Below are 56,301 nucleotides of genomic sequence, written 5' to 3'. Positions count from 1 at the left end.
GGCGTCGCTCCACGCGGTTGGCGTGTGTGCCCCAGTACTTCTGCATCTCGATAAACAGGAAGGAAGCTGTCCAAGTGATAAGTACCAGCCCCGTCAGGGCTTCGAGTCCTGTCAGGTATTTGAGCGGGCCAGTGGGCGTGATGTCACCGAAACCGATGGTGGTGAACGTGGTGAACGAGAAGTACACCGAATCCATGAAGCTGCCGTCGAAGTTACCGGTGAGGCGACCGAGTGAATCCGAGCGGTTCATCAGGTAATAGCCCAGTGCGAATATCCAGACTTCGACGGCGTGGGCGGCCAGCGCGCCCAGTACGCCGAACACCATCCTGAACCGGTGCCAGATAATCAGTCTGGGCATCAGCCCGTTCAGGCGCAGCAGGCATTCGTAATGAACGATGACCACCGTGGTGATGATCAGAATATTGATCAGTGTGATGGCGATCATCGGAGGATTTCCCGCCCAGACTGATTCACAGGCTTTTTGCGCGGTAGCTGCACCCGTGGATCAATGCCTGCAGGCGATGCAGGTCGAGGATTTCTACCCGGCGTCCGGAGATGCTGACGATGTGCAGATTGCGCAGGTTGGCGATGGCGCGACAGATCGTTTCAAGTCGTAGCCCAAGGTAGGAGCCAATGTCTTCCCGGGTCATGCGCAACACAAACGCTGTGGAGGAATAGCCTCGGCTGTTCATTCGGCCAGACAGGTTGAGGAGGAAGGCGGCCATGCGTTCTTCGGCGTTGAGGTTGCCCAGCAGCAGCAACATCTCATGGTCGCGAACGATCTCTTTGCTCAGTACGCGATTGAGGTTGTGTTGCAGTGAGGGCAGCTCTCGCGACAGCTGTTCAAGATGGGTGAAGCGAATGGGGCACACTTCGCTGTCTTCCAGCGCAATGGCGTCGCACACGTGGCGGTTATCGCTGATTGCGTCGCAGCCCAGCAACTCTCCCGACATCTGAAAACCGGTCAGTTGGTCCCGCCCGTCCTGCGAAGAAATCGTGGTTTTGAAAAAACCGAAACGCACTGCGTAGAGCGACCGCAACGGATCGCCAGCGTGATAAAGCGCCGCGCCTTTCTTCACCTTGATCGGCTGAGGAATGATTGCGGAGAAACGATCCGTGTCTGTATGGCTCATGCCGACTGAGAGACACAGCTCTCGAACACCGCAACTGGAGCACTCTGCCTTGAGACGCAAACCGTTGATGGCTGCCAGATGGGCGGTCATAGGGTGCTCCTTGTTCAAATCAGCATAGGCGCGTCGAGCGCGCAGTGATAGCAGGCATTTCAAATGTGGATGAGCGGGGCCGTGTGTCCGGCTTTTATGGGTTTGTGACCTCTTCGCCGTTGTTGATTTAAGTCAAACAGCCTCGTGAGAGGCCATCGAGAATGAACGGGCAGTATTCCCACGATCCGTTTTCAGCCGTGTGATCGCCACCCGTGTCAGTGAGGTGCTCCGTGTTTGAGTCAGAGCGTTTAATGTTGATTGCGTCACCCTTGATGAGCAGGACCCCGGCGTTCGAACGCGCCGGGGCGCTGGCTGGGGCTAAAAGTGCGTCGTTGCATATTGTCGCGTTCGATTATGTCGAGGGTCTGGCCACGGCTGGACTGCTCAACGAGAGGGCGTTGAGCGAGATGCGTGATGGTTATCTGAGCAGCCACCGACAATGGCTGGAGCAGCAGGCACAGCTGATACGCCAGTCAGGTGTGGAGGTGACCACAGAGGTCGTCTGGGTCACGCGCCCGCTGGATGAAATCATGGCGCATGTGCACGAGATCAAGCCCTCGATGGTGATCAAGGACCTCGGGCACGAGTCCTGGCTGACGCGAGCCATGTTCACTTCTCTGGATATCCGCCTGCTGCATGACTGTCCGGTGCCGTTGCACCTGGTATCGAAAGTGGCCCATGCGCTGCCGCGCAAGATACTGGCAGCGGTCGATCCTTACCGGACCGAGGAGCAGTTCGGCAACGTCAACGAAGTCATCATCAAGAGCGCCGAGAAGCTGGCCGCGCAGTGCGACGCTGAATTGCATCTGCTTTACGCCCAGGACATGACCTACATTTTTGCGTCGGCGGGTGATCTGGGTTTTTCAACGAGCCTGGAGCACACGTTGTATGAGACCGAGCAAGAAGCCTTTGATCAGTTGGCAGGCCTGTTTTGTGTGCCCGATGAATGCAGGCACGTGATCATGGGCAGCCCGGCGAAGGTGATCAGTGCGTTTGTTCTGGCCGAGGGCATCGATGTGATTGTCATGGGTACGATGCACCGTAATCGTGTCGACACGTTGTTGGGCAGCACCACCGAGCAGGTCGCTCATCATCTGTCATGCAGCCTGCTGGCGCTGAACCCGCGCCTGCCTGCGCTCTGATGCAAGGCGTGGCGGTTGCCGGCATCAGTTCAGCTTCAACCGGTACATCATTTGAGTAGCGTCCAGCGGGTCACCGCCGGACGTGAAACCCAACGCTCTGGCCAGGTGACGCATGGGTGAGTTGCTGGCGGAGTCCATGGACGTCATGTGCTGAAAACCATTGAGGCGCGCAGCGTTGATCAAGTGCCCCATCAGTTGTCTACCGAGGCCCTTGCGCTGCCAGGCGTCAGCAACGGCTATCGCTGATTCGCACTGCGTGCTGTCGTCTGCGGCGTAGCGGGCCACGCCGATCTCCGTCAACAGACCATCATCCATGTGCAGGGCGATATACGCCATCCGTTGCTTGTAGTCGATGTCCATCAGTTGATCGAGCAATGGCTCCCCCGGCTCCTTCATCGTGACCAGAAAGCGAAAATGCCGCGACTCCGGTGACAGGTTCTTGATGAATGCAAACTCACGCTCTCTATCTTCGGCTTTCAGCGGGCGAATCAGCACGTGACTGCCATCATTCAGAGGCACTACCCAGTGATCGATCCCGAGCCTGGACACGGCAGACTTTTTGGGTGTGGTGCTGCCTTCGGCAGAAGAGGGGTGAAGGGGTAGCACGCTCATGGGGGACTCCTTGGAAGGTCGATGCGCAAGTGAAAACAGCTCGTCCTTCCTATCTCTACGCCCAGTGTGTTGTGGCTTTCTGATCCAGATCAATACCGCCGTGATTGCGACGATCAGACTGGCCCCGGTTGTTTGCAGTGAGCAAGGTTTCGCCGGTGCGAACCCACCAAGCCATTGACGGAGTGCTCCATGACGGATCGATCGCAGCCCGTGCTGCTGGTGCTCAATAGCGGTTCCTCCAGCATCAAGTTCTCTTTATACAACGCTGCTGCGCTGGCCGCGTCCGGGCCGCAGTGCCTGGGCAACGGTAGTTTCGAGGTGCGCAAAGACACCGAAAGGCTGATCTTCCAGAACACTGGCAGTGTTGCGCAAAAGCGTGAGGAATGGCCTCGCAACGATACCTCGCCAGACAGCGGCACGCTGGTCAACCTGATGGACTGGATCGAGCGCCACACGGACGGGCAGCTTTGCGCTGCCGCTCATCGTGTTGTGCATGGGGGCAGCCGCACGCAAGTGGCGGCGCGGGTCGATGCTGCGCTCATGGCTGACATGCAGGCGCTTGTTCCGCTGGCGCCCCTGCATCAGCCGTTGTGTCTGGCACCCATGGCCTATTTGAGCCGCGAGCACCGCGGGCTGGCGCAATTCGCCTGTTTCGACACCGCGTTTCATCACACTCTGGACGCGCTCGAAACCCGTTTTGGCTTGCCTGCGTCGCTCACCGCGCAGGGCCTTCGACGCTATGGCTTTCACGGTTTGTCTTACGAATACATCACCAGCGTGCTCCCGCATTACGATCAGCGTGCAGCCGAAGGACGGACGATCATTGCGCACTTGGGCAATGGCGCGAGTTTGTGCGCGATGCACAACCGGGTCAGTCGCGGCACCACCATGGGCTTCAGCACCCTGGACGGTCTGTTGATGGGGACGCGCCCCGGTCGCCTGGACCCCGGCGTGCTGCTGTACCTGATGCGCGAGCAGGGCATGAGTGTGCAGGCGCTGGAGCATTTGCTGTATCACGAATGCGGGCTGCTGGGCGTGTCCGGTGGCATCTCCAGTGACATGCGCGAGCTGTCTGCCAGTCATGCCCCCGAAGCCCGAGAGGCCATCGCTTTGTTCGTACGCAGTGTAGTGCGCGAGATAGGCAGCCTGGCCGCGATCCTGGGCGGTGTGGATGCGCTGGTCTTTACCGGTGGCATCGGTGAGCACGCGACCCAGGTGCGCGACGCGATTCTTGACGGTTGCGCCTGGCTGGGTCTCAAGCGCGACGGGGCTGTAGCGACTCAGCCAGTCACCCAATCTGCGCCCCGGCTGACGCTCCCTGACAGCGCTGTTTCGGCCTGGACGATTGCTACCGACGAGAACGCCGTCATCGCCCGTCATGCGCTCGGTCTGCTGCACGACCGCACCTGAACCCGTTCACGCCCTTCCACCCATTGAAACCTGCGAGTCGCAAGGCTTGTGCATTGCACCCTATGGAGTCGCCATGTATCACTTCAACTCAACGCTTTCCAGTGCCGAACAGTCGGACGCTGAATCGGCCACGCAGCCTGAACGGCCGGGGAGCGAAGCAGGCCCCTTGGACGCCGATCTGCTGTCACGCCTGCATCGTTACTGGAATGCCGCCAATTACCTGTGCGTCGGCCAGATCTATCTGAAGGCCAATGCGCTGCTGCGCGAGCCGTTGCTGGCCGAGCACATCAAGCCTCGACTGCTGGGGCATTGGGGCACGTCGGTTGGGCAGAACTTTATCTATGTGCACCTCAATCGCCTGATTTGCGACCGGCACATCGAGACGATTTTCATCTCCGGTCCAGGCCATGGCGGCCCGACCATGAACGCCTGCGCCTGGCTGGAAGGTACTTACAGCGAGGTGCACCCCGACATCCCGGCCGATGAAGAGGGCATGCTGGGTTTCTTTCGCAGCTTCTCCACCCCCGGGGGCATCCCCAGCCATTGCGGCCCGCACACACCCAACTCCCTGCATGAAGGCGGAGAGCTGGGCTATTCGCTGATGCACGCCTTTGGCGCTGTCTTCGACAATCCCCACTTGCTGGTGGCCTGCGTCATAGGTGATGGGGAAGCTGAAACCTGTCCGCTGGAAGGCAGCTGGAAAAGTGTGCACTTTCTCGACCCTCGTCGGGATGGTGCCGTGCTGCCGATCCTGCACCTCAATGGCTACAAGATTTCCGGGCCGACGGTCGAAGCGCGTTTGCCGGACGAGCAACTGATTGAGCTGTACCGGGGGCGGGGTTATCAGCCCATCATCGTCGCGGGGGATGACCTGCCAGGCATGCATCAGCGCTTTGCCGCGGCGCTCGATACCTGTTATGACGCGATCCGCGAACAACAGGCGCACTCCAGAAAGGAAGGGGGCGCTGCGCGTGCGCGGTGGCCGATGATTATCCTGCGCAGCCCCAAGGGCTGGACCGGGCCGAAAGTCGTGGACGGTGTGCCGGTGGAGGGCACCTTCCGCGCTCATCAGGTGCCGTTGGCCAATGTCATCGGTAACCCGCAGCACCTCCAGCAACTGGAGCGCTGGATGCGCAGTTACTCGCCCGAGACGTTGTTCGATCAGAACGGCCGGTTGATGCCCGAGCTTCAGGCACTGACCCCGCCACCAGCGTTACGCATGGGCGCTGTACCGAGTGTCAACGGTGGACGCGTGCTGGTGGCGCTGGACCTGCCGAACTTCGCCGACTATGGACTGGAAGTGCCGGGCCCCGGTCAGGTCATCGCCGAAGCCCCACGCCGGCTGGGCGAATACTTGCGTGATGTGATGCGCAATAACCCGCACAACTTTCGTGTCTTCGGGCCTGACGAGACCAACTCCAACCGACTCAACGCCGTGTTCGAAGCCAGCAACCGCACTGCACCAGGGCCGTGTCTGGAGATTGACGATCACCTGGCAAGCGATGGTCGGGTGATGGAGGTGCTCAGTGAGCACCTGTGTGAAGGGTGGCTGGAGGGTTATCTGCTCACCGGTCGACACGGTATGTGGTCGACCTACGAGGCGTTCGCCCAAGTGGTCGACTCGATGGTCACTCAGCATGCCAAATGGTTGCAGCAGAGCCGCGAGTTTGCCTGGCGGCGTCCGCTGGCCTCCCTCAACATTCTGATCAGCAGCCACGCCTGGCGTAACGACCACAACGGTTTCAGCCATCAGTCCACCGGGTTCGTCGACAACGTCTTGCAGCGCCGAGCCGATGTGGTGAGGGTGTATTACCCGCCAGACTCCAATTGCCTGGTCAACGTTTTCGACCATTGCCTGCGCAGCCGCAACACCATAAACGTCGTGACTTGCGGCAAGCAACCGGACTTTCAATGGCTGGACTTCGACGCGGCGCTCAAACATTGCTCGCAAGGGGCGTCGATCTGGGACTTCGCAGGCAGTGACAACGGTGAGCCGCTGGATGTCGTGCTGGGCTGTGCAGGCGATGTACCGACCACCGAAGCGGTGGCGGCCGCCTGGTTGCTGCAAAAACACGTGCCGGGTATTCGCGTGAGGCTGGTCAATGTCGTTGACCTGGGCATTCTGAGCGTCCCTGAAGATCGGCCTCACGGCATGGATCATGTGTCGTTCGAGGCCTTGTTTACCCGTGAGGCGCCGGTGATGTTCGCCTTTCACGGTTCGACCTGGGTGATCCATTCCATGGTTCATGGCCGCGCCAACGAAGCGCGCTTTCATGTCCGTGGTTTCAGTGATCGGGGTACAACGACCACGCCATTCGACATGGTGGTGCTCAATCGCCTTAGCCGTTATCACCTGGCCATCGACGCATTGAGCCACGTACCGCGTTTACGCGCGCAGAGTCTGGATGCGGTGCATTTTTTCGAAAGTCAGTTACGCAAGCATCACACCTGGATACGCGAACACTTCGAAGACATGCCGGAGATTCGCAATTGGTGCTGGACAGCCGATTTCAGCGAATCGCAGACGCCTCCGCCATTGGCCAGGGGGCACAGCCGAGGGCAGACGTTTACGGATGCGTGAGAGGAGAAGTGTTGCGCGACGGCGCTAGCCGTTTCTGGAGGGAGGCTGGAACAGGAAAGTTGCTCCCCACGTTGGCGTGACCAACGTGGGGGCAAGTCAGGCGTTAACGGTTACTGGCAAGCCTCACAATCCGGCTCGTCGATTGCGCAAGCCTTTGGCACTGGGGCCGGGCCGGCCGGTGCTGCTTCGGTTGGACGCGGGGCGGTGATCGCCGAGTCGTCCGGGCCGTGGCCGCCGCTCGATACTGCGTTGAGCTTGCCGGTGTTGACGGTGGACTTCTCGGTGCTGGTCGCGGCCAGGGCACGGAGGTAGTAAGTGGTTTTCAGACCACGGTACCAGGCCATGCGGTAGGTCACGTCCAGCTTCTTGCCCGAAGCGCCAGCGATGTACAGGTTCAGCGACTGAGCCTGGTCGATCCACTTCTGACGACGGCTTGCCGCGTCGACGATCCACTTGGTGTCCACTTCGAAGGCAGTCGCGTAAAGCTCCTTGAGCTCCTGCGGGATGCGCTCGATTTGCTGTACCGAACCGTCGTAGTACTTCAGGTCGTTGATCATGACCGAGTCCCACAGGCCGCGGGCCTTGAGGTCGCGAACCAGGTACGGGTTGATCACGGTGAATTCGCCGGACAGGTTCGATTTCACGTAGAGGTTCTGATAGGTCGGTTCGATCGACTGCGACACGCCAGTGATGTTGGCGATGGTGGCGGTCGGTGCGATGGCCATGATGTTCGAGTTACGGATACCTTTCTGCACACGGGCACGAACCGGCGCCCAGTCCAGGGTTTCCTTCAGGTCGACGCTGATGTACTTCTCGCCACGCTGCTCGATCAGGATCTGTTGCGAATCCAGCGGCAGGATGCCTTTGGACCACAGCGAACCCTGGAACGTCTCGTAGGCACCGCGCTCGTCGGCCAGGTCGCAGGACGCCTGGATCGCGTAGTAGCTGACCGCTTCCATGGAGGTGTCGGCGAACTGCACGGCAGCATCGGAACCGTACGGGATGTGTTGCAGGTACAGCGCGTCCTGGAAGCCCATGATGCCCAGGCCGACCGGACGGTGGCGCAGGTTGGAGTTCTTGGCCTGCGGTACTGAGTAGTAGTTGATGTCGATCACGTTATCGAGCATGCGCACGGCTACATCGACGGTGCGCTTGAGCTTGTCGGTGTCCAGCTTGCCGTCGACGATGTGGTTCGGCAGGTTGATCGAGCCCAGGTTGCAGACCGCGATCTCGTCCTTGTTGGTGTTCAGGGTGATCTCGGTGCACAGGTTCGAGCTGTGAACCACGCCCACGTGCTGCTGCGGGCTACGCAGGTTGCACGGGTCCTTGAAGGTCAGCCAAGGGTGGCCGGTTTCGAACAGCATCGAGAGCATCTTGCGCCACAGATCCTTGGCCTGGATGGTCTTGAACAGTTTGATCTTGCCTGGGTATTCGGTCAGCGCTTCGTAGTACTCGTAACGCTCCTGAAAGGCCTTGCCGGTCAGGTCGTGAAGGTCCGGTACTTCGGATGGCGAGAACAGGGTCCACGGGCCGTCGTCGAAGACGCGCTTCATGAACAGGTCAGGGATCCAGTTGGCGGTGTTCATGTCGTGGGTACGACGACGGTCATCACCGGTGTTCTTGCGCAGCTCGATGAACTCTTCGATGTCCATGTGCCAGGTTTCCAGGTAGGCACAGACAGCGCCCTTGCGCTTGCCGCCCTGGTTAACCGCAACGGCGGTGTCGTTGACCACTTTCAGGAACGGTACGACGCCTTGCGACTTGCCGTTGGTGCCCTTTATGTACGAGCCCAGCGCACGAACCGGCGTCCAGTCGTTGCCCAGACCGCCTGCGAATTTGGACAGCATGGCGTTGTCGTGGATCGCGTGGTAAATGCCCGACAGGTCATCCGGCACGGTGGTCAGGTAGCAGCTGGACAGCTGTGGACGCAGGGTGCCGGCGTTGAACAGGGTCGGGGTCGACGACATGTAGTCGAACGACGACAGCAGGTTGTAGAACTCGATGGCGCGGTCTTCACGGGCTTTCTCTTCGATTGCCAGGCCCATGGCCACGCGCATGAAGAAGATCTGCGGCAGTTCGAAACGCACGCCATCCTTGTGGATGAAGTAACGGTCGTACAGGGTTTGCAGGCCCAGGTAGGTGAACTGCTGATCGCGCTCGTGGTTGATCGCCTTGCCGAGTTTTTCGAGGTCGAATTCGGCCAGCACAGGGTTGAGCAGTTCGAACTTGATACCGGCGCTGACGTAGGCAGGCAGCGCCTTGGCGTACAGATCGGCCATTTCGTGGTGGGTGGCGCTGTCGGCGACACCGAGGAAACCCAGGCCTTCGGCGCGCAGGGTGTCCATCAGCAGGCGGGCGGTGACGAACGAGTAGTTCGGCTCGCGCTCGACCAGGGTACGGGCAGTCATGACCAGGGCGGTGTTGACGTCTTTCAGCGCCACGCCGTCGTACAGGTTTTTCAGGGTTTCGGTCTGGATCAGGTCGGCGTCGACTTCAGCCAGGCCTTCGCACGCTTCGGTGACGATGGTGTTCAGACGACCCATGTCCAGCGGCGCAAAGCTGCCGTCGGCGCGGGTGATGCGGATCGACGGGTGAGCCTGGACCTGCTCTTCGGGGGCGCGAACGGCACGCTCCTTGGCGCGCGAGTCACGGTAGATGACGTAGTCGCGAGCTACTTTCTGCTCGCCGGCACGCATCAGTGCCAGTTCGACCTGATCCTGGATTTCTTCGATGTGGATGGTGCCGCCCGAAGGCATGCGACGCTTGAACGTGGCGCTGACCTGTTCGGTCAGGCGGGCAACGGTGTCATGGATGCGCGACGAGGCAGCAGCATTGCCGCCTTCAACTGCAAGAAACGCCTTGGTGATGGCAACGGTGATCTTGTCGTCCGTGTAGGGAACGACAGTACCGTTACGCTTGATCACGCGCAGTTGACCGGGGGCAGTGGCAGACAGATCCTGCTGGGTCTGGCTTGCCTGCGGCGCGCCGGTCGGCGAGTTCTCGCGAGTTGTGTCTGTTTGCATGTGTGACTCCACGTTCTTTAAGTTTGTTCGGGCATTGCTGCCCACCATTTCGTTTAGAGCAGTCAGTCGCAAGAGGCGACCAAAGGGCTCCAAAACGAAGGTGAAAGCGGGGTCTGTCGCCGCTTCCAGGTTTTGAAGCCAAAAAGGACCGGGCTATGCCCGATCCTTCGAAAATCTGATCAAGAGTGCGTGTTCGATGTTGCAAAACGTGTACGGGATGGCTCTGGCTCATGCGCGAGCGTCTTGGTGCCTAAACTGGCCTGAAGTTCAACCCCTCAGACGCAACAAAAATGCTTGAATTTCCCATTTGAGTTGTGCTGGCGTTTTTATTAAAAACCCCACATGTAGGGTGTGCCTCGTCGCCGGGCTACAAGATAATGCGTTTTGGACATGAATTGCAACGCACCGCTTGTGGATAAAGTGTGTGTAGTTTGTGTATGAATCGCACACCGTGCGTGTAGGCCGCATAACTACTGGATCGTGACCGTTTGTCACCGATTTTTGTAGGCACTGGCGATGTACTGATGATTTTTGAGGGCGCGAACCCTATCACAAAAAAACGCAGCTGCAAGGCCGTTCTGGCATGTCATGTGCTATGCCGCGTGCGGTGGCGTGTGATCCGCGCAAGGGTTGCTACACTGGCCTGCGACGTGGTGCCGCAACCCCTGCGTTGCAAAAACAGAAAGCGGTCGATAACGACAAGGAAAGATGGCTGTGGAACCACACACCTGGCACGTGCTGATCGTCGAGGATGACCAGCGACTGGCCGAACTGACCAGCGACTACCTTCAGAACCACGGCATGCGCGTGAGCATCGAAGGCGACGGCGCGCTGGCGGCGGCGCGGATCATCGCCGAGCAGCCGGATCTGGTGATTCTCGACCTGATGCTGCCCGGCGAGGACGGTTTCAGCATCTGCCGCAGTGTGCGTGACCGATACGACGGACCGATTCTGATGCTCACCGCGCGCACCGATGACACCGACCATATAGAAGGACTCGACACCGGCGCCGACGATTTCGTCTGCAAACCGGTGCACCCGCGCGTGCTGCTGGCGCGTATCAAAGCCTTGCTGCGCCGCAGTGAAGCGCCACAGGTGCCGGCTGCCGAGTTGCGCCGTCTGGTGTTCGGCCCGTTGGTGGTGGACAACGCACTGCGTGAGGCCTGGCTGCGCGAGCAGAGCATCGAGCTGACCGGCGCCGAGTTCGACCTGCTGTGGCTGCTGGTGGCCAACGCCGGGCGCACGCTGTCCCGCGAAGAGATCTTCACCGCGTTGCGCGGCGTGGGGTACGACGGGCAGGATCGCTCCATCGATGTGCGTATCTCGCGTATCCGCCCGAAAATCGGCGACGACCCCATTCATCCGCGTCTGATCAAGACCGTGCGCAGCAAGGGCTATCTGTTTGTGCCCGAAGCCGCGCAGGACATGAGCGGCCACGTGTTCAGCGGCTGACCTGATGAATTCGATCTTTCTGCGCATCTACGGTGGTGTACTGGGCGTGTTGGTGCTGGTCGCGCTGCTCGGTGTGCTGGCCCTGCATGTGCTCAATCAGTCGCGCGGCGAGCAGTACCGCGAGCGCCTGGCTCACGGCACCTTTACGATCATGGCCGACAATCTGGTGCCGCTCGACGGCATCGAACGGCGCCGCGCCCTGGCGATCTGGGAGCGCCTGCTGGGCATTCCCCTGAGCCTGCAAACCCTTGAGCAGGCTCACCTGGACAGCAGCGCACTGGGCCAACTGACGCGCGGCAAGGTGGTGGTCGAACAGATCGGGCCGCACGCTGCCAGGGTTTATCGTCAGTTGAGCGACAAGGAGCCGCTGTTGCTGACCGGCGAAGTGCAGCAGATCACCGAGCAATTGGCGCGGGCCACTATTTACCTGCTGATCGATGAGCTGGTGCGCTTTCCGGTCGATGAGCAACCGGCGCGCCTGCAGGCCCTGCGCAGCGACAAGGGGTTCGGTTTCGACCTGCACCTGCTGGCGCTGGATCAGGCGGATCTGGACGATGATCAGCGCCGTCGCGTCTATGAGGGCGATACGGTCATGGCGCTGGGCAAGGGCGGCGATTCGATCCGCGTGCTGGCCGGGATCGTCGACACCAACTGGGTGCTGGAAATCGGCCCGCTGTACCAGATGAACCCTTATCCGCTGCATTGGCTGCTGCTGATCGCCTTGATGGGCCTGTGTCTGATCGGTCTGGTGGTGTACTTGCTGGTGCGGCGTCTGGAGCGACGGGTGCTGGAGCTGGAAGCGGCGGCCACGCAGATTGCCCAGGGCAGTCTGCAAACCCGCGTGCCGACCGAGGGCTCCGACTCGGTGGGGCGTGTGGCAGCGGCGTTCAACAGCATGGCCGAACACCTGCAGCGCTCATTGATGATCCAGCGCGAACTGGTGCGCGCGGTGTCCCACGAACTGCGCACGCCGGTGGCGCGTCTGCGTTTCGGTCTGGAGATGGTCAGCGACGCCGCCACTCCCGAGGCGCGGCGCAAATACATGATCGGCATGGACAGCGATATCCAGGACCTCGACAAGCTGGTCGATGAGATGCTCACCTATGCGCGTCTTGAGCAGGGCGCGCCGACCCTGAATTTCCAGCGTGTCGATCTGGATGCGCTGATCGATCAGGTGATCGCCGAACTGGCGCCATTGCGCGCCGACGTAAGGGTTTCGCGGGGCGAATGCCTGAGGGCCGAAGAGGGCGAGGCTGCCTGGGTCGAGGGCGAGCCGCGCTACCTGCATCGCGCCGTGCAGAACCTGGTGAGCAATGCGCTGCGCCATGCCGACAACGAGGTGCGCATCAGTTATCGGCTGGAGGCGCAGCAGTGCCGTATCGACGTGGACGACGATGGTCCTGGTGTTCCGGAGCAGGCCTGGGAGCAGATTTTCACGCCGTTCATGCGCATCGATGACAGCCGCACCCGAGCCTCGGGCGGGCATGGGCTGGGCCTGTCGATCGTGCGGCGGATCATCCATTGGCATGAAGGCCGCGCGCTGATCGGGCATAGCGTCAGCCTGGGCGGAGCGTGCTTCAGCCTGACTTGGCCGCGCACGCAGGTGCCGCGTTGAGCTTGCCGTTGTTTGCCGGGCCATTTGCGCGGTTCGGGCGGACCTTGCTGACGACGGATGATGCGCGCCCGGTAGTGATGTTGCCTGATCTGCTGCGCCCCGAGCGTCTTGATCAGATGCTGCTGAGTGTTTACGGGCCGCAGCTGATGCCTGATCAATTGCCGGTGCTGGTGTCACAATGGGCCAAGTTTTACTTCATGCAACTGATTCCGCCGGTGCTGGTCGCCAGCCTGGTGCATGACTGGCATTGGCCGTTGCAGCTTGATCAGGTGGCGCTGGCGCTGGATGAGCGTGGCGTGTCGAGCGGTGTCAGGCTGGCGGGGGAGGGGCGCGTCTGGCGGGGTATGCCGGTTGATCCGTTTCAGCGCTTTGCCGGGTTGCTCGATGACAATCTGCAGCCCTTCATTACTTCTCTGAGCGCTTATGGCGGACTGCCGGCTGCTGTGTTGTGGAGCAGCGCCGGGGATTATCTGGAAGGCTGCCTTGCGCAACTGGCCACCTGCAGTGATGTGTCGCTGGGTGCCGGGCTGGCGCTGTTAAGCGAGAAGAAAAGACCGGACGGGCGCGCCAATCCTCTGTTTCAGGCCGTGCGTTATGTGCCGCAGGCGCAGGGCGGTGAACCACGCAGGCAAAGGCGTGTGTGCTGCCTGAGTCATCGGGTCGAGTGGGTTGGACGTTGCGAGCATTGTCCGCTGCCCGGCTGATCAACCTTCGACGGCGACCAGGCTCAACAGGTGATCGTCCTGCACACTGAACTGACCGTCCAGCTCCTTGCCCGCATGCCACTCGCTGGACAGGTCGATCAGCAGCTGTAGTCGGGCGCGGCCGTCGGCGGACCATTCCAGCAGTTGCGCGTCTTCGAAGTAGAAGCGCTTGTGCACGATGGGGTAGAGCGCCTTGAACAGCGCTTCCTTGATCGAAAAGGTCAGGGTCACGCGCAGTGCGATCTGATCTTCCGGGCCCGCCGCCATCTCTGCCAGCTCGGCCGCTGTCAGAATTTCCCCGGCCAGCCGCGAGGCACGGTCGTGGCTCAGCAGGTTTTCCGTGTCCAGCCCTAACCCGCGCCACTGCTGCTTGTGCGCAACCACGGCAGCGGCCCAGCCGGTGCTGTGAGTGATCGAACCGCAGACATCAGCGGGCCAGATCGGCGCGCGGTCTTCGCCCACTGCAGGGACATGCAGGCGGCCATCCAGTTGGCGCATGGCTTCGCGGGCGCAGAGACGACCGGCGAGGAATTCAGTCTGGCGCTTGGCAACCGAACGCTGAATGCTCGCCGGCATTTGCAGCTCACAACGCTGAAAGTCGCCGTCGACCAGCTTGAGCGGATCAAAATGCCCACTCACCAGTACCGCCCCCGGCAAGGCTTGCGGCAACGGCCAATGCCGGATCAGTTCCGGGCAGCAGACGGGAAGGAGGGATAGTCGAGTCATGTGCGGCATTTTGCCGGGGGAATGGGTTGGAGGGAAGGGCACTAGCAGTAACTATCGTACCGATGCTACAGCGTGCGGAGCGCTAACCTATCGTGCGGATGCTACAGCGTGCGGAACGCTAATCTATCGTGCGACGCTCTGCGTCGCATGCCGTTCTGGACGCTCCGCGTCCTCCGAGCTTTGGGTGGACGCGGAGTGTCAGCTATCGCTCAACCAAATATCTTCTTGAAAAACACTTTCATGTCCGCCCAGGAGCTCTCATCGGCGGCCTTGTCGTAGCCGATGTCCGGGCCGCCGTGTTCGCCGTGGCTGAGGCGGTCGGCGTCGGGGTTGGTGAAGCCGTGTTTGGCGCCGTCGATGCTGACGAATTTGTAGTCGGCCTTGGCGTCGTCCATTTCCTTCTTGAACGCGGTGACGTTTTCAGGGGTGACCATGCTGTCCTTGGCGCCGTGTTCGACCAGCATTGGCACCTTGATGCCCGGTTTTGCAGGAGTGTTGGTGACCAGTGCGCCGTGGAAACTCACCACGCCCAGCAGTGGCTCACCGCGGCGAGCTGCGTCGAGCACGATCTTGCCGCCGAAGCAGTAACCGATCGCTGCGATCTTTTTCGGATCGGTCTGTGGCTGCTTCTTCAATTGCTCCAGCCCGGCGTCAAAACGCTTGTCGGCGGCATCGCTGTCCTTCAGCGCGGCCTGCATGAAGGCCATCGCGTCTTTCGGGTGCTCGGTGTTCTTGCCTTCGCCGTACATGTCGATGGCCATCGCGCTGTAGCCCAGCGCAGCCAGGTCGCGGGCGCGGCGCTTGGCGTAGTCGTTCAGGCCCCACCATTCGTGGACCACCAGGACGCCAGGGCGCGGGCCTTTTACCGCGTCGTCGTAAGCGTAATAGCCCACCAGCTTGGTGCCGTCGGCACTTTTATAATCGATCTGCTCGGTCTTGATCGCCGCCTGGGCGAGGCCGGTCAGACCCATCATGATCATTGCAATCCACACACGCATGGTCAGCTCCTTGTTGATGTTTTGAAGTCGCAAACAACCATAGCCGATTCTGCTGCACAGGGTGTGGATGACTGTTCAGCGCCGGTTCATGCAGTGTTCAGTCGGGGTTCAGCCCGGCGCGATTACTGTTGGCCCATACCTTGACAGCGTCCCCGAGCGCAAAAGGAGTCGATATGTTGAATCTCAACAAGTTTTTCCTGGCCCTGGCTTTTCTGGGCGGCAGTGCTGCGGTGCAGGCGGGTGATGGTCGGCTTGACGTGGCCCGTATCGAATTCAGCAAGACCAGCGAAAGGCTTGACGATACCAACAGTTGGGGACACGCGCTCGGGGAGCAGGCGCATTCCAATGTCTCGGCGGGGACGCTTTATTCGCCACCGGTTTACGGCAGCCTGACGGGCACTCACAATGGTGCGCCTGTCAGCCGCGAAATCCTGCTGGGCAGCTATGATGTGACACAACACGTGCCCGTCAGCGCCCGCCTGTTGAGTACTGATGCGACGATGTCGTTTCATTCTTTGTCTTGAGGCTGCGATTGTGCCTGGGAGAGCTGCATGAAGTTGTTGGTAGTTGAGGATGAAGCGCTGCTGCGCCACCACCTGCGAACCCGTCTGACCGAAGCCGGGCATGTGGTGGAGGCGGTGGCCAACGCCGAAGAGGCGTTGTATCAGGTCGCGCAATTCAATCACGACCTGGCGGTGATCGACCTTGGCCTGCCGGGCATCGGCGGCCTTGACCTGATTCGCCAGCTGCGTGCACTAGGCAAGGCCTTTCCGATCCTGATCCTGACCGCGCGCGGTAACTGGCAGGACAAGGTCGAAGGCCTGGCGGCCGGGGCTGACGACTACGTGGTCAAACCCTTCCAGTTCGAAGAGCTGGAGGCACGGCTGAACGCCTTGTTACGGCGTTCCAGCGGCTTCATCCAGTCAACCATCACGGCTGGCCCGCTGTTGCTGGACCTCAATCGCAAGCACGCCGCCCTGGCCGAGCAGCCCTTGGCGCTGACGGCCTACGAATACCGCATTCTTGAGTACCTGATGCTCCATCACCAGCAAGTGGTGCCCAAGGAGCGCCTGATGGAGCAACTGTACCCCGATGACGACGAGCGCGACCCGAACGTGATCGAAGTGCTGGTCGGTCGTCTGCGTCGCAAGCTGGACAGCAGCGTGGCCTTCAAACCTATCGAAACCGTGCGCGGCATGGGCTATCTGTTCAATGAGCGCTGTACGTGATTCGTTCGCTTCGCCTGCGCCTGATGCTGGGCGCCGCCACGCTGGCGGTGATCTTCATGCTGCTGATGCTGCCTGCACTGCAGGGGGCGTTCAGCCTGGCGCTACGCGGAGCGATCGAGCAACGCCTGGCTTCTGATGTCACCACCATGATTTCGGCGGCTCGCGTCGAAAACGACCATCTGTTAATGCCCTCGGTATTGCCGGGCGAACAATTCAATCTGCCCGGCAGCCGTCTGCTGGGCTACATCTATAACCGCCAGGGGCAGATGGTCTGGCGCTCGTTGTCGACCGAAGGCGAGAACATCGACTACCGCCCGCAATACGACGGGCAGGGCAGCGAGTTCACCAAGATCAAGGAAATCAATGGCGATGAGTATTTCGTCTATGACGTCGAGATCCGGCTGCTCGGCGGGCGCAATGCTGCGTTCAGTATCGTTGCCGTGCAACCGTTGCGCGGCTATCAGGAAACCATCGACGGCCTGCGCCGCAAGCTTTATCTGGGCTTTGGCGCAGCACTGGCGGTGCTGCTCGGGTTGCTGTGGATGGGCCTGACCTGGGGGCTGCGGGCCTTGCGCGGCTTGAGTCAGGAACTGGATCAGGTGGAATCCGGTGTACGCGACAGCCTCAGCGAAGAACACCCCAGCGAACTGCTGCGCCTGACCGACTCGCTCAACCGCCTGTTGCGCAGCGAGCGTGAGCAGCGGATCCGTTACCGCGACTCTCTGGACGACCTGGCGCATAGCCTGAAAACCCCTTTGGCGGTCTTGCAAGGCGTAAGCGAGAACATCGCCAAGCGCCCCGAAGATGTCGAGCAGGCGTGGGTGCTGCAATCGCAGATCGAACGCATGAGCCAGCAGATCGGCTATCAACTGCAACGGGCCAGCCTGCGCAAGAGCGGTCTGGTGCGGCATCACGTGATGCTGCGGCCCGTGGTCGAAAGCCTGTGCAACACGCTGGACAAGGTGTATCGCGACAAACAGGTCAAGGCCACGCTGGACCTGCCCGAGCACTGTCAGGTGCATATGGAAGAGGGCGCGTTGCTGGAAATGCTCGGCAACCTGCTGGAAAACGCCTATCGGCTGTGCCTGAGCGAAGTGCGCGTCAGCTTCACGCGCTCGACGACCGGCGATGAACTGTGCGTCGAAGACGACGGCCCCGGCGTCCCGCAGAGCCAGCGTGCGCGCATTCTCGAGCGCGGCGAACGGCTGGACCGCCAGAACCCCGGGCAAGGCATCGGCCTGGCGGTGGTCAAGGACATCATCGAAAGCTACGGCGCGCAATTGACGCTGGGCGATTCCCCGCTGGGCGGCGCGGCGTTCAGGATTCATTTTCTGGCGCAGTGAGGGTGTGATTCGCCCCAGTTTCAAGAGCGGACGCAGAGCGTCCAGAACGGCATGCCAACGCGGAGCATTGGCACGATAGTGTTATCACACCTATCGTTCCTCACGCTCCAGCATGGGAATGCCGTTCGTGACGCTCTGCGTCACACCTCTGCGCGTCACCGATCACTCCAGTCACCACAGAAAGAAGGCGGATACCCGCCACTGTGTGCCTGTTTTTCCCACCATACGGCGGAAAACCGCCACCTCTCCTGTCGGATCCCGGCTACCGTTACCAGTGTGCGCCTTATGCTGCGGGGTTTTGATATCAAAATGACTCCATGGCACGCGTATTGCTATCTACATGGCAGAGACCTGCCTTGCGCAGCTCGACAAAACAAATCCCTCCAGTGCAGGAGGGTTAGCGCTTTATAGGCTCGCGTGCATCAGGTGAAGATGCCGACGACGCCCTTGAGGAAAACTGCAATGACGACTCGTCAGCCCATCTACAAATCCCTCTATTTTCAGGTAATCGTAGCGATTGTCATCGGTATCCTGATCGGTCACTTCTACCCGGACACCGGCAAGGCGTTAAAACCGCTGGGTGACGGGTTCATCAAACTGATCAAGATGGTGATTGCCCCGATCATCTTCTGTACCGTCGTCAGTGGTATCGCTGGCATGCAGAGCATGAAGTCGGTCGGCAAGACCGGCGGTTATGCGCTGCTGTACTTCGAGATCGTTTCGACCATCGCCCTGCTGATCGGTCTGATCGTGGTCAACGTGGTTCAGCCGGGTGTCGGCATGAACATCGACGTCAGCACGCTCGACGCTTCGAAGATCGCCGCCTACGTCACGGCCGGTCAGGACCAGAGCATCGTCGGCTTTATCCTTAACGTGATTCCGAACACCATCGTCGGCGCGTTTGCCAACGGCGATATCCTGCAAGTGCTGATGTTCTCGGTGATCTTCGGCTTTGCGCTGCATCGCCTGGGTGCCTACGGCAAGCCGGTTCTGGACTTCATCGATCGCTTCGCCCACGTGATGTTCAACATCATCAACATGATCATGAAGCTGGCCCCGCTGGGTGCGTTCGGTGCCATGGCCTTCACCATCGGTGCCTATGGCGTGAGCTCGCTGGTGCAGCTGGGTCAGTTGATGATCTGCTTCTACATCACCTGCGTCCTGTTCGTCGTGTTTGTACTGGGCGCCATCGCCCGCGCTCACGGCTTCAGTATCTTCAAGCTGATTCGCTACATCCGTGAAGAGCTGCTGATCGTACTGGGTACTTCTTCTTCGGAATCGGCCCTGCCGCGCATGCTGATCAAGATGGAGCGCCTGGGTGCCAAGAAGTCTGTGGTCGGTCTGGTTATCCCGACGGGCTACTCGTTCAACCTGGACGGTACCTCGATCTACCTGACCATGGCCGCCGTGTTCATCGCTCAGGCGACCAACACGCACATGGACATCACGCACCAGATCACCCTTTTGCTGGTGCTGCTGCTGTCGTCCAAAGGTGCTGCTGGCGTAACCGGTAGCGGCTTCATCGTACTGGCTGCGACCCTGTCGGCTGTAGGCCATCTGCCGGTTGCCGGTCTGGCGCTGATTCTGGGTATCGACCGCTTCATGTCCGAAGCCCGCGCCCTGACCAACCTGGTCGGTAACGCCGTTGCTACCGTTGTGGTTGCCAAGTGGGTCGGCGAGCTGGACACCGACAAGCTGCAGTCCGAGCTGACTTCCGGTGGCTCCGCCATTCTGGAAACCCGCCCTGAAGACGACCTCGGCGTTGCCGAAGGCCCGACTCCAGCGGCTGCGGTGAACACCAGCAAGACCGTCTGATAACCCTCAGGCCATAAAAAACCCATCTTCGGATGGGTTTTTTTATGCCTGCCGTTTATCGGAGGACTATTCCGTGCGCGTCTCGCCGCTGAACACCAGATGCTCGCGGCAGCGACGGCACAGGTAGCGCCGTCCCTTGCGAACCATGCCGTGACGCTGCGCGGTGAACGGAAAGTCGCTGTCCGGGCACGGGCAGCGGTAGATGTAACGGATTACACTGCGCCGCTTGACCGCATAGGTATGGCAGCGATTGGGCGGCAGCTCATAGACGCCGCGCATGATCAATTGCCATTCTTCGCCATGCGGCTGGATGCTGCCACCGAACAGCTGATGGGCGATCAGGTGCGCGACTTCGTGGGGCACGGTCTGGCGCAGGAAGTCTTCGGCGTTTTCCTTGTAGAGCTGTGGGTTGAAGCGCAACAGGTTTTCATGCAGATGAGCCACACCGGCCTTCTGACCGCGCAACTGGAAACTGACCACCGGGCGTTTGAAGGTGCGCTTGAAGAAGGCTTCGGCTTGTTGGTAACAGGTCTCGACGCGTGAATTGAGTTGTTCGGGCATGCTTTAGGGTTCTCCAGTGCGCCAAGTATGCCGCAATGTGGCTAAGCTCTGAACAGGCCAGCTGCCCGGTGGTCATTTTTGATCCAGTGTGGTCGCCTGTCTGAACAGTACAGGCGCAGCATATTTAACCAATGGTCGGTTACGGGTAAAATGTCCGGCTTTTCTCAAGCTATCGTCAGCGGATATTTCCATAAATGGGCACCCTTTCAGTCAATCAGAACAAACTGCAGAAACGTCTGCGTCGGCTGGCCGGCGAAGCGGTTGCCGACTTCAGCATGATCGAAGAGGGTGACAAGGTCATGGTCTGCCTGTCCGGCGGCAAGGACAGTTACACCATGCTCGATGTGTTGATGCACCTGCAGAAGGTCGCGCCGATCAAGTTCGACATCGTGGCGGTCAACATGGACCAGAAGCAGCCCGGCTTTCCCGAGCACGTGCTGCCTGCCTACCTGAAAGAACTGGGTATCGAGTACCACATCGTCGAGAAAGACACGTATTCAGTGGTCAAGGAACTGGTCCCCGAAGGCAAGACCACCTGCTCGCTGTGTTCACGGCTGCGTCGCGGCACGCTGTATACCTTCGCTGACGAGATCGGTGCCACCAAGATGGCGCTCGGTCATCACCGCGACGATATCGTCGAGACATTCTTTCTCAACATGTTCTTCAATGGCTCGCTCAAGGCCATGCCGCCCAAGCTGCGTGCCGATGATGGCCGTAACGTGGTGATTCGTCCGTTGGCGTACTGCCATGAAAAGGACATTCAGGCCTACTCGGACCTCAAGCAGTTTCCGATCATCCCGTGCAACCTGTGCGGCTCGCAGGAGAACCTGCAGCGTCAGGTGGTCAAGGAGATGCTGCAGGACTGGGAGCGCAAGACGCCAGGCCGGACGGAGAGCATCTTTCGCGCCTTGCAGAACGTGCAGCCCTCGCAGTTGGCCGACCGCAACCTGTTCGATTTCAGCAACCTGCGCATCGACGAAACCGCTGCGTCGCGGTTCGTCAATGTGGTCAATATCTGACGGCACTCAGTGGTTGACGGTGAACGCCAGCATGGCTGACAGCTGGCATATCGGCCGACCGCTTTCTGCGTGCCACTGGTTGAAGACGTCCTGCACGATCGCCTGATCGCGTTTGCTGCTCGGCACACGGTCGACGATATCCTGAGCGTTCAGGGCGGCAACCACATCCCAAGTCGGAATGAAGGTGTCCTTGCCGATCATGCGCAGAAAGCGCGGCGCTGAGAGGCCGCCCATCTGGTTGCCGTGTTTGGCGATGTACTGCCACAGGCCAGTGATGTTATCGACCGGCCATTCGGCGATGAATTTGCCGAAACTGCCATGCTCCTGCTCGATGTCCAGAATCAGTTGCGCATTGCGCGGCACGCTCTTGAGCTTGCCCAGATGACGAATGATGCGCGCGTCCTGCATCAGCCGTTCCAGGTGATCGGCGCCCATCAGCACGACTTTCTCCGGGTCGAAGCGAAAAAACACTTCTTCGAACGCTGGCCACTTGGCGTCTACCAGGCTGTGTTTCAGGCCTGCGCGGAAAACCCGCAGGGCCATGGTCGACAGGTAGCGGTCGGCGCTGATGGCTTGCAGTTGCCTGGGTGTCTTGGGGGAGGGCAGATGAGCTTCCAGAGCTTTGGCGGAGCCGAATCGATTCAGGCAATACTCGTTCAGCCATTTGTAGTCGTGCATCGGTTCTCCAAAGAAATTCAACAGGCAGGACAAGGGGTCAGACCGACCCTTGCCCTGCAAGTTTACGATTTAACTGAAAGCATCCGGCGCTCTGCCGATTCAGCTGCGCGGCGCGTCCAGTTGCACCGCGGTCCTGGCCAGACGCTGGCCCAGGGCGCGGCACAGGTCGGTTTCATGACGGTCCAGCGCGCGCTTGCCATCGGCACCGGCGTGATGGCTGGGACCGTAGGGCGTGCCACCGCCGGTGGTTTCCAGCAGCGCCGATTCGCTGTAGGGCAGGCCCATGATCAGCATGCCGTGATGCAGCAGGGGCAGCAGCATCGACATCAGCGTGGTTTCCTGACCACCGTGCAGGCTGGCAGTGGAGGTAAAGGCGCCAGCGGGTTTACCGACCAGTGCGCCGGTCAGCCACAGGTTGCTGGTGCCGTCGAGGAAATATTTCAGCGGCGCGGCCATGTTGCCGAAGCGCGTCGGGCTGCCCAGCGCCAGGCCGGAGCAGTTTTTCAGGTCGTCGAGGGTCGCGTACAGCGCACCGCTTTCCGGAATCTCGGGTGCGGTCGCTTCGCAGTCGGCGGAAACGGCAGGTACGGTGCGCAGCCGTGCTTCCATGCCGCCCAGTTCGATGCCGCGGGCAACCTGCCGGGCCATTTCGCTGGTGGAGCCGTTGCGGCTGTAATAAAGGACCAGAATATAGGGTGTGCTCACGGCAGCAGCTCCAGAATGTTCTCGGGTGGGCGGCCAATGACAGCCTTGTCGCCAGCGACCAGAATCGGCCGTTCGATGAGTTTGGGGTGAGCGGCCATGGCGGCGATCAGTTGCTCGTCGCTCAGGCTCGGGTCGGCCAGATTGAGTTGCTTGTAATCGTCCTCGCCGGTACGCAGCAGTTGCCGGGCGCCGATGCCCAGCTTGCCGAGCAGGTCGCGCACACGGTTGGCGTCGGGCGGGGTTTCCAGGTACAGGACGATGTCCGGCGTCAGGCCGCGGGCCTGAAGCAGTTCCAGCGCGCCGCGGGACTTGCTGCAGCGCGGGTTGTGATACAGCGTCAGATCGGTCATTTGCACGTCGCATCTTGTGTGGGGTGGCGTATTCTAACCAGCGATGGCACTGTCCGACATATCGAATGGTCAATAGTCGTGGCTTGGGTATAAGTAATTGCAGGTTGAACGGGGCGAGGAAACAAGCAAATGGCAAGGCGATTAACAGCAGCGGTAATACTTTTCGGCAGTTTGCTGCTCAGCGGATGTGGCGTGGACCTGGGCAATGATCAGAATGGCCAGAAGGTCGCCAGCGAGCGCATCAAGGGGCACTGGCTGGTGGTCAACTACTGGGCCGAATGGTGTGGCCCTTGCCGTACCGAGGTTCCGGAGTTCAATGCATTGTCCGAGCAGCTCAAGGACCAGAAAGTCACCGTGCTGGGCGTCAACTTCGACAACCTGCAGGGCGACGAACTGAAAAGCGCTGCCAATGCACTGGGCATCAAATTCACCGTGCTCGCTCAGGACCCGGCCGAGCAATACAGCCTGCCGCCCTCCGAGGCACTGCCGGTGACCTACATCATCGACGACAAGGGCAAGATGCGCGAACAACTGCTCGGCGAACAATCAGCCGCGACCGTGATCCAGAAGCTCAAGACACTGCGTGGCGAGGGCTGATCGGGTCGATTTTCGACGCTTGGCGTAGCAACGAGGACGCGGAGCGTTCAGAACGGCATGCGACGCGGAGCGTCGCACGATAGTGATCGTTCCCTGCGCTCCAGCGTGGGAATGCAGTTCTAGACGCTCTGCGTCGCAAGTTACGCTGAGCTTCGGCACGATAGTTACAATCAGCTATCTTCCAGCCAGAAACGCAACGGCTTGCCCTGCGTTGGCCACAGACGCAACTGCTCGATGGGCGAGATATCCCAGCGCTGCACACTACTGATCGCCTTGATAAAGCGCTGTTCCTGCTCCATCAACGCCGGCGCGCACATCTTGCGCGTCTTGCCCACCGGACCGAAACTGATGCTGTGATCGTTCAGCGTATAGGGCGCAAACCAATGGTTGCAGCCCGCATTGCCATACGCACGGCCATCGGCACCCAGCGTCATGGTCAAACGACTGTTATCGATCAGCGGACGCTCGCCGATCCATTCCGTTACATAGCTGTGATCCTGCTGGATCGGCAGCGGGTCAGCAGTACAACCAACCAGCAGCGCGCCGCCGATCAGGCTCAGGAGCGCAAACTGTTTCATGCCGCTTTCTCCTGGCACTTCTTGCAGAAGTGCTTCTCGCCATCGGTTTTCCAGCCCAGCTCCGCGATGCGCGCGGTAGCAGCCGGTTTCTGCGCCTTGACGCCCAGCTTGCTCTCTACCATGAACTCGAAGTTCAGTTCGGCGGCGCAGCTGTCGCAATTCACTTTCCACTGATGAATCGCCAACTCGTCGAATACCGGGCCTTTGGCCACCGCAATCCACTGGCCGGGCGGGTTGATCAGGTGCCGGACTTTCTCGACGGTGAGGCGCATGTGCAGGCTTTTACTGCCTTTGATGGTCACCAACAACTGGTCGTTGTCGTGAATCGAGCCGCCGTTGCCGGTGACCTGATAGCGGCCGGGTGCCAGCGTGCGGCATTCGGTCAGCGTGTGCTGGGGGTTGAGCATGCTGTAGCGAAAATCGTGTTCGACCATGGGTCCTCCAAAATTGCGCGCATCCTAACATGCTCCGCCCACGCTGGAGCGTCAGGCACGAAAGGTGTCTCGCTGCACGCTCAAGCCATGACCCGCGCCTCGGCTTCCAGGCGAATGATGGCCTTGTCCAGATCGTTGAGGGCCTCTTCGGTGTGCGGAGCGTTTTGCTTGAGCAGGGTTTCGGCGCGCTGGCAGGCACTGCGCAGTTGAGGAACGCCGCAATACCGCGTTGCGCCGTGCAGGCGGTGGATGCGTTCGATCAACGCGTGTACATCCTGGCTGGCACGCGCCACACGAATGGCCTCGCGGTCGGCGTCCAGGGAGGCCAGCAGCATGGCCAGCATGTCGGCGGCAAGATCCGCCTTGCCCGCCGCCAGGCGCAACCCTTCTTCATGATCCAGCACCAGCGGCCCGACGTGCACCTCAAGCGCTTCATTCTGGCGTTCCGGCGCAGGGTTGCGCAGCGCCAGCCCGGTCCACTTGAGCACCACCTGCGCCAGTTGCCGTTCGCTGATCGGCTTGGTCAGGTAGTCGTCCATACCGCTTTGCAGCAGTGAGCGCTTTTCATTGGCCATCGCATGCGCGGTGAGGGCCACGATCGGAAGCGAACTCTGGTTGCGTTCGGCTTCCCAGGCGCGGATCGCCTCGGTGGCCTGACGACCGTCCATGCCGGGCATCTGCACGTCCATCAACACCAGGTCGAACGCTTCTTGCTGCACGGCGTTGACCGCTGCATAGCCGCCCTCGACAGCGACCACTTCAGCGCCCATGTCTTCGAGCAGGGTCTGTACCAGCAGCAGGTTGGCCGGGTTGTCGTCCACGCACAGCACTCGCGGTGCGCGGCTCGACAGTGGCGGGCCGATATCGGCACGCACCGCTCGCGGCGCGATCAGCTCTGACAGGGCTTTTTGCAGTTTGCGGGTGCAGGCGGGCTTGGCCTGCAGTTGCGTGTAGACATCGTGGACCGCCAGCTGGAACAGCGCGTGTTCGGTGGTCGGGCACAGCACCATGACCTTGCAGTTGAGGTTTTCCAGGTCCCAGATGTGCTGGCGCAGCCGTTCCGGAGAGATTTCCAGCGCCGTCACGCCCAGTACCGCCAGATCGATGGCCGCAGGCGTCTCATGCGCTGCGGTCACGCCGTTGAGCAGGTTTTCCAGGTTGTTGAACACGATGGTCTGCAGACCGCAGTCTTCCAGCTGATGCTCCAGCGCCTGACGCGCCAGGTCATGATGTTCAAGCACTGCGGCGCGCAGGCCTCCGAGCGGAATATTGAGTGATTCTTCCTTGTCTTCGCGGGCCTTGGGCAGTTTCAGGCTGATCCAGAATTCCGAACCTTCGCCCGGCGTGCTGTCGACACCGATTTCGCCGCCCATCTGTTCGATCAGGCGTTTGGAGATCACCAGCCCCAGCCCGGTACCGCCCGGTTGACGCGAAAGCGAATTGTCGGCCTGGCTGAAGGCCTGGAACAGTGCCCGCACATCCTGACTGGACAGGCCGATCCCGGTGTCCTGCACGCTGATGCGCAGTTGCGCGTGCTCTTCGGTTTCGTCCTCGAGCATGGCGCGCGCGACGATCGTGCCTTCGCGGGTGAACTTGATCGCGTTGCTGACCAGATTGGTCAGGATCTGCCGCAGACGCAGCGGGTCACCGGACAGCGCCAGCGGCGTATCGCGGTACACCAGACTGACCAGCTCCAGCTGTTTGGCGTGCGCCGCCGGGGCGAGAATGGTCAAGGTGTCCTGCAACAGGTCGCGCAGGTTGAACGGAATATTATCGAGCACCAGCTTGCCGGCCTCTATCTTCGAGAAGTCGAGAATCTCGTTGATGATGCTCAGCAGGTTGTCGGCGGACTTCTCGATGGTGCCCAGGTAGTCGAACTGGCGCGGGGTCAGCTCGCTTTTCTGCAGCAAATGGGTGAAGCCCAGAATGCCATTGAGCGGCGTGCGGATTTCATGGCTCATGTTGGCCAGGAATTCGGACTTGATCCGGCTTGCTTCAAGCGCTTCCTTGCGTGCCAGGTCGAGTTCGATGTTCTGGATTTCGATGGTCTCCAGATTCTGCCGGACATCCTCGGTTGCCTGATCGATGCTCAGTTGCAGTTCTTCCTGCGCGTTCTGCAGCGTCGCCGCCATGCGGTTGATGCCCGACGCCAGCTCGTCCAGCTCCCGGCTGCCCAGCGGTGGCAGGCGGGTTTCCAGATTGCCGTCCTTGAGTTGCGACACGGCCTGCTTGATCTGGCTCATCGGCCCGTTGATGGTGCGGCTCATGCGTACCGCGAGGGTCGCGGTAAACGCCAGCCCGGTCAGGATCAGCAGCAGGCTGGCAAACAGGCTTCGGTAACCGCGCAGCAGCGTGCCGTTATGGGATATTTCAAGCTCGACCCAGCCCAGCAGGGTATCGGCCTCGGCAGGAATGATCGGGCTGGTCAGGTGGCGTTGACTGCCGAAGACCGGCAGCAGGTAGCGCGTGGCATCGGTGCCGGTCGAGCTGAGCAACTGCGAGCCGCTGCCAATCGGCGACGGGCTGATCATGGTCGGCCCGGCGTGGGCCAGTTCCGTGCGATCGGTGTCGAGAAACGACACGGCGCGTACGTCGGTCTGCTCCAGCGTCTGGGTGGCAATGCGACTGAGCAGCACTTTGTCCTTGCGCCCCAGTGCATTGGCGGCAAGCGGCGCCAGATCCTGGGCGATCATTTCGCCGCGTTGCAGCAACTGGCTTTGCAGTTCGCTCAACTGCATCCAGGTGAAATAACCACCGAGCATCGCCGCCATCAGGCTGGCAGGCAGAATAGTCAGTAGCAGCACACGGCCTTTTATACCCAGCTTGGTCAGCACGCTCTTCCTCCGGCAATACGTATCAGTCCGTCGATATCAGGCATCGGCTGCCTTGCTGTATCGGCACAAGGGGATGAGTTTAGCTATTTACCGTCGGCATGGGCACCTAACTCTCTGCGCAGGGCAGGGCGGCAGCGGAAAAAACAGCGTTTATTCTTTTTGGGAATAAGCAGCGCACTTTGCGTGATATGGGCTTTGGCCGTTTGCCGTTATGATAGGCACCCCCGCAGTCTGGATTGCGAAGACGCCATGACCCTGCAGTATCAAACCATTGCCGATTGCGTCGGCAACACCCCGCTGGTGCGTCTGCAACGCATGGCGGGTAACACCAGCAATACCCTCCTGTTGAAACTCGAAGGTAACAACCCCGCTGGCTCGGTAAAAGACCGCCCGGCCTTGTCGATGATCACCCGCGCCGAGTTGCGCGGCCAGATCCATCCGGGTGACACGCTGATCGAAGCGACCTCCGGCAATACCGGGATCGCGCTGGCCATGGCCGCGGCGATCAAGGGCTACCGGATGATTCTGATCATGCCGGACAACTCCAGTGCCGAACGCAAGGCCGCGATGACCGCTTATGGCGCCGAGCTGATTTCGGTCAGCAAGGACCAGGGCATGGAAGGCGCCCGTGATCTGGCCGAGCGCATGCAGGCCGAAGGCCGCGGCAAAGTGCTCGATCAGTTCGCCAATGGCGACAATCCTGAAGCGCATTACACGTCCACCGGTCCGGAAATCTGGCGGCAGACGGGCGGTACCGTGACCCATTTCGTCAGCTCGATGGGCACCACCGGCACCATCATGGGCACCTCGCGCTACCTCAAGGAGCAGAATCCGGACGTACAGATCGTCGGTCTGCAACCGATGGAGGGCGCTTCGATCCCCGGTATTCGCCGCTGGCCGCATGAATACCTGCCGAAAATCTATCAGTCGGAGCGTGTCGACCGCATCATCGACATGGGCCAGACCGAAGCCGAAGACACCATGCGCCGACTGGCCCGCGAAGAAGGCATCTTCTGTGGCGTGTCGTCCGGTGGCTCGGTCGCCGGGGCATTGCGTCTTTCCCAGGAAGTCGAAAACGCCGTGATTGTGGCGATCATCTGTGACCGAGGCGACCGTTACCTGTCGACCGGCGTCTATGATTCGCCCAACTGATGGCCAAGCACGAAAGAGGTTTGCGCTTTCAGCCTGCGGGCGGCGTTAAAACCGTACAGATTCCTGCCGGTAAAAAGCAGCGGCTGACCATCGAGCGGCTGTCCGACGACGGTCGCGGTATCGCCTTTTTCGAGGGCAAAACCTGGTTTGTCGCCGGCAGTCTGGCCGGCGAAGAGGTCGAGGCGCGCGTGCTCAATGCGCGCGGCAAGGTCGTCGAGGCGCGCACCGAGCGGGTGTTCACCGCCAGCGCCATGCGTCGCGCTCCGGCCTGTGAGTATTTCGGTCGCTGTGGCGGCTGCAGTGTTCAGCATGTGCCCCACGAAGAACAGCTTGCCCTGAAACAGCGCATGCTCGCCGAGCAGTTGCTGCGCGTGGCGAATGTTGTGCCGGATGAATGGGCGGCACCTTTGAGTGGTGCCGAACTGGCCTATCGCCGACGCGCGCGGGTCGCGGTTCGCTGGGATGCCAAGGCCAAAAGGCTGGATGTGGGGTTCCGCGCAGCCGCCAGCCAGGACATCGTCAGCATCGAACACTGTCCGGTGCTGGTACAGGCCTTGCAACCCATCATGAATGAGCTGCCTGGCATGCTGAAAAGTTTCAGCAAGCCGCAGGCGCTGGGCCACGTCGAGCTGTTCAGTGGGGTTGCGACTGCCGTGTTGTTGCGCCACACCGCGCCGCTTGCCGAGACCGATCTGGCGCTGCTGCAGGCGTTTTGCTCCAGGCATGGTGCGCAGCTGTGGCTGCACGGCGAAGGCGAGCCCCAGCCGGCCAGCCCCGGCGATACGCTGGGCTACCGGCTGGAGCCGTGGAGCCTGCAACTGGCCTGGCGACCGGGTGATTTCATTCAGGTCAACGCGGCGGTCAACACCGCGATGATCGAGCAGGCTCTGCAATGGCTGGCGCCTGCAAAAGACGAACGTGTCATGGACCTGTTCTGTGGTCTGGGCAATTTCGCCTTGCCGCTGGCGGGTCTGGCCAGGGAAGTGGTGGCGGTTGAAGGCGTTGCGACCATGGTCGAGCGTGCAGCCGTCAACGCAATGAGTAATGATCTGCACAATGTGCAGTTTTTTCAGGCGGATCTTTCCCAGCCGCTGACACATGCCGACTGGGCGGCAGAAGGGTTTTCTGCGGTACTCTTGGACCCACCGCGTGACGGGGCCTTTGAAGTGGTCCGCCAGATCAGAAAGACGGGGGCCCGGCGACTGCTCTATGTTTCATGTAATCCGGCAACTTTGGCTCGTGACGCGGTCGAACTGATCCGTCAGGGCTACCGGTTAAAACGTGCCGGAATCCTCGATATGTTTCCGCAGACGGCGCATGTCGAGGCGATGGCTTTATTTGAAATGAGTAAGTGAGCAGCGTTCACTGGAACGAGGTCGTTGCTGACAGGGAACCTCATTTAATCCGACTGGCCCGCGAATGCCGGTCCTTGCTTGCCCGGCAAGTGGCATTCGCTCAGAAGGCTGGCGACTGATGGCGCTATTCATCGCGCCGTAGGGAAGGTAAGCAGCATGGTACAGGTGAGAGCGAACCAGCCGATAAACACAGACGGCAGTATCAATCTCGACGCGTGGCTCGATCATATTGTCAGCGTCGACCTGGTCCTGGACCGGGAAGTCATGAAAAAGGCCTGTGAATTTGCCCGGGAAGCCGAGCAGACCGACAAGGCTCACAAGAATCATTGGGCAGAGGGCACCTCCAGTTTTCAGACCGGTCTGGAAATCGCGGAGATCCTGGCTGACCTCAAGCTGGATCAGGACTCGCTGGTCGCCGCGGTCATTTACCGTGGCGTGCGTGAAGGTCTCATTGCGCTGCCGGACGTCGAGCAGCGCTTTGGCGCAACGGTCGCCAAACTGATCGACGGCGTGCTGCGCATGGCCGCGATCAGCGCCAGTCTCAGCCCTCGTCAGTCATTGGTGCTCGGCAGCCAGGCGCAGGTCGAAAACCTGCGCAAGATGCTGGTGGCGATGGTCGACGACGTGCGTGTTGCGCTGATCAAGCTGGCCGAACGTACCTGCGCGATTCGTGCGGTAAAGAACGCCGACGACGAAAAACGCAACCGTGTGGCCCGCGAAGTCTTCGACATCTATGCACCGCTGGCCCACCGCCTGGGCATCGGTCACATCAAGTGGGAGCTGGAGGACCTGTCCTTCCGCTACCTGGAGCCTGATCAATACAAGCAGATCGCCAAGCTGCTGCATGAGCGCAGGCTGGACCGCGAGCGCTTCATCAGCGACGTCATGTCCCAGCTCGACAACGAACTGCAGGCCACCGGCGTGACCGCTGACATCAGCGGGCGTGCCAAGCATATCTATTCCATCTGGCGCAAAATGCAGCGCAAGGGCCTGGCGTTCAGCCAGATCTATGACGTGCGTGCGCTGCGTGTGCTGGTCCCGGAAATGCGCGATTGCTACACCGCGCTGGGTATCGTGCACACCTTGTGGCGGCATATTCCCAAAGAGTTCGACGACTATATCGCCAACCCCAAGGAAAACGGCTATCGCTCGCTGCACACCGCCGTGATCGGGCCGGAAGGCAAGGTGCTGGAAGTGCAGATCCGCACCCACGCCATGCATGAAGAGGCCGAGCTGGGCGTGTGTGCGCACTGGCGCTATAAAGGCACCGACGTCAAATCCGGCTCCAATCATTACGAAGAGAAGATTTCCTGGCTGCGTCAGGTGCTCGAATGGCATGAAGAGCTGGGCGACATCGGCGGTCTGGCCGATCAGCTGCGAGTCGATATCGAGCCTGACCGCGTCTACGTCTTCACCCCGGACGGCCATGCCATCGACCTGCCCAAGGGCGCGACACCACTGGACTTCGCCTATCGGGTACACACCGAAATCGGCCATAACTGCCGGGGTGCAAAAATCAATGGCCGCATCGTCCCGCTCAACTACAGCCTGCAGACCGGTGAGCAGGTCGAGATCATCACCAGCAAGCATGGTACGCCGAGCCGCGACTGGCTGAACTCGAACCTGGGGTACATCACTACCTCGCGCGCGCGGGCCAAGATCGTTCACTGGTTCAAGCTGCAGGCCCGCGACCAGAACGTCGCCGCCGGCAGAACCCTGATCGAACGCGAACTGGCGCGCCTGGCGTTGCCGCAGGTCGATTTCGACAAGCTGGCGGAAAAGGCCAATCACAAGACCGCCGACGACATGTTCGCGGCCTTGGGCGCAGGCGATCTGCGTCTGGCGCAACTGGTCAATCTGGCTCAGCAGCAGGTCGAGCCTGATCGCGTCAATGAACAACTGGAGCTGATCCCGCGCAAGGCCACCGGCTACAAGCCCGGCAAGCGTGGCGATATTCAGATTCAGGGCGTCGGCAACCTGATGACGCAGATGGCTGGCTGCTGCCAGCCGCTGCCGGGCGATGCCATCGTCGGTTATATCACCCAGGGTCGTGGCGTCAGCATTCACCGTCAGGATTGCGCTTCGGTGCTGCAGCTAGGCGGTCGCGAGCCCGAGCGGATCATTCAGGTCAGCTGGGGGCCGGTGCCGGTACTCACCTATCCGGTGGACATCATCATCCGCGCCTACGACCGTTCCGGTTTGCTGCGCGACGTCACCCAGGTGCTGCTCAACGAGCGGATCAACGTGCTGGCGGTCAACACCCGTTCGAACAAGGAAGACAACACAGCGCTTATGTCCCTGACCATCGAGATTCCGGGTCTGGACGCGCTGGGGCGGTTGCTGGGGCGTATTTCCCAGTTGCCGAACATCATTGAAACGCGCAGGAACAGGACGCCATAAGCGGTGCCTGCGCTCACAGGGAGCCCCATGTATACAGTTCAAGACCTGCTCAACCTCATGGCCCGGCTGCGTGATCCGCAGTTCGGCTGCCCGTGGGACCTGAAGCAGACCTACGCCAGCATCGTGCCGCACACGCTGGAAGAAGCCTATGAAGTGGCCGATGCCATTGAACAGGGCGACCTCGACCATCTGAAAGGCGAGCTGGGAGACCTGCTGTTTCAGGTGGTCTTCTATGCGCAGTTGGCCAAAGAGGAAGGCCGGTTTGAATTCGATGATGTGATTGACGGTATTACCCGCAAGTTGCTGCGTCGCCATCCGCACGTGTTTCCGACCGGCGAGCTGTACGCGCCGGCAGAAACGCCGCGCCTGACCGACGAGCAGGTCAACCTTCGCTGGGACGAAATCAAGGCCGAGGAGCGTGCCGAAAAGGCCGGCGTTCCAGAGCAGTTGTCGCTGCTCGACGACGTGCCCCGGGCCTTGCCGGCGTTGAGTCGTGCGGCCAAACTGCAGAAGCGTGCGGCGCAGGTGGGTTTCGACTGGCCTGCGGCATTGCCGGTGGTCGACAAGGTGCGTGAAGAACTCGATGAAATTCTCGAGGCCATGGTCGACAATGACGCCGAGGGCATTGCCGAGGAAGTCGGCGACCTGCTGTTCAGCGTCGTCAACCTGGCCCGACACCTCAAGGTCGACCCGGAAACTGCGCTACGCTCGGCCAATAGCAAGTTCGACAGACGCTTCCGATTCATTGAACAGGCTTTGCGCCACCTGCAGCGTCCTATCGAAGCGTGCTCGCTCGAAGAAATGGACGCGTTGTGGGGCGAAGCCAAACGTCAGGAAAAGAGCACACCCGGCTGCGGCTGAGGGTGCGGTAACGGTATAAGTGAGTAGACAATGAGCCTTTCCCTTCGCGATCAGTTGCTCAAGGCAGGTCTGGTCAACCAAAAGCAGGCCAAGCAGGTCGGCAAAGAAAAGCAGAAAGAGCAGCGTCTGGTGCACAAGGGTCAGGCGCAGGCCGATGACTCGCAAAAGCGTGCGGCCCAGGAGGCCATGGCCGAGAAGGCCAAGCGTGATCAGGAGCTGAACCGTCAGCAGCAGGAGAAGGTCGAGCAGAAGGCCCGCACCGCTCAGGTCAAGCAACTGATCGAAGTGTCGCGCCTGCCCAAGCTGATCACCGAGGATTACTACAACTTCGTTGACGACAAGAAGGTCAAGCGCATTCCGGTCAACGCCATGGTGCGCAACAAGCTCAGCAGCGGTTCACTGGCCATCGTTCACCACGGTGGCGGTTACGAGATCATTCCGCGTGAGGCTGCGCTGAAGATTCAGGAGCGTGACCCGCGTCGTATCGTGCTGCTCAACACCCCGACCGAAGCGCCGGATGCAGACGACCCGTACGCGGCGTATCAGGTACCTGACGATCTGATGTGGTAAGCCCACGGCGCTGTCATTGAGGTGTCAAAACAAAACCCGCATTCAGCGGGTTTTGTCTTTTCCTGTTCTTGGAATTGTTCAGTGGTTGCCCTGGCTTTCCAGCGCTTCCAGCTCTTCCTTATAGCGAAGGGCATCGGACTCAACGTGGAACATGCCTACCAGTTGATCCTGTTGGTGCACATCCCAGATCTGGATGCCGTCGGCAACGGCTTCGTGAGAGAGGTGGGCGTCGTCGCGTTCAGTAACTCTGACAGTCATAGTAGTAAGCTCCTGACTTTGATGGCCTTGATGGTTAGGCCTCTGGATACTGCGGCGATGTGTCGCAGGACTCTTTTATAGGATTTGTTAGCTGCCTAAGTAAATAGCCTGTTCAGGTTCCCCGGTGGTCAGAAACTGATCGATCCTCTGCAGCCCTTGCATGACAAGGCTTACAGCGCAGTGGTGGCAAAATGAAGGATGTTTCATGTGCTTCAAGCCTGTCCGAACGCACGTGAAAACACCGTTCCAGACGCTCCGCGTCCTCTTGACGACGCGGAGCGTCGCGAACTGCATTCCCACGCTGGAGCGTTAGGAACGATAACCTCAACTATCGTGCCCGATGCTCTGCGCTTCTGCCCGAAGGGCGTGGGAGTGAGCTTGCTCACGAAGGGGCCGGTGCCGGCGCAACTATCGTGCGGCGCTCTGCGTCGCATGCCTTCAGCCAATAAAAAGCCCCGCTAAAAAGCGGGGCTCTGTGGTGCGGGTGGTCAGGGCAATCAGCTGCCTTTGACGGCCTTGCCGTTGACGGTGCCGTCCAGCAAGACGATGTTGTATTCCTTGCCGTCGGTTTCGACCTGTTGCAGGCGGACCAGCAGGTAATCCCAGTCCTTGGCGAACCACAGCACGGTGGTGCGCTTGCTTTGCGTCGGGTCGCGCACGCGCTCGACCTTGATCGCATCGACCTGGCCTGTCTTGGTGGTGACTTTTTCCGAACCCAGCACGCGGAAGTCGTAGGTGTCCACTTCATCACCGTCGACAACCTGATAGCTCATGCTCTTCTTGCCCTCAGCGATGTCATGTTGCAACGCCAGCTGATAGGTGGACTTGTCGAGGATGCCACGGTTGAGCGGCAGCTTGATCGCATCGCCACGGTCGGTGCCTGTGACGAACTTGGTGTTCCAGTCGAACGCCAGATCGACCTTCTTGGATTTGCCCAGGCCACTGCGCTCGAAGCTGTAGGTCTGCGGCAGCAGGGTGTCCTTGTCGACCTTCAGTGTGCTGACTTCAGTCAGGCTGGCGATCATCATCGAGGCCTTGAAGCTCAGGGTCCAGGTGCCGTTGGCGCCGGCTTCCAGGCTGCGTTCAGCCGTGCCGCTCATGGGCAGCTGTTTCCAGTCGGCGGTGTAGCTGGCGGAGAAGGGTTGAAGGTCTGCGGCCTGTACGGCAGGCAATGCGAGCAGGGCGAAAGCGAAGAGCAGAGCGCGACGCATAGTATCTCCTAATGTCGAATCAGATGGCCGCTGGCCGGGAGTAACTGGCTATCGAGTAACGCACCTTGTTCACCAAGGCTCAGTCGGCCTTCGGCAAACCAGCGAATGGCCAGTGGGTAAATACGGTGCTCTTGAACATGGACCCGTTGCGCGAGCGTTGCGGGCGTGTCGTGCAACTGTACCGAAATAACTGCCTGTACGACCAGTGGGCCGCCATCGAGTTCCTCGGTAACGAAATGCACGCTGCAGCCATGCTCGGCGTCGCCGGCCTCCAACGCACGCTTGTGCGTGTGCAAGCCTTTGTAACGCGGCAGCAGGGAAGGGTGAATATTCAGCAGACGGCCGTGATAGTGGCGAACGAATCCTGCGCTGAGAATGCGCATGAACCCGGCCAGTACGACCAGCTGTGGCTGGAAGGCGTCGATCCGTTCGATCAGCGCAGCATCGAAAGCCTCACGGCCTTCGTACGCGGTGTGATCCAGTACGCAGGTTTCGATGCCTGCGTCCCGGGCGCGTTGCAGGCCGAACGCATCTGCACGGTTGGAAATCACCGCGCGGATGCGGACGGGGCTGGCCCCGTCCTTGAAGCTGTCGATCATCGCTTGCAGGTTGCCGCCGGTGCCGGACAGCAGCACCACGACTTCGCAGATGGCTGGCATCAATGCGCCTTGAGGTTTTTCAGCTCGACTTGTGCTGCGCCTTCGGCAGCGGTGGCGATCTGGCCGATCACCCAAGGCTGTTCGCCTGCTTCACGCAGCACCTTCAGTGCCGCTTCAACGTGCTCCTGAGCGACGCAGATCACCATGCCCACGCCGCAGTTCAGCACACGGTGCATCTCGTTTTCCGCAACGTTGCCTTGCTGCTGCAGCCAGTCGAACACGGCCGGACGCTGCCAGCTGGCGACGTCGACCACGGCCTGAGCGCCTTCGGGCAGTACGCGTGGAATGTTGTCGAGCAGGCCGCCACCGGTGATGTGGGCCATGGCCTTGACTGCGCCGGTTTCCTTGATCAGCTTGAGCAACGGCTTCACGTAGATGCGGGTCGGTGCCATCATCAGTTCGGTCAGCGGTTTGCCGTCCAGCTGGATGTTCTCGATGTCCGCACCTGCCACTTCGATGATCTTGCGGATCAGCGAGTAACCGTTGGAGTGCGGGCCGGACGATGGCAGGGCGAGCAGGGCGTCACCGGCAGCGACTTTCGAGCCGTCGATGATTTCGGCCTTTTCCACCACGCCGACGCAGAAGCCTGCCAGGTCGTAGTCTTCGCCTTCGTACATGCCCGGCATTTCAGCGGTTTCGCCGCCGACCAGCGAGCAACCGGCCAGTTCGCAGCCGGCGCCGATGCCGGTGACGACCTGAGCGGCGGTGTCGACGTTCAGTTTGCCGGTGGCGTAGTAATCGAGGAAGAACAGCGGCTCTGCACCGCAGACCACCAGGTCATTGACGCACATGGCGACCAGGTCGATGCCGATGGTGTCGTGCTTGTTCAGGTTCAGCGCCAGACGCAGCTTGGTGCCCACGCCGTCGGTGCCGGAAACCAGAACCGGTTGCTTGTAGCCGGCCGGGATTTCGCAGAGGGCGCCGAAGCCTCCCAGGCCGCCCATGACTTCCGGACGCTTGGTGCGCTTGGCGACGCTCTTGATGCGTTCGACCAATGCTTCACCGGCGTCGATGTCTACACCGGCGTCTTTATAGCTCAGGGAGGGTTGCTTGCTCATAGAAAATCCAGGCCTTTAGGGGGGATTCGGAGGTATCGACCGCTGCGTTAGGGCCCGTTCAGCACCGCGCTGTCATGCGGTGGTAATGTTGGGGCCATGGCGATTGCCGGTCTGCGAAGGCGCGCGATTTTATCAGGCTTGCTCACCAGGGGCCATCCTTGCGCCGACAACAGGGCGGTGTTGCACCAAATAAACCTCAACCAGGTGGCCTGTCAGTGCGAGCCTGGACGTTTAGGGTGTACTTTATGCGCGAACTGAATGATAGGTGGCTCACGTCTGTCCCAGACCTGTACACCTGCTGAAACAGCTTCTTTTTACTTTTTTCCGTTCGGGAACTGTCCATGCGTTTTTCCAGAATTCTTCTAATCGGCTGTCTGTCCCTGATCAGCCTTCCCAGCCTTGCCGAAACGGTCAGCAACCTTTATCAGGTTCGCGAGCCGGTCAATGGCCAGTCGCCCGATGAGCGCACGCGGGCCACGCAGGCCGCCGTCGAAACCCTGGTGCTGCGCCTGACCGGCGACGCCAAGGCCGTGCAGGGTTCGGCCATCGCCGCGCTGCGCAAAGACCCGCAGCAGATCATTAGCCAGTTCGGCTACGAGGCCGGACCGCCGGAAACCCTGCTGGTCGACTTCGATCCGGCAACCACCGACCGTGCGCTGCACGATGCGGGACTGTCGATCTGGGGCAGCAATCGTCCGTCGATTCTCGGCTGGTGGCTGAATGACTCGGTGGAAGGCTCGAATCTGGTCGGCGACGGTCAGGCCGCCGCCGAACCCTTGCGCCAGGCTGCTCAGCACCGCGGACTGCCGCTGCGTCTGCCGCTGGCTGATTTGAGCGAGCAGGGCATCGGTAATGCGAAAACCCTGGAGGGCACTGACCCTGCGCCGCTCAAGGAAGCTTCCGAGCGCTATGGCGCTGACGCGATACTGGCCGTGCACGCCAGGGAAGATGGCGGTCAGTGGCAGGGCAAATGGCGCTTGTGGCTGGGTGATCAGCGCGAACAGGGCACCGCAACCGGTGCCACCTCCGAGGCGTTGGCCGATGCGGTGCTGCTCTCGGTAAGCGAGCGTCTGGCGCCGCGCTTCGTCGCCAAGCCCGGTGCGTCGACCGGCATGCTGATCCAGGTTCAGGGCATGACGCTGGAGCGCTATGCGCAACTGCTTCAGTTACTCGAACCGTTCGGCGTGCGTCTGAGTTCTGTCGAAGGCGATAAAGTGGTGTTTGAGGTCAGTGGCAGCACCGATCAGCTACGCTCGCAGTTGTCGCTGGCCAAACTGCAGGAAGTGCCCGCAGCCGAAGCAGCCGCTACCGCAGCGCCGCCTGCTGCGCCGGTCGATGCGACTGCGCCGGTTGCGCCAGCCAATGGAGCCGCTGCTGTTCCGGCACCTGCGCCCGCACCGATGATTGTTCCGGCGTCCGCGCCACAACTTTATTTCCGCTGGTAATTCGGCAAGAACGCTTTTCCATTGGCTTGAGGGATGTTGATGACTGATATGCGGCGTTGGTTCTGGATCGGCGGCCTGGCCTTGCTGGTCGCGTTCGTGGTGCTGTTGCACCCAATCCTCACTCCTTTTCTGGTGGCGTTGTTATTGGCCTACATGGGCGATCCGCTGGTGGATCGCCTGGAGCGCGCCGGATTGTCCAGAACCCTGAGCGTGGTGGTCGTGTTCGGGCTGTTCACGCTGGTGCTGATGGCGTTGCTGCTGATTCTGGTGCCGATGCTGGCCAAGCAGTTGTTCCGTCTCTACGAACTGGCGCCGCAGATTCTCGACTGGCTGCAACACGCGGCGTTGCCATGGGTTCAGGCCAAGTTCGGGCTGGCCGACGGGTTCTGGAAGTTCGACAAGATCAAGGCAGCCATTTCCGAGCATATGGGCCAGGCCGGGGACATTGTCTCTATCGTGCTGTCCCAGGCTACGGCTTCGAGTCTGGCGCTGATCGGCTGGCTGACCAACCTGGTGCTGATCCCCGTGGTGTGTTTCTACCTGCTGCGCGACTGGGACATCATGACCGGCAAGATTCGTGGCCTGCTGCCGCGTCAGCGTGAAGCGCAAATCGTCAAGCTGGCGGGCGAGTGCCATGAAGTCTTGGGCGCGTTTATACGCGGTCAGTTGCTGGTGATGGTCGGCCTTGGCGTGATCTACGCGGCCGGTCTGATGCTGGTCGGGCTGGAACTGGGCCTGCTGATCGGCGTCATTGCCGGTCTGGCGGCCATCGTGCCTTATATGGGGTTCGTGATCGGTATCGGTGCTGCGCTGGTGGCTGGGCTGTTCCAGTTTGGCGGTGACCTGTACCCGATGATGGGGATTGTGGCGGTGTTCATGATCGGTCAGGCGCTGGAGGGGATGGTGCTGACGCCATTGCTGGTCGGTGATCGCATCGGCCTGCACCCGGTCGCAGTGATCTTCGCGATTCTGGCGGGTGGCGAGCTGTTCGGCTTTACCGGCATTCTGCTGGCCCTGCCGGTGGCGGCGGTGATCATGGTGCTGGTGCGCCACATGCATGATCTGTACAAGGACTCGGAAATCTACGCAGGCGCGGAAGATCCGGAGCTGTAAGGTCGACGCAAGCCTCTTCGCCGCCCGGTGAAGAGGCTCATGCCTTGAGGGCATGCCCCCCCCTTCAAGCGCCCTGTCCTGAGCGGCGCTTTACTCCCCCTGACGCAAACCTTTGATTTTGCTTGAGGTCTGTCGCATTGTGCGACCAGCGTCACGGGTATAAACTTTGCGCTCTTTACACAGAGGCCCTTGACGGTTTGCATGAGCCGTTAGTCAGCATGAAACCGATTCAGCTGCCCCTGAGTGTGCGTCTGCGTGATGACGCCACTTTCGTCAATTACTATCCAGGCGCCAACGCCGCTGCACTCGGCTATGTCGAGCGGCTGTGCGAAGCCGACGCTGGCTGGACCGAAAGCCTCATCTATCTGTGGGGCAAGGACGGGGTAGGGCGCACGCACCTGCTGCAGGCTGCCTGCCTGCGTTTCGAACAGCTTGGCGAGCCTGCGGTGTATCTGCCGCTGGCCGAAGTCATAGATGAAGGCATCGAGCTGTTCGATCATCTGGAGCAGTACGAGCTGGTGTGTCTGGACGACCTGCAGGCGATCGTCGGCAAGCCGGACTGGGAAGAAGCGCTGTTTCATCTGTTCAATCGTCTGCGTGACAGCGGGCGTCGTCTTCTGATTGCCGCGTCCAAATCGCCCCGCGAACTGCCGGTAAAGCTTCCCGACCTGAAATCGCGCCTGACCATGGCATTGGTGTTCCAGATGCGCGGGCTGTCCGACGAAGACAAACTGCGCGCCTTGCAACTGCGTGCTTCGCGGCGCGGCCTGCACCTGACCGACGATGTCGGGCATTTCATCCTGACGCGTGGTACGCGCAGCATGAGCGCGTTGTTCGAATTGCTCGAGCGGCTCGATCAGGCGTCACTCCAGGAAAAGCGCAAGCTGACCATTCCCTTCCTTAAAGAGACGCTCGGGTGGTAGATCAGGCGCTGTTGATGCAGACGGCGGCTGCCTTGCGCCATGCACAACGGATTCTGGTGATCACCGGGGCGGGCCTGTCTGCCGATTCAGGGCTGCCGACCTATCGTGGCGTGGGCGGGCTCTACAATGGCAAGACCGACGATGGCCTGCCTATCGAAATGGCCCTGTCCGGGCCCATGCTGCGTCGTGACCCGGAGCTGTGCTGGAAATACATCGCCGAACTGGGCAAGGCGTGCCTGGGTGGCGAGCCGAATGTCGCGCATTACGCCATCGCCCAGTTGCAGCGCATCAAACCCGAGTGCTGGGTACTGACCCAGAACGTCGACGGTTACCATCGCGCGGCGGGCAGTCCGCCGGAGCGCCTGATCGAAATTCACGGGCAACTCTCGCCACTGTTTTGCCAATCCTGCGGTGCTGAGGATTCTCAATTGAGCGAGCACTTGCAGCGCCCTTTGCCCCCCTTATGCCCGGCATGTAGTGGCATTTTGCGACCGTCCGTCGTTCTTTTTCAGGAAATGCTCCCCGAAAAAGCGCTGGAAACACTGTATGAACAGCTGGCTATAGGCTATGACGCGGTCCTGAGTATCGGCACCACCGCAAGCTTCCCCTACATTCACGAACCTGTCATTCGCACCAGGGTTTCCGGGGGTTTTACCGCAGAAATCAATCCGCAGCCGACGGATCACAGCGCGCAGATGGACGTCTTTTTACCGTACCGCGCGGCACATGTCATGGCCGAACTCATAAGTCACATCTAGTTCGATTGAATTTGCAAATCACCTTCATAAAAGGCATAGTCTCGCCATCTTAACTAGTCAGCCACGGTTGTGCCCATGCAAGTTGTTCGCTTCGCACCCCTCGTGCCTCTCGCACTCGTTACATTTCTCTTCGGTTGCTCGGCCAATATGCCGGTCGCACAGCAGGAACAGGCCCAGCCAGTTCCACGCTATCAGAGCGCAATCAATGCCAACGCCCAGTCCGCAGCCCGTCGCGCCGACGCGGCAGTCCTGCAGGACGAGCTCGCTACCGAAGACGAACTGTCCCAGTTCGCTGATAACAAGTCTTACCAACTGCCGGCCCTGGCCGACAGCATCCTGGAGCGTGGCAAGTCGCTGATCGGCACACGCTACAAGTTCGGCGGCACGTCGACTTCTTCGGGTTTCGATTGCAGCGGCTTCATCGGTTATCTGTTTCGCGAAGAGGCCGGCATGAGCCTGCCACGTTCCACGCGTGAAATGATCAACGTCAACGCACCTCTGGTGGCGCGCAACAAGCTTCAGCCGGGCGATGTGCTGTTCTTCAGTACTCGCGGTCGCGGTCAGGTCAGCCACGCAGCGATCTACGCCGGTAATCGGCAGTTCATCCACTCCAGCAGTCGCCGCAGCGGCGGTGTGCGCATCGACAGCCTCGATGATGCCTACTGGAGCAAGACCTTTATTGAGGCCAAGCGGCCTCTGGCGATGGCCCCTGGTACTGTTGCAGTAAAATCGACACCTGAAGTCACGCAGACAACGGCGATGACTTCGACTACAGTCAAGACCGCGCCCAAGCGGCGTAAATAAATAGAACGCGCAGTACAAGACCTTCGGGTCTTTCTGCGTTTTTGAGCTTCTCGGCAGCGTAAGCCGCATCCGGATGGGTTGTTGTGGTTATGTCGATTGCGTTGCGGCTGTTAGTCATCTCTGTTGCTGCGTTGCTCGGTGCCTGCGCCAGTGCGCCGCCTCCGCCCAAAGCGCCCCGGATCGTTCAGCGTCCGGTGGTCACTGCACCTCCCCAGATTCTCTCTCCGGCTGCCGAAGACGTGCTGTTTCGTGCGTTGGGGCTGGTTGGCACGCCTTATCGCTGGGGCGGCAACACGCCTGACTCCGGTTTTGATTGCAGCGGTCTTATAGGCTATGTCTATCGTGATGCGGCGGGCATTTCCCTGCCGCGTTCCACACGCGAGATGATCGTGATGGGCGCCCCGAATATTCGTCGCGAGCAATTGCAGTCAGGGGATCTGGTGTTCTTCGCCACGTCGGGCGGTTCTCAGGTGTCCCACGCCGGGATCTATGTCGGCGAAGGCCGCTTCGTGCATGCACCGGCCACCGGTGGCACGGTCAAGCTCGACAGCCTCGACAAGCCTTACTGGCAGAGAGCCTACCTCAACGCCAAGCGCGTGATTCAGCCCGCCAGCCTGGCGCAGAATCGGCCTTAAGCGCCTCGCGCTGATTGCTCTGCGCGCGCTCAAGAGCGTCCAGCACTGCATGCCCACGCCCACGCGGAGCGCTCAACGTCACACCTAAGTCTGCTTTTGATTCTGGCCGTAGGCCGTAGGAGTGAACCTGTTCGCGAAAGGGCCGGTATGATCGCCGAAAATGCATCTTCTGAAACACCGCCTTCGCGAACAAGTTCGCTCCTACGCCCTTCGGGCAGAACCCTGAAAGGCACGTATTCTGGGCTCTCCAGGACTTGTGTGTAACGCCGAGTGCTGGAGCGTTGGGAACAATGATCTCAACTACCGTGCAACGCTCTGCGTCAAACCTCTACGCTCGGCGTTACTGAGCAGCCTTGGCGGATGTCACGCGCCAGATCTTGTTGCCGACATCGTCGGCCACCAGCAATCCGCCGCGCTGATCATTGACTACGCCAACCGGACGACCCATGGCTTTTTCATCCTTGTTGAGGAAACCGGTCAACACATCGACCGGTGTGCCGTTGGGTTTGCCGCCACTGAATGGAATGAACACCACCTTGTAGCCGCTGTGCGGTTTGCGGTTCCACGAGCCGTGCTGGCCGATGAACAGGCCTTCGTTGAACGGTGCAGCCAGTGTCTTGCCGTCGGCGAACACCAGGCCCAGCGAGGCGGTGTGTGGACCGACTGCGTAATCCGGGGCAATCGCCTTGGCGACCAGTGCCGGGTTCTGCGGCTTGACGCGCTCGTCGACGTGTTGGCCGTAGTAGCTGTAAGGCCAGCCGTAGAATGCGCCGTCCTGCACCGAGGTCACGTAGTCAGGCACCAGATCGCTGCCGATCTCGTCGCGCTCGTTGACCGCCGTCCACAGTTTGCCGGTCTTCGGTTCCCAATCCATGCCGTTAGGGTTGCGCAGGCCGGACGCGAAGATCCGGTGGTTACCGGTGGCCGCGTCCACTTCCCAGATCGCCGCACGACCTTCTTCCTTGTCCATGCCGTTCTCGGCCACGTTGCTGTTGGAGCCCACGGTCACGTACAGCTTGCTGCCATCCTTGCTGGCGATGACGTTCTTGGTCCAGTGGTGATTGAGCGTACCGCCCGGCAGGTCGACGACCTTGGTCGCTTGCGCGCTGATCGAGGTCTGCCCGGATTCATACGGGAAGCTGATCAGGCGGTCGGTGTCGGCCACATACAGCTTGTTGCCCACCAGGGTCATACCGAACGGCGAATTGAGGTTTTGCAGGAAAACCGTGCGGGTCTCTGCCACACCGTCCTTATCCACGTCACGCAGCAAGGTGATGCGGTTGGCGCTGGGCACACCGGCACCGGCGCGGCCCATGACTTTTTCCATCACCCAGCCGCGAATGCCCTTGGAATCATCCGGTTTGGCGGGGGAATTGGTTTCCGCCACCAGCACGTCACCGTTGGGCAGCACATACAACCAGCGCGGGTGGTCGAGGTTCTCGGCGAACGCAGCCACTTGTGTGCCCGGCGCGGCGACCGGCTTGGCGCCTTTTTCCCAGCCTACGGCAGGGGCGATGTTGACGGTCGGAATCAGCGTCTTGTTGGGCTCCGGCAGCTTGGGCGAGGGGCCTGTTCCATCCGAGACTTGCAGGCTCGACGACTCGCCGCAGGCAGCGAGGCCGCCGGCGACCAGCAGCAACACTGCGTAGTGGGGTCTGAGTTTGAACATTGTCGATCTCCATTAACAAAGGCGTGGTCCAGTAACTGATAGAGGCACCGCCAACCCGCTAGGTTCAATCACGTTCCACGGCGACGGTGTCGATTGACGCTCCCGGTCCAACCCTCTACCCTTCGCGGTTTGTTTCAGGTGCTCTGCAATCCCCGATTGGCAGAGTGAAACAGGGAAGCCGGTGTGGGTCGACAGATCCGATCCCGGCGCTGCCCCCGCAACGGTAAATGAGTCAAGGCTGTGCCTGACGCCACTGTGTTTCGACATGGGAAGGCGCGCAGCCGGGGTGACCCGCTCATGAGCCCGGAGACCGGCCTGAATCATTCAATGACATCACGGAGGGTGATGTTCTGTGCAGGGCGTTGCCGTGCTGTCCAGTGCTGTCCTTCCGTCTGTTGTCGCCTGCCCCGAGCGGAGAACCCAGATGAACGAATCCCCCGAACGCGACGAACGCCATCTGGCGCGCATGCAGCGCAAGAAAGCCTTCATGGACCAGCGTATTGCCAGCTCGCCCAACGAGTGCGGCCTGCTGCTGGTATTGACCGGCAATGGCAAGGGCAAGAGCAGCTCGGCGTTCGGCATGCTCGCCCGGGCCATGGGCCACGACATGCAGTGTGGCGTGGTGCAGTTCATCAAGGGCCGCAACAGCACGGGCGAAGAAATGTTTTTCCGCCGTTTCCCCGAGCAGGTGCGCTATCACGTGATGGGCGAGGGCTTCACCTGGGAAACCCAGGATCGCCAGCGTGACATCGCCGCCGCTGAAGCCGCCTGGGCCGTGTCTCAGGAAATGCTTCGCGACCCGGCCATTGGTCTGGTGGTGCTCGACGAACTGAACATCGCCCTCAAACATGGCTACCTCGACCTTGAACAGGTACTGAGCGATCTGCAGGCACGTCCGCCGATGCAGCACGTATTGGTGACTGGCCGCGGTGCCAAAGCCGAATTGATCGACCTGGCCGATACCGTTTCCGAGATCGGCGTGGTCAAGCACGCGTTTCAGGCCGGTATTCGTGCGCAGAAAGGTATCGAGCTGTGAACCCTTCATCATTGAGCGCATTGCAATGAGAGCCCCGCGTGATTGCCCGGCGGTATTGATCGCTGCGCCTGCCTCCGGGCAAGGCAAAACCACGGTGACCGCTGCACTGGCACGCCTGCACCGCAACCAGGGGCGCAAGGTCCGGGTGTTCAAGTGCGGCCCGGACTTTCTCGACCCGATGATTCTCGAGCGGGCCAGTGGCGCGCCGGTCTATCAACTGGACATGTGGATGGTCGGTGCCGATGAAAGCCGTCGCCTGCTGTGGGAAGCGGCTGATGAGGCGGACCTGATTCTGATCGAGGGGGTCATGGGCCTGTTCGATGGCACGCCATCGAGCGCCGACCTGGCCCGGCATTTTGGCGTGCCGGTACTCGGTGTGATCGACGGCACGGCCATGGCGCAGACGTTTGGCGCACTGGCGCTGGGCCTGGCGCGCTACCAGCCTGATCTGCCGTTCGCCGGCGTGCTGGCCAATCGCGTCGGCACGGTACGCCATGCGCAGTTGCTGGAGAACAGCCTGACCGAAGGCCTGCGCTGGTACGGCGCACTGTCCCGGGAAGTCGGCTTCGAACTGCCCAGCCGCCATCTGGGGCTGGTCCAGGCCAGTGAGCTCAACGATCTGGACGTGCGTCTGGACATGGCGGCTGCGGCGCTTGCCAGCACCTGTGAAGTGGCCTTGCCGCCGGCCGTGACCTTCACTGCGCCCGACCCGGTTCAGGTCGAGCCGCTGCTGCGCGGCGTACGCATCGCCATCGCGCGCGACGAGGCCTTTGCCTTTCTGTATGGCGCGAGCCTGGACCTGCTGAGGAACATGGGTGCCGAGCTGAGTTTCTTCTCGCCGATCCATGATCGCGAGTTGCCCGACGCCGACAGCCTGTACCTGCCCGGTGGCTACCCGGAGCTGCACCACGTTGCGCTGGCCGCCAATGGCACGATGCAGGCTTCGATCAGGGCTCACCATATTGCCGGCAAGCCGATTCTGGCCGAGTGCGGCGGCATGCTCTATTTGCTCGAAGCCTTGACCGATGTCGAGGGCGTGCGCGCCGAACTGGTCGGCTTGCTGTCCGGTGAAGCGGTCATGCAGAAGCGTCTGGCGGCGCTGGCGTTGCAAGCCGTCGAGCTGCCCGAGGGCACGCTGCACGGCCACACTTATCATCATTCGCTGACCAGCACCGAGCTGCAGCCGATTGCCCGTGGCGTCAGCCCCAATGGCGGGCGCGGCGCAGAAGCGGTTTATCGCCTGGGTCGCCTGACCGCGTCCTACGTGCATTTCTATTTTCCTTCCTGCCCTCAGGCGATTGCGGCGCTGTTCAAACCATGACCGAGCAAGCGTTCAGCCCCGAAGAGCGAGCTGCGGTGTACCGCGCCATCGCCGAACGTCGCGACATGCGCCACTTCATCGGCGGCACGGTCGCGCCCGAGCTGCTGGCACGCGTGCTGGAGGCTGCGCATCAGGCTCCCAGCGTCGGGCTGATGCAACCGTGGCGCTTCATCCGCATCAGCGACCCGCTATTGCGCGGCAGGATGCAGGCGCAGGTAGAGGAAGAGCGTATTCGTACCGCCGAGGCGCTGGGTGAGCGAACCGACGAGTTCATGAAGCTCAAGGTCGAAGGCATCAACGACTGCGCAGAAGTGCTGGTCGCCGCGCTGATGGAAGGGCGAGAGCAGCACATTTTCGGCCGTCGCACCTTGCCGGAAATGGACCTGGCTTCGTTGTCCTGCGCAATCCAGAACCTGTGGCTGGCCTCGCGTGCAGAAGGCCTGGGCATGGGCTGGGTGTCGCTGTTCGACCCCGAGGCGCTGGCCGAACTGCTGGGCATGCCTGACGGCGCCAAGCCGCTGGCGATCATATGTCTGGGCCCGGTCAAAGAATTTTATCCCGCGCCAATGCTGGTGATGGAAGGCTGGGCGCAGGCGCGTCCGCTGCATGAGCTGCTGTACGAGAATCAATGGGGAGTGAGTCAATGAGTGTGGCGCTGTTGAGCGTCGCCGGGGTCGCGCTGGATGCGCTGCTCGGTGAGCCCAAACGATGGCATCCGCTGGTGGCGTTCGGCAACTTCGCCAGTCGGGTCGAGCAGCGCTTCAACAGTGGCGGCCGTGGCTGGCGCAGTCACGGCGTTACTGCCTGGGTCATCACCGTTGTACCGCTGACGCTGCTGGCCACGCTGCTGAGCTGGTTGCCTGGCGTGGGCTGGCTGTTCGAGATTCTGGCGCTGTATTGCGCGCTGGGCATGCGCAGCCTGGGCGAGCACGTTCAGCCGGTGGCGCAAGCGCTGCGCAGTGATGATCTGGTTGAAGCACGTCAGCGGGTCGGTTATCTGGTCAGTCGCCAGACCACCGAGCTGGACGCTACCGAAGTCGCCCGCGCAGCCACCGAGTCTGTGCTGGAGAACGGCAGCGATGCGGTGTTCGCGGCGCTGTTCTGGTTTGTCGTGGCCGGTGCGCCCGGCGTGGTGCTGTATCGGCTGAGCAATACGCTGGACGCCATGTGGGGTTACCGCAACGAGCGCTTTGAGCGTTTTGGCTGGGCTGCGGCGAAGATCGACGATCTGCTCAACTATATTCCCGCACGTCTTGTGGCATTGACCTACGCCTTGCTGGGCAAGACCCGACTGGCGCTGCGTTGCTGGCGTACGCAGGCCCCGGCCTGGGACAGTCCGAATGCCGGCCCGGTGATGGCCGCTGGTGCAGGCGCACTGGGTGTCGAGCTGGGCGGCGCGGCGATCTACCACGGCGAGCTTCATCAGCGTCCGCAACTGGGTGAGGGTGCGCCTGCTGATGCAGACTCGATCGATCGCGGCTGGCAACTGGTGCAGCGCGGCGTCTGGTTATGGCTGCTGGTCATCTGCGTGGCGGCTGAATTTTATGCTTGAGCACGGCGGGCGGTTGCGCGCGGCGGCGCAGCATTACGGCATCCATCTGGACGACTGGCTGGACCTGTCCACCGGGATCGCGCCGTGGTCGTGGCCCATCCCGGAGATTCCGACGCGTGCCTGGGCGCGATTGCCCGAGACCGACGATGGCCTGGAAGCAGCGGCCTGCACTTATTACGGCGTGTCCCGGTTATTGCCGGTGTCCGGTTCGCAGGCTGCGATTCAGGCATTGCCGCGGGTGCGCAGCGGAGGGCGGGTCGGCGTTCTGTCGCCCTGCTACGCAGAGCACGCGCATGCCTGGCGCAAGAACGGTTTCGTGGTCCGTGAGGTGGGTGAGCAGGAGGTCGACTACTTCCTCGACAGCCTGGACGTGCTGGTGGTGGTCAACCCCAACAACCCAACCGGCCTGCACGTGAGCGCCGAGCGCCTGCTGGAGTGGCATGCGCGGCTGGCCGAGCGCGGTGGCTGGCTGGTCGTCGATGAAGCCTTCATGGATAACACGCCGGGCATGAGCCTGGCGGCCGAGACGTGGCGCAACGGGCTGATCGTCCTGCGTTCGTTTGGCAAGTTTTTCGGCCTGGCCGGTGTCCGGCTTGGTTTTGTCATGGCCGAGCCGGTGCTGTTGAGGATGCTGGCGCAGGAAATCGGCCCCTGGTCGGTCAGTGGGCCAACCCGGATCATCGGCCAGGTGTGCCTCAGTGATCAGCAGGGGCAGACCCGCCAGCGTGCGCGCTGTGAGCAGGCCCGCGAGCGGTTGGTGGCGTTGCTCGACTGCTACGCCCTGACCCCGCAAGGCGGCTGTGCGCTGTTCCAATGGCTGGTGACCCCTGAAGCGCAAACGCTCTATGAGTTTTGTGCGCAGCGCGGCGTGCTGTTGCGCCTGTTCAAGGGTGACACCTCCGAATCGTCCAGTCTGCGTTTCGGTCTGCCCTGCGACGAGGCCGACTGGCTGCGGCTGCACGATGTTCTGCTTGAATACCGCAAGGAATACCCATGAGCACGCTGATGGTACAAGGCACCACTTCCGATGCCGGCAAGAGCACCCTGGTGACGGCCCTGTGCCGCTGGCTGACTCGTCAGGGCGTCAAGGTCGTGCCGTTCAAGCCGCAGAACATGGCGCTCAACAGCGCGGTGACTGCGGACGGCGGCGAGATTGGCCGCGCACAGGCCGTGCAAGCGCAGGCGTGCTACCTCGAACCGCACACCGATATGAACCCGGTGCTGCTCAAGCCCAACAGTGACACAGGCGCGCAGGTGATCATTCACGGCCGCGCCGTGACCACCATGAACGCGGTGGCGTATCACGGCTACAAAGAGATCGCCATGCAGGCGGTGCTGGAATCGCATCGGCGCCTGGGTGAAAGCTATCCGGTGATTGTGGTCGAGGGTGCGGGTTCTCCGGCCGAGATCAACCTGCGCGCCAACGATATCGCCAACATGGGCTTTGCCGAGGCGGTCGACTGCCCGGTGTTGCTGATTGCCGACATCAATCGTGGCGGGGTGTTTGCCCATCTGGTCGGCACGCTCGAGTTGCTGTCGCCCAGCGAGCAGGCGCGGGTCAAGGGTTTCATCATCAACCGTTTTCGCGGCGACATCGCCTTGTTGCAGCCGGGCCTAGACTGGCTGGAAGCACGCACCGGCAAGCCAGTGGTTGGCGTGCTGCCCTACGTGATGGACCTGCATCTGGAAGCCGAAGACGGCCTGGATCAGCGCCAGACCGACAAGGTCGAGCATGTGCTGAACGTAGTGGTCCCGGTGCTGCCTCGCATCAGTAATCACACTGATTTCGACCCGTTGCGCCTGCACCCTCAGGTCAATCTGCAGTTCATCGGTCCCGGCCAGGCGATTCCTCCTGCGGACCTGATCATTCTGCCCGGCTCCAAGAGTGTGCGCAGCGATCTCAACTACCTGCGCAACAATGGTTGGGACACCGCCATCGAGCGGCATTTGCGTTACGGCGGCAAGCTGATGGGGATCTGCGGTGGCCTGCAAATGCTCGGTGAGCAGGTACATGATCCGCTCGGGCTGGAAGGCGCAGCCGGGTCCAGCGCCGGGTTTGGCCTACTGGCCATGAGCACGGTGCTGGAAGCGGAAAAGCAACTGCGCAATGTGCGCGGTCGTCTGACCCTGGAAGATGCCGAGGTCAGCGGTTACGAAATTCATGCCGGGGTAACGACGGGGCCGGCGCTGGAGCAGGCTGCCGTGCAACTGGACGACGGGCGTTGCGATGGCGCGCAGAGTGTCGACGGCCAGGTGCTGGGGACTTACCTGCACGGCCTGTTCGAATCACCTGCGACCTGTAGTGCGTTGCTGCGCTGGGCGGGGTTGACGAACGTGCAGTCCGTCGATTATCACGCCCTGCGCGAGCGCGACATCGAACGTCTGGCGGACCTGGTGGAAAAGCACCTGGACGGCCCATTGCTTCGCGAACTGTGTGGCCTGGAGGCGAACTGAATGCTGCAATTGATCCTCGGCGGCGCGCGTTCCGGCAAGAGTCGTCTGGCGGAAAAACTGGCCGCCGACAGCGCGCTGAGTGTGACCTACATCGCCACCAGTCAGCCTCTGGACGGCGAAATGAATCAGCGTGTTGCCAGTCATCGCGCGCGCCGTCCCGAGCACTGGGGGTTGGTCGAAGAGCCGATCGAGCTGGCGCGGGTGCTGCGCGAAAATGCGGCGCCCGATTGCTGCCTGCTGGTCGATTGCCTGACCCTCTGGCTGACCAATCTGCTGATGCTCGACAACCCCGAGCGCCTGCTTCAAGAACGTGAATCCCTGCTCGACAGCCTTGCCGGGCTGCCGGGTGAAATCATTTTTGTCAGCAACGAAACCGGGCTTGGCGTCGTGCCGCTCGGCGAACTGACCCGTCGCTATGTCGATGAAGCCGGCCTGTTGCATCAGGCGCTGGCCGAGCGTTGCCAGCGTGTCGTGTTGACCGTTGCCGGCTTGCCCCTGACGTTGAAAGGAACCGCGCTATGAGTAATTCCTGGTGGCTCGAGCCCGCACAGGCCATTGATGTGCCAATGCGCGAGGCGGCACTGGCCCGTCAGCAGCAACTGACCAAACCCGCCGGTTCGCTGGCGCAACTGGAGCGCCTGGCGGTACAGCTGGCTGGTCTGCAGGGGCGTGAGCGTCCGGCCGCGGATCAACTGTGGATCGCGATTTTCGCCGCTGATCATGGTGTCGTCGCCGAAGGTGTGTCGGCGTACCCACAGGAAGTCACCGGTCAGATGCTGCACAACTTCGTCAATGGCGGCGCCGCGATCAGCGTGCTGGCGCGTCAGCTCTCCGCGCAACTGGACGTGGTCGATCTGGGCACCGTGTCGCCAATGGGTTTGCCTGGGGTGCGCCATCTGCGCATTGGCGCGGGCACCGCCAATTTTGTACAGGGGCCGGCCATGAGTGTCGAGCAGGGGCTCGCCGCCCTGCAGGCCGGGCGTGACAGCGTATTGCGCGCCAAGGCTGTCGGCACCGAACTGTTCATCGGTGGCGAGATGGGCATCGGCAACACCACAGCCGCCAGCGCAGTCGCCTGCTCGCTGCTGGAGTGCGCCGCGCGATTGCTGGTCGGTCCGGGCACCGGGCTGAACGCCGAGGGTATTCAGCACAAGACCCACGTCATCGAGCGCGCACTGGCATTGCACGCCGAGCAGGCGGGTGACCCGTTGAGCAGCCTGTTCTGTCTGGGCGGCTTCGAAATCGCCGCACTGGCTGGTGCGTACCTGGCCTGCGCGCAGGAAGGAATTGCGGTACTGGTCGACGGTTTCATTTGCAGCGTGGCCGCGCTGGTGGCGGTGCGCCTGAACCCTTCCTGCCGTAACTGGCTGCTGTTCGGTCATCGGGGCGCCGAACCGGGCCATCGGCATCTGCTGGAAACGCTGCAGGCCGAACCGTTGCTGGACCTCGGTTTGCGTTTGGGTGAGGGCAGCGGTGCCGCACTGGCGGTGCCGCTGGTGCGCCTGGCGTGCGAGCTGCACAACGGCATGGCCACGTTTGCCGAAGCGGCTGTGGCGGATCGTCCCGTATGACCTTGCACCTGGACTTGTTGCGTCACGGCGAAACCGAACTGGGCGGCGGCCTGCGCGGCAGCATCGACGACGCGCTGACCGAGCCTGGCTGGCAGCAGATGCGTGCGGCAGTGGTCGGTGGCGGCCCCTGGACGCGGATTGTCAGCTCGCCCCTGCAACGTTGCGCACGTTTCTCCGAAGAGCTGGCGCAGCGCTTGTCGTTGCCTCTGCACCTGGAGCCAGGTCTGCAGGAGCTGCATTTCGGTGACTGGGAAGGGCACAGCCCTGCGCAACTCATGGAGACCGATGCCGAGGGCTTGGGGCTGTTCTGGGCGGATCCCTACGCCTTCACACCTCCCAGCGGCGAGCCGGTGCTGGATTTCTCGAACCGCGTATTGAGTGCCGTTGAGCGTCTGCATCAGGCTTATGCCGGTGAGCGCGTGTTGCTGGTCAGTCATGGTGGTGTCATGCGCCTGCTGGTGGCGCAGGCGCGTGGTTTGCCGCGTGAGCAACTGTTGCAGGTGGTGGTCGGGCATGGCGCGCTGTTGTCGATTCAGGTCGCTGCTGATCGCGTAATTACGGAGATCTGAGATGCTGCCGTTCTGGATCGCCCTGCAATTTCTCGGCAGCCTCCCTATTAGGCTGCCCGGCATGCCGCGCCCTGAAGAGCTGGGGCGCTCTTTGCTGTACTACCCGTTGGTGGGGGCGGTATTCGGCACGCTGCTGCTGGGCTTCAACACCTTGCTCAGTGGTACGCCGCTCATGCTGCACGCCGCGCTGGTACTCAGTGCCTGGGTATTGCTCAGCGGCGGCTTGCATCTGGACGGTCTGGCCGACAGTGCTGACGCCTGGCTGGGCGGCTTCGGTGACCGTGAACGCACCTTGAAGATCATGAAAGACCCACGCAGCGGGCCTATCGCCGTGGTCACGCTGGTCCTGGTGCTGCTGCTCAAGTTTGCCGCGATTCTGGCGCTGATTGAGAGCCATGCCAGTGTCTGGCTGCTGTTGGCGCCGGTGATCGGACGCGCGGCCATGCTTGGGCTGTTTCTGGGGACGCCGTATGTGCGTTCCGGCGGGCTGGGGCAGGCGCTGGCCGATCACCTGCCGCGCGGCCCTGGACGCAAGGTTTTGCTCGCCACCGCCATTACGTGCGTGCTGCTTGCTGGCTGGTCAGGGGTAACCGTATTGCTGGTCTGCGCTGCCTGTTTCTTCTGGCTGCGGCAGCTGATGATGCGCCGTCTGGGCGGGTGCACCGGCGATACGGCCGGGGCATTGCTCGAGCTGCTGGAGTTGGCGGTGCTGCTGACGCTGGCGTTGCTTTGAGACCCTGCGCATCGCTTTGTTGACAGCTTTTACCGGCAGCGCGTAGCTTCGCGGATCGCGGGTAAAACCATGTAACACAAAGCGCAGGGAGCTTAACCATGACATCGATCTGGCGTACCAGTGGCTGGGTTCTGCTGGGGAGCGCGCTGATTCTTGCGCTTTCGTTGGGTACGCGGCACGGCTTCGGTCTGTTTCTGGCGCCCATGAGCGCCGAGTTTGGCTGGGGGCGTGAAGTCTTTGCCTTTGCCATTGCCCTGCAGAATCTGATGTGGGGCCTGGCACAGCCATTCGCCGGGGCGCTGGCAGATCGATTCGGGGCGGCGAAAGTCGTCTTCGTCGGCGGTGTGCTGTATGCCGCAGGTCTGTTGTGCATGAGTACCGCCGATTCTTCCCTCAGCCTTTCATTGAGCGCCGGTCTGCTGATCGGTATCGGCCTGTCCGGCACATCGTTTTCGGTCATCCTGGGTGTCGTGGGGCGTGCGCTGCCTGCGGAAAAACGCAGTATGGGCATGGGGATCGCCAGCGCAGCCGGCTCATTCGGTCAGTTCGCCATGCTGCCCGGGACACTGGGTTTGATCAGTTGGCTGGGCTGGTCCGGCGCCTTGCTGGTGCTGGGCGTGATGGTGGCGTTGATCCTGCCTCTGGTGGGTATGCTCAAGGATACGCCGAGCGTATCCACCGGCGTCGAACTGACCCTCGGCGAGGCACTGCGCGAGGCGTGCTCGCATTCGGGGTTCTGGCTGCTGGCGCTGGGGTTCTTTGTCTGCGGCTTTCAAGTGGTATTCATTGGCGTGCACTTACCGGCCTATCTGGTGGATCAGCACTTGCCCGCCAAGGTCGGCACTACAGTGCTGGCCCTGATCGGCCTGTTCAATATCTTCGGCACCTACACCGCAGGCTGGCTGGGCGGGCGCATGTCCAAGCCCCGACTGTTGACCGTTCTTTACCTGTTGCGCGCGGTGGTGATCGTGCTGTTTCTCTGGATACCCTTGAGCCAGACCACAGCGTATCTGTTCGGCGTGGCGATGGGCTTGCTGTGGTTGTCGACCGTGCCGCTGACCAACGGTACGGTCGCGACACTGTTCGGTGTGCGCAACCTGTCGATGCTGGGCGGCATTGTCTTCCTGTTTCACCAGTTGGGCGCCTTTCTCGGTGGCTGGCTGGGCGGGCTGGTGTATGACCGCACCGGCAGCTACGACCTGATCTGGCAAGTCTCGATACTCCTGAGTCTGCTTGCCGCAGCGCTCAACTGGCCGGTGCGCGAGCGCCCGGTGGCGCGGTTGCAGGCGCAGGGCAGTCTGGCATGAGTCGGCGCTGGCCTCTGCTGGCGGCGCTGCTGGTGGGCGCGGTGGTGCTGGGATTGCTCTGGTGGGCCTGGCAGCATGTCGGGCTGGGCGCATTGCAACTGGGAATGGGCGCTTGCTAGGCAGACGCTCCTGCATGGGGTAGCGTGTCGGCAGACCAAAACAATATTCAGGGCCGCCATGATGAACATTCGCTTTTTTTCGATCCCTCTTTTGCTGCTGGCCATGAGCGGTGCTGCAATGGCCGCCGACTGTCCGCCGTTGCTGCAAGGCGAGCTGCCCAAGCTGCGCGCCAAGGAAAACATCGACCTGTGCAAGCGCTTCGCCGGCAAGCCGCTGGTGGTGGTCAATACTGCCAGTTTCTGCGGCTTCGCCCCGCAGTTCAAAGGCCTTGAAGCGCTGAGTCAGCGCTACAAGGGGCAGGGGCTCGAAGTGTTGGGTGTGCCGTCCAATGACTTCAAACAGGAAGCCAAGGATGGTGAGGAGACCGCCAAGGTCTGCTACGTCAATTATGGCGTGACCTTCACCATGACCGAGCCGCAGGCGGTGCGCGGTGATGATGCAACCCATTTGTTCAAGGTGCTGGCCGAGCAGAGCAGTGCGCCGCGCTGGAACTTTTACAAGTACGTGGTTGATCGCCAGGGCAAGGTCATCGCCAACTTCTCCAGCATGACCAAGCCGGATGATCCTGAGCTGATCGCAGCCATTGAGAAGGCGATTGCGTCTAAGCCTTAGGGGGCAAAAAAAAGGGTGGCTTGAGTCTTGTCTGAATCGACCTGGCATCGCAGAACCCTTGTGTGACGCGGAGCGCCACATAGAGGACGCAGAGCGTCCAGAACTGCATGCCGACGCGGAGCGTCGGCACGATAGTCAATCAATGACTCGGAGTATCTGTACGATAGTCAATCAATGACGCGGAGTATCTGTACGATAGTCAGTCAATGACGCGGAGTATCTGTACGGTAGTCAGTCAATGACGCGGAGTATCTGTACGGTATTCAGTCAATGACGTGGAGTATCTGTACGATAGTCAGTCAATGGCGCGGAGTATCTGCACGCTGGTCAATCAATGCAGATCTGAGCGCACCAGGCGCGCACTAAAAAGCCCGCAACCATTACGGGTTGCGGGCTTTTTTCAGCCTGGCAGTTGCTTATCAGAAGCGATAGGTAACCGAAGTGCCCAGGCCGTGAGCGGTGTTGCGGTAGTCGGCGCTGTACGAACCTTTGGTCGCGCTGGAATCGCGGATCTTGGTTTCGTCTT

The 56,301-nt window shown here is 61.2% G+C and carries 55 protein-coding genes and 1 riboswitch (2 of these 56 only partly in view); of the genes, 36 read left to right on the top strand and 19 right to left on the bottom strand.

Annotated elements, in window-relative coordinates:
* Both GE543_RS20295 and GE543_RS20290 read right to left on the bottom strand, forming a co-directional pair.
* Positions 1-445, bottom strand: the 5' portion of a protein-coding gene (locus GE543_RS20295) for a potassium channel family protein (protein ID WP_003418224.1). It extends 5 nt beyond the left edge of the window; 445 of the gene's 450 nt are visible here — the first part of the coding sequence; it begins with the start codon at positions 443-445; the stop codon falls past the left edge of the window.
* A gap of 25 nt (positions 446-470) precedes the next feature.
* The gene (locus tag GE543_RS20290; RefSeq protein ID WP_024648692.1) at positions 471-1,223 is read right to left on the bottom strand and encodes a helix-turn-helix domain-containing protein; all 753 of its coding nucleotides are present in this window, start codon (positions 1,221-1,223) and stop codon (positions 471-473) included.
* Between the two features lie 251 nt (positions 1,224-1,474).
* On the opposite strand from GE543_RS20290, the gene GE543_RS20285 reads away from it, so the two are divergent.
* Positions 1,475-2,365, top strand: coding sequence for a universal stress protein (locus GE543_RS20285; RefSeq protein ID WP_153222230.1), 891 nt, complete (start codon positions 1,475-1,477; stop codon positions 2,363-2,365).
* Positions 2,366-2,389: 24 nt separating this feature from the next.
* On the opposite strand, the gene GE543_RS20280 is transcribed toward GE543_RS20285, so the two are convergent.
* A complete protein-coding gene (locus GE543_RS20280; protein ID WP_178118645.1) occupies positions 2,390-2,977 on the bottom strand; it encodes a GNAT family N-acetyltransferase in 588 nt (195 codons plus the stop codon).
* Positions 2,978-3,166: 189 nt separating this feature from the next.
* Between GE543_RS20280 and GE543_RS20275 the strand changes: the two genes are divergently transcribed.
* Together GE543_RS20275 and GE543_RS20270 are read left to right on the top strand one after the other, a co-directional pair.
* The gene (locus GE543_RS20275) at positions 3,167-4,387 is read left to right on the top strand and encodes an acetate/propionate family kinase (protein WP_153222229.1); all 1,221 of its coding nucleotides are present in this window, start codon (positions 3,167-3,169) and stop codon (positions 4,385-4,387) included.
* A gap of 73 nt (positions 4,388-4,460) precedes the next feature.
* On the top strand, positions 4,461-6,968 hold the full coding sequence (locus GE543_RS20270) for a phosphoketolase family protein (RefSeq protein ID WP_153222228.1): 2,508 nt from the start codon (positions 4,461-4,463) through the stop codon (positions 6,966-6,968).
* A gap of 110 nt (positions 6,969-7,078) precedes the next feature.
* Here GE543_RS20270 and GE543_RS20265 read toward each other — a convergent pair whose 3' ends face one another.
* Positions 7,079-9,991, bottom strand: a complete 2,913-nt coding sequence (locus GE543_RS20265) for a ribonucleoside-diphosphate reductase subunit alpha (protein WP_153222227.1) — start codon at positions 9,989-9,991, stop codon at positions 7,079-7,081.
* Positions 9,992-10,699: 708 nt separating this feature from the next.
* Between GE543_RS20265 and GE543_RS20260 the strand changes: the two genes are divergently transcribed.
* From GE543_RS20260 to fhuF, 3 genes are read left to right on the top strand one after another with little or no spacing between them, the layout of a single operon-like run.
* Positions 10,700-11,443, top strand: a complete 744-nt coding sequence (locus GE543_RS20260; RefSeq protein WP_032699284.1) for a response regulator — start codon at positions 10,700-10,702, stop codon at positions 11,441-11,443.
* Between the two features lie 4 nt (positions 11,444-11,447).
* Positions 11,448-13,058, top strand: a complete 1,611-nt coding sequence (locus GE543_RS20255) for an ATP-binding protein (protein WP_153222226.1) — start codon at positions 11,448-11,450, stop codon at positions 13,056-13,058.
* A complete protein-coding gene (gene fhuF, locus GE543_RS20250; RefSeq protein WP_371927211.1) occupies positions 13,016-13,762 on the top strand; it encodes a siderophore-iron reductase FhuF in 747 nt (248 codons plus the stop codon). Before GE543_RS20255 ends, fhuF begins: the two co-directional genes overlap by 43 nt.
* Here the strand turns inward: fhuF and GE543_RS20245 are convergent, their stop codons facing one another.
* Positions 13,763-14,488 (bottom strand): 4'-phosphopantetheinyl transferase, encoded by a 726-nt coding sequence (locus GE543_RS20245; protein ID WP_218571926.1) that lies wholly within the window; start codon positions 14,486-14,488, stop codon positions 13,763-13,765.
* Positions 14,489-14,697: 209 nt separating this feature from the next.
* Positions 14,698-15,486 (bottom strand): dienelactone hydrolase family protein, encoded by a 789-nt coding sequence (locus GE543_RS20240; protein ID WP_003393714.1) that lies wholly within the window; start codon positions 15,484-15,486, stop codon positions 14,698-14,700.
* Positions 15,487-15,659: 173 nt separating this feature from the next.
* On the opposite strand from GE543_RS20240, the gene GE543_RS20235 reads away from it, so the two are divergent.
* From GE543_RS20235 to GE543_RS20215, 4 genes are all read left to right on the top strand, one after another.
* Entirely contained in the window at positions 15,660-16,010 is a 351-nt protein-coding gene (locus tag GE543_RS20235; protein WP_003363261.1) for a hypothetical protein, read from the top strand.
* Between the two features lie 27 nt (positions 16,011-16,037).
* Complete coding sequence (locus GE543_RS20230; RefSeq protein WP_003314580.1) at positions 16,038-16,715, top strand: response regulator; 678 nt, start codon at positions 16,038-16,040, stop codon at positions 16,713-16,715.
* Complete coding sequence (locus GE543_RS20225) at positions 16,712-18,058, top strand: ATP-binding protein (protein ID WP_057405934.1); 1,347 nt, start codon at positions 16,712-16,714, stop codon at positions 18,056-18,058. Before GE543_RS20230 ends, GE543_RS20225 begins: the two co-directional genes overlap by 4 nt.
* 462 nt (positions 18,059-18,520) lie before the next feature.
* Positions 18,521-19,873: a dicarboxylate/amino acid:cation symporter gene (locus GE543_RS20215; RefSeq protein WP_004411269.1), complete on the top strand. Its 1,353-nt coding sequence runs from the start codon at positions 18,521-18,523 to the stop codon at positions 19,871-19,873.
* Between the two features lie 66 nt (positions 19,874-19,939).
* Here the strand turns inward: GE543_RS20215 and GE543_RS20210 are convergent, their stop codons facing one another.
* Positions 19,940-20,434 (bottom strand): SprT family zinc-dependent metalloprotease, encoded by a 495-nt coding sequence (locus GE543_RS20210; protein WP_153222224.1) that lies wholly within the window; start codon positions 20,432-20,434, stop codon positions 19,940-19,942.
* Between the two features lie 194 nt (positions 20,435-20,628).
* Between GE543_RS20210 and ttcA the strand changes: the two genes are divergently transcribed.
* Positions 20,629-21,453 (top strand): tRNA 2-thiocytidine(32) synthetase TtcA, encoded by an 825-nt coding sequence (gene ttcA / locus GE543_RS20205; protein ID WP_153222223.1) that lies wholly within the window; start codon positions 20,629-20,631, stop codon positions 21,451-21,453.
* A gap of 6 nt (positions 21,454-21,459) precedes the next feature.
* On the opposite strand, the gene GE543_RS20200 is transcribed toward ttcA, so the two are convergent.
* The 3 genes from GE543_RS20200 to arsC all read right to left on the bottom strand — a co-directional run bounded on the left by GE543_RS20200 (position 21,460) and on the right by arsC (position 23,186).
* Positions 21,460-22,131 (bottom strand): DNA-3-methyladenine glycosylase I, encoded by a 672-nt coding sequence (locus GE543_RS20200; RefSeq protein WP_153222222.1) that lies wholly within the window; start codon positions 22,129-22,131, stop codon positions 21,460-21,462.
* Positions 22,132-22,230: 99 nt separating this feature from the next.
* Positions 22,231-22,836, bottom strand: a complete 606-nt coding sequence (wrbA, locus tag GE543_RS20195) for an NAD(P)H:quinone oxidoreductase (RefSeq protein WP_371927210.1) — start codon at positions 22,834-22,836, stop codon at positions 22,231-22,233.
* Positions 22,833-23,186 carry an arsenate reductase (glutaredoxin) gene (gene arsC, locus GE543_RS20190; protein WP_003418195.1) on the bottom strand — a complete coding sequence of 118 codons (354 nt, stop codon included), beginning with the start codon at positions 23,184-23,186 and terminating at the stop codon, positions 22,833-22,835. The genes wrbA and arsC overlap by 4 nt, the downstream gene beginning before the upstream one ends.
* Before the next feature lie 129 nt (positions 23,187-23,315).
* On the opposite strand from arsC, the gene GE543_RS20185 reads away from it, so the two are divergent.
* Positions 23,316-23,783 (top strand): TlpA disulfide reductase family protein, encoded by a 468-nt coding sequence (locus GE543_RS20185; protein ID WP_004416738.1) that lies wholly within the window; start codon positions 23,316-23,318, stop codon positions 23,781-23,783.
* A gap of 170 nt (positions 23,784-23,953) precedes the next feature.
* Here the strand turns inward: GE543_RS20185 and GE543_RS20180 are convergent, their stop codons facing one another.
* The 3 genes from GE543_RS20180 to GE543_RS20170 form a co-directional block, all read right to left on the bottom strand.
* Positions 23,954-24,361, bottom strand: coding sequence for an META domain-containing protein (locus GE543_RS20180; protein WP_004411263.1), 408 nt, complete (start codon positions 24,359-24,361; stop codon positions 23,954-23,956).
* A complete protein-coding gene (locus GE543_RS20175) occupies positions 24,358-24,795 on the bottom strand; it encodes a hypothetical protein (RefSeq protein WP_003314595.1) in 438 nt (145 codons plus the stop codon). The genes GE543_RS20180 and GE543_RS20175 overlap by 4 nt, the downstream gene beginning before the upstream one ends.
* A gap of 80 nt (positions 24,796-24,875) precedes the next feature.
* Complete coding sequence (locus GE543_RS20170) at positions 24,876-27,629, bottom strand: response regulator (RefSeq protein WP_371927209.1); 2,754 nt, start codon at positions 27,627-27,629, stop codon at positions 24,876-24,878.
* Between the two features lie 249 nt (positions 27,630-27,878).
* Between GE543_RS20170 and cysM the strand changes: the two genes are divergently transcribed.
* The 5 genes from cysM to GE543_RS20145 all read left to right on the top strand — a co-directional run bounded on the left by cysM (position 27,879) and on the right by GE543_RS20145 (position 33,967).
* Positions 27,879-28,781: a cysteine synthase CysM gene (gene cysM, locus GE543_RS20165; protein ID WP_046236192.1), complete on the top strand. Its 903-nt coding sequence runs from the start codon at positions 27,879-27,881 to the stop codon at positions 28,779-28,781.
* The gene (gene rlmD, locus GE543_RS20160) at positions 28,781-30,136 is read left to right on the top strand and encodes a 23S rRNA (uracil(1939)-C(5))-methyltransferase RlmD (RefSeq protein WP_153222221.1); all 1,356 of its coding nucleotides are present in this window, start codon (positions 28,781-28,783) and stop codon (positions 30,134-30,136) included. Before cysM ends, rlmD begins: the two co-directional genes overlap by 1 nt.
* Positions 30,137-30,292: 156 nt before the next feature.
* Positions 30,293-32,536, top strand: coding sequence for a GTP diphosphokinase (gene relA / locus GE543_RS20155; RefSeq protein WP_003418185.1), 2,244 nt, complete (start codon positions 30,293-30,295; stop codon positions 32,534-32,536).
* Between the two features lie 27 nt (positions 32,537-32,563).
* The gene (gene mazG, locus GE543_RS20150) at positions 32,564-33,397 is read left to right on the top strand and encodes a nucleoside triphosphate pyrophosphohydrolase (RefSeq protein WP_003314605.1); all 834 of its coding nucleotides are present in this window, start codon (positions 32,564-32,566) and stop codon (positions 33,395-33,397) included.
* A 30-nt stretch (positions 33,398-33,427) separates the two neighbouring features.
* A complete protein-coding gene (locus GE543_RS20145; RefSeq protein ID WP_003314606.1) occupies positions 33,428-33,967 on the top strand; it encodes a DUF2058 domain-containing protein in 540 nt (179 codons plus the stop codon).
* A gap of 78 nt (positions 33,968-34,045) precedes the next feature.
* On the opposite strand, the gene GE543_RS20140 is transcribed toward GE543_RS20145, so the two are convergent.
* The 4 genes from GE543_RS20140 to purM all read right to left on the bottom strand — a co-directional run bounded on the left by GE543_RS20140 (position 34,046) and on the right by purM (position 37,153).
* The gene (locus tag GE543_RS20140) at positions 34,046-34,225 is read right to left on the bottom strand and encodes a hypothetical protein (protein ID WP_002554613.1); all 180 of its coding nucleotides are present in this window, start codon (positions 34,223-34,225) and stop codon (positions 34,046-34,048) included.
* Between the two features lie 497 nt (positions 34,226-34,722).
* Positions 34,723-35,436 (bottom strand): DUF3108 domain-containing protein, encoded by a 714-nt coding sequence (locus tag GE543_RS20130; RefSeq protein WP_003305121.1) that lies wholly within the window; start codon positions 35,434-35,436, stop codon positions 34,723-34,725.
* Positions 35,437-35,444: 8 nt separating this feature from the next.
* Positions 35,445-36,095 carry a phosphoribosylglycinamide formyltransferase gene (gene purN, locus GE543_RS20125; protein ID WP_103696745.1) on the bottom strand — a complete coding sequence of 217 codons (651 nt, stop codon included), beginning with the start codon at positions 36,093-36,095 and terminating at the stop codon, positions 35,445-35,447.
* A complete protein-coding gene (purM, locus tag GE543_RS20120; RefSeq protein WP_153222219.1) occupies positions 36,095-37,153 on the bottom strand; it encodes a phosphoribosylformylglycinamidine cyclo-ligase in 1,059 nt (352 codons plus the stop codon). The genes purN and purM overlap by 1 nt, the downstream gene beginning before the upstream one ends.
* A 341-nt stretch (positions 37,154-37,494) precedes the next feature.
* On the opposite strand from purM, the gene GE543_RS20115 reads away from it, so the two are divergent.
* From GE543_RS20115 to GE543_RS20090, 6 genes are all read left to right on the top strand, one after another.
* Positions 37,495-38,598, top strand: a complete 1,104-nt coding sequence (locus tag GE543_RS20115; protein ID WP_046236195.1) for a DUF2066 domain-containing protein — start codon at positions 37,495-37,497, stop codon at positions 38,596-38,598.
* A 39-nt stretch (positions 38,599-38,637) separates the two neighbouring features.
* Complete coding sequence (locus GE543_RS20110) at positions 38,638-39,711, top strand: AI-2E family transporter (protein WP_004411239.1); 1,074 nt, start codon at positions 38,638-38,640, stop codon at positions 39,709-39,711.
* Between the two features lie 218 nt (positions 39,712-39,929).
* Positions 39,930-40,634: a DnaA regulatory inactivator Hda gene (gene hda, locus GE543_RS20105; RefSeq protein ID WP_003369632.1), complete on the top strand. Its 705-nt coding sequence runs from the start codon at positions 39,930-39,932 to the stop codon at positions 40,632-40,634.
* On the top strand, positions 40,628-41,392 hold the full coding sequence (locus GE543_RS20100) for an NAD-dependent deacylase (protein ID WP_371927208.1): 765 nt from the start codon (positions 40,628-40,630) through the stop codon (positions 41,390-41,392). The genes hda and GE543_RS20100 overlap by 7 nt, the downstream gene beginning before the upstream one ends.
* Positions 41,393-41,467: 75 nt before the next feature.
* On the top strand, positions 41,468-42,196 hold the full coding sequence (locus GE543_RS20095) for a C40 family peptidase (protein ID WP_011268584.1): 729 nt from the start codon (positions 41,468-41,470) through the stop codon (positions 42,194-42,196).
* A gap of 89 nt (positions 42,197-42,285) precedes the next feature.
* Positions 42,286-42,831 (top strand): C40 family peptidase, encoded by a 546-nt coding sequence (locus GE543_RS20090; RefSeq protein WP_003404277.1) that lies wholly within the window; start codon positions 42,286-42,288, stop codon positions 42,829-42,831.
* A gap of 340 nt (positions 42,832-43,171) precedes the next feature.
* Here GE543_RS20090 and GE543_RS20085 read toward each other — a convergent pair whose 3' ends face one another.
* The gene (locus GE543_RS20085) at positions 43,172-44,500 is read right to left on the bottom strand and encodes a sorbosone dehydrogenase family protein (RefSeq protein ID WP_004411233.1); all 1,329 of its coding nucleotides are present in this window, start codon (positions 44,498-44,500) and stop codon (positions 43,172-43,174) included.
* A gap of 119 nt (positions 44,501-44,619) precedes the next feature.
* Positions 44,620-44,834, top strand: a riboswitch (cobalamin riboswitch).
* A 90-nt stretch (positions 44,835-44,924) separates the two neighbouring features.
* On the opposite strand from GE543_RS20085, the gene cobO reads away from it, so the two are divergent.
* From cobO to GE543_RS20025, 13 genes are all read left to right on the top strand, one after another.
* Positions 44,925-45,536, top strand: a complete 612-nt coding sequence (cobO, locus tag GE543_RS20080) for a cob(I)yrinic acid a,c-diamide adenosyltransferase (RefSeq protein ID WP_003393737.1) — start codon at positions 44,925-44,927, stop codon at positions 45,534-45,536.
* A gap of 25 nt (positions 45,537-45,561) precedes the next feature.
* Positions 45,562-46,857, top strand: a complete 1,296-nt coding sequence (locus GE543_RS20075) for a cobyrinate a,c-diamide synthase (RefSeq protein ID WP_004411231.1) — start codon at positions 45,562-45,564, stop codon at positions 46,855-46,857.
* A complete protein-coding gene (gene bluB / locus GE543_RS20070) occupies positions 46,854-47,504 on the top strand; it encodes a 5,6-dimethylbenzimidazole synthase (RefSeq protein WP_046236198.1) in 651 nt (216 codons plus the stop codon). Before GE543_RS20075 ends, bluB begins: the two co-directional genes overlap by 4 nt.
* Positions 47,501-48,409, top strand: a complete 909-nt coding sequence (cbiB, locus tag GE543_RS20065; protein WP_032612230.1) for an adenosylcobinamide-phosphate synthase CbiB — start codon at positions 47,501-47,503, stop codon at positions 48,407-48,409. Before bluB ends, cbiB begins: the two co-directional genes overlap by 4 nt.
* Positions 48,402-49,406 carry a threonine-phosphate decarboxylase CobD gene (gene cobD / locus GE543_RS20060; RefSeq protein ID WP_153222218.1) on the top strand — a complete coding sequence of 335 codons (1,005 nt, stop codon included), beginning with the start codon at positions 48,402-48,404 and terminating at the stop codon, positions 49,404-49,406. The genes cbiB and cobD overlap by 8 nt, the downstream gene beginning before the upstream one ends.
* Positions 49,403-50,863: a cobyric acid synthase gene (locus tag GE543_RS20055; RefSeq protein ID WP_153222217.1), complete on the top strand. Its 1,461-nt coding sequence runs from the start codon at positions 49,403-49,405 to the stop codon at positions 50,861-50,863. Before cobD ends, GE543_RS20055 begins: the two co-directional genes overlap by 4 nt.
* Complete coding sequence (gene cobU, locus GE543_RS20050; protein ID WP_153222216.1) at positions 50,864-51,385, top strand: bifunctional adenosylcobinamide kinase/adenosylcobinamide-phosphate guanylyltransferase; 522 nt, start codon at positions 50,864-50,866, stop codon at positions 51,383-51,385.
* The gene (cobT, locus tag GE543_RS20045) at positions 51,382-52,434 is read left to right on the top strand and encodes a nicotinate-nucleotide--dimethylbenzimidazole phosphoribosyltransferase (protein WP_153222215.1); all 1,053 of its coding nucleotides are present in this window, start codon (positions 51,382-51,384) and stop codon (positions 52,432-52,434) included. Before cobU ends, cobT begins: the two co-directional genes overlap by 4 nt.
* Entirely contained in the window at positions 52,431-53,003 is a 573-nt protein-coding gene (cobC, locus tag GE543_RS20040; protein WP_153222214.1) for an alpha-ribazole phosphatase family protein, read from the top strand. The genes cobT and cobC overlap by 4 nt, the downstream gene beginning before the upstream one ends.
* A gap of 1 nt (position 53,004) precedes the next feature.
* Positions 53,005-53,736: an adenosylcobinamide-GDP ribazoletransferase gene (locus tag GE543_RS20035; protein ID WP_153222213.1), complete on the top strand. Its 732-nt coding sequence runs from the start codon at positions 53,005-53,007 to the stop codon at positions 53,734-53,736.
* Between the two features lie 98 nt (positions 53,737-53,834).
* The gene (locus GE543_RS20030) at positions 53,835-55,043 is read left to right on the top strand and encodes an MFS transporter (protein WP_003434384.1); all 1,209 of its coding nucleotides are present in this window, start codon (positions 53,835-53,837) and stop codon (positions 55,041-55,043) included.
* Positions 55,040-55,162, top strand: a complete 123-nt coding sequence (locus GE543_RS27515) for a hypothetical protein (protein ID WP_003314627.1) — start codon at positions 55,040-55,042, stop codon at positions 55,160-55,162. Before GE543_RS20030 ends, GE543_RS27515 begins: the two co-directional genes overlap by 4 nt.
* Before the next feature lie 61 nt (positions 55,163-55,223).
* Positions 55,224-55,775: a glutathione peroxidase gene (locus tag GE543_RS20025; protein WP_003314628.1), complete on the top strand. Its 552-nt coding sequence runs from the start codon at positions 55,224-55,226 to the stop codon at positions 55,773-55,775.
* A 419-nt stretch (positions 55,776-56,194) separates the two neighbouring features.
* On the opposite strand, the gene GE543_RS20020 is transcribed toward GE543_RS20025, so the two are convergent.
* Positions 56,195-56,301, bottom strand: partial view of an OmpP1/FadL family transporter gene (locus GE543_RS20020; RefSeq protein WP_004411199.1) — the 3' portion only. The gene runs 1,177 nt beyond the window's last position; only the last 107 of its 1,284 coding nucleotides appear in the window; its start codon lies off the right edge, out of view; it ends in the stop codon at positions 56,195-56,197.

The sequence above is a fragment of the Pseudomonas sp. SZ57 genome (assembly GCF_009495975.1).
Taxonomy (GTDB): Bacteria; Pseudomonadota; Gammaproteobacteria; order Pseudomonadales; family Pseudomonadaceae; genus Aquipseudomonas; species Aquipseudomonas syringae.
The sequence above is the reverse complement of the archived record's forward strand: the minus strand, read 5'-3'. Positions and strand labels throughout refer to the sequence as shown.

Coding starts and splice junctions, on each gene's coding strand:
- GE543_RS20290 (WP_024648692.1), bottom strand. CDS start 1,223: ATGACCGCCCATCTGGCAGCCATCAACGGTTTGCGTCTCAAGGCAGAG.
- GE543_RS20285 (WP_153222230.1), top strand. CDS start 1,475: ATGTTGATTGCGTCACCCTTGATGAGCAGGACCCCGGCGTTCGAACGC.
- GE543_RS20280 (WP_178118645.1), bottom strand. CDS start 2,977: ATGAGCGTGCTACCCCTTCACCCCTCTTCTGCCGAAGGCAGCACCACA.
- GE543_RS20275 (WP_153222229.1), top strand. CDS start 3,167: ATGACGGATCGATCGCAGCCCGTGCTGCTGGTGCTCAATAGCGGTTCC.
- GE543_RS20270 (WP_153222228.1), top strand. CDS start 4,461: ATGTATCACTTCAACTCAACGCTTTCCAGTGCCGAACAGTCGGACGCT.
- GE543_RS20265 (WP_153222227.1), bottom strand. CDS start 9,991: ATGCAAACAGACACAACTCGCGAGAACTCGCCGACCGGCGCGCCGCAG.
- GE543_RS20260 (WP_032699284.1), top strand. CDS start 10,700: ATGGCTGTGGAACCACACACCTGGCACGTGCTGATCGTCGAGGATGAC.
- GE543_RS20255 (WP_153222226.1), top strand. CDS start 11,448: ATGAATTCGATCTTTCTGCGCATCTACGGTGGTGTACTGGGCGTGTTG.
- GE543_RS20245 (WP_218571926.1), bottom strand. CDS start 14,488: ATGACTCGACTATCCCTCCTTCCCGTCTGCTGCCCGGAACTGATCCGG.
- GE543_RS20240 (WP_003393714.1), bottom strand. CDS start 15,486: ATGCGTGTGTGGATTGCAATGATCATGATGGGTCTGACCGGCCTCGCC.
- GE543_RS20235 (WP_003363261.1), top strand. CDS start 15,660: ATGTTGAATCTCAACAAGTTTTTCCTGGCCCTGGCTTTTCTGGGCGGC.
- GE543_RS20230 (WP_003314580.1), top strand. CDS start 16,038: ATGAAGTTGTTGGTAGTTGAGGATGAAGCGCTGCTGCGCCACCACCTG.
- GE543_RS20215 (WP_004411269.1), top strand. CDS start 18,521: ATGACGACTCGTCAGCCCATCTACAAATCCCTCTATTTTCAGGTAATC.
- GE543_RS20210 (WP_153222224.1), bottom strand. CDS start 20,434: ATGCCCGAACAACTCAATTCACGCGTCGAGACCTGTTACCAACAAGCC.
- ttcA (WP_153222223.1), top strand. CDS start 20,629: ATGGGCACCCTTTCAGTCAATCAGAACAAACTGCAGAAACGTCTGCGT.
- GE543_RS20200 (WP_153222222.1), bottom strand. CDS start 22,131: ATGCACGACTACAAATGGCTGAACGAGTATTGCCTGAATCGATTCGGC.
- arsC (WP_003418195.1), bottom strand. CDS start 23,186: ATGACCGATCTGACGCTGTATCACAACCCGCGCTGCAGCAAGTCCCGC.
- GE543_RS20185 (WP_004416738.1), top strand. CDS start 23,316: ATGGCAAGGCGATTAACAGCAGCGGTAATACTTTTCGGCAGTTTGCTG.
- GE543_RS20180 (WP_004411263.1), bottom strand. CDS start 24,361: ATGAAACAGTTTGCGCTCCTGAGCCTGATCGGCGGCGCGCTGCTGGTT.
- GE543_RS20175 (WP_003314595.1), bottom strand. CDS start 24,795: ATGGTCGAACACGATTTTCGCTACAGCATGCTCAACCCCCAGCACACG.
- cysM (WP_046236192.1), top strand. CDS start 27,879: ATGACCCTGCAGTATCAAACCATTGCCGATTGCGTCGGCAACACCCCG.
- rlmD (WP_153222221.1), top strand. CDS start 28,781: ATGGCCAAGCACGAAAGAGGTTTGCGCTTTCAGCCTGCGGGCGGCGTT.
- relA (WP_003418185.1), top strand. CDS start 30,293: ATGGTACAGGTGAGAGCGAACCAGCCGATAAACACAGACGGCAGTATC.
- mazG (WP_003314605.1), top strand. CDS start 32,564: ATGTATACAGTTCAAGACCTGCTCAACCTCATGGCCCGGCTGCGTGAT.
- GE543_RS20145 (WP_003314606.1), top strand. CDS start 33,428: ATGAGCCTTTCCCTTCGCGATCAGTTGCTCAAGGCAGGTCTGGTCAAC.
- GE543_RS20140 (WP_002554613.1), bottom strand. CDS start 34,225: ATGACTGTCAGAGTTACTGAACGCGACGACGCCCACCTCTCTCACGAA.
- GE543_RS20130 (WP_003305121.1), bottom strand. CDS start 35,436: ATGCGTCGCGCTCTGCTCTTCGCTTTCGCCCTGCTCGCATTGCCTGCC.
- purN (WP_103696745.1), bottom strand. CDS start 36,095: ATGCCAGCCATCTGCGAAGTCGTGGTGCTGCTGTCCGGCACCGGCGGC.
- purM (WP_153222219.1), bottom strand. CDS start 37,153: ATGAGCAAGCAACCCTCCCTGAGCTATAAAGACGCCGGTGTAGACATC.
- GE543_RS20115 (WP_046236195.1), top strand. CDS start 37,495: ATGCGTTTTTCCAGAATTCTTCTAATCGGCTGTCTGTCCCTGATCAGC.
- GE543_RS20110 (WP_004411239.1), top strand. CDS start 38,638: ATGACTGATATGCGGCGTTGGTTCTGGATCGGCGGCCTGGCCTTGCTG.
- hda (WP_003369632.1), top strand. CDS start 39,930: ATGAAACCGATTCAGCTGCCCCTGAGTGTGCGTCTGCGTGATGACGCC.
- GE543_RS20095 (WP_011268584.1), top strand. CDS start 41,468: ATGCAAGTTGTTCGCTTCGCACCCCTCGTGCCTCTCGCACTCGTTACA.
- GE543_RS20090 (WP_003404277.1), top strand. CDS start 42,286: ATGTCGATTGCGTTGCGGCTGTTAGTCATCTCTGTTGCTGCGTTGCTC.
- GE543_RS20085 (WP_004411233.1), bottom strand. CDS start 44,500: ATGTTCAAACTCAGACCCCACTACGCAGTGTTGCTGCTGGTCGCCGGC.
- cobO (WP_003393737.1), top strand. CDS start 44,925: ATGAACGAATCCCCCGAACGCGACGAACGCCATCTGGCGCGCATGCAG.
- GE543_RS20075 (WP_004411231.1), top strand. CDS start 45,562: ATGAGAGCCCCGCGTGATTGCCCGGCGGTATTGATCGCTGCGCCTGCC.
- bluB (WP_046236198.1), top strand. CDS start 46,854: ATGACCGAGCAAGCGTTCAGCCCCGAAGAGCGAGCTGCGGTGTACCGC.
- cbiB (WP_032612230.1), top strand. CDS start 47,501: ATGAGTGTGGCGCTGTTGAGCGTCGCCGGGGTCGCGCTGGATGCGCTG.
- cobD (WP_153222218.1), top strand. CDS start 48,402: ATGCTTGAGCACGGCGGGCGGTTGCGCGCGGCGGCGCAGCATTACGGC.
- GE543_RS20055 (WP_153222217.1), top strand. CDS start 49,403: ATGAGCACGCTGATGGTACAAGGCACCACTTCCGATGCCGGCAAGAGC.
- cobU (WP_153222216.1), top strand. CDS start 50,864: ATGCTGCAATTGATCCTCGGCGGCGCGCGTTCCGGCAAGAGTCGTCTG.
- cobT (WP_153222215.1), top strand. CDS start 51,382: ATGAGTAATTCCTGGTGGCTCGAGCCCGCACAGGCCATTGATGTGCCA.
- cobC (WP_153222214.1), top strand. CDS start 52,431: ATGACCTTGCACCTGGACTTGTTGCGTCACGGCGAAACCGAACTGGGC.
- GE543_RS20035 (WP_153222213.1), top strand. CDS start 53,005: ATGCTGCCGTTCTGGATCGCCCTGCAATTTCTCGGCAGCCTCCCTATT.
- GE543_RS20030 (WP_003434384.1), top strand. CDS start 53,835: ATGACATCGATCTGGCGTACCAGTGGCTGGGTTCTGCTGGGGAGCGCG.
- GE543_RS27515 (WP_003314627.1), top strand. CDS start 55,040: ATGAGTCGGCGCTGGCCTCTGCTGGCGGCGCTGCTGGTGGGCGCGGTG.
- GE543_RS20025 (WP_003314628.1), top strand. CDS start 55,224: ATGAACATTCGCTTTTTTTCGATCCCTCTTTTGCTGCTGGCCATGAGC.